This is a genomic window from Pseudomonas sp. YA1 (genome assembly GCF_058680555.1).
Genome location: NZ_JBZWBG010000008.1, coordinates 1 through 55,427 on the forward strand (window position 1 = coordinate 1; position 55,427 = coordinate 55,427).

The 55,427-nt window shown below is 66.6% G+C and carries 51 protein-coding genes and 1 pseudogene (1 of these 52 running past the window's edge); 30 read left to right on the forward strand and 22 right to left on the reverse strand.

The genetic code is table 11. The features are described from left to right. Positions 1–596: 596 nt before the first annotated feature. The 3 genes from AC4OR5_RS12640 to AC4OR5_RS12650 form a co-directional block, all read right to left on the reverse strand. Positions 597–1,130 (reverse strand): REP-associated tyrosine transposase, encoded by a 534-nt coding sequence (locus tag AC4OR5_RS12640; protein WP_058160308.1) that lies wholly within the window; start codon positions 1,128–1,130, stop codon positions 597–599. A gap of 359 nt (positions 1,131–1,489) precedes the next feature. After that, positions 1,490–2,737, reverse strand: a complete 1,248-nt coding sequence (locus AC4OR5_RS12645; RefSeq protein WP_003086547.1) for a ribonucleotide-diphosphate reductase subunit beta — start codon at positions 2,735–2,737, stop codon at positions 1,490–1,492. A gap of 263 nt (positions 2,738–3,000) precedes the next feature. After that, a complete protein-coding gene (locus tag AC4OR5_RS12650; protein WP_003082358.1) occupies positions 3,001–5,892 on the reverse strand; it encodes a ribonucleoside-diphosphate reductase subunit alpha in 2,892 nt (963 codons plus the stop codon). Positions 5,893–6,624: 732 nt separating this feature from the next. Here AC4OR5_RS12650 and AC4OR5_RS12655 point away from each other — a divergent pair. From AC4OR5_RS12655 to AC4OR5_RS12665, 3 genes are all read left to right on the forward strand, one after another. Further along, entirely contained in the window at positions 6,625–7,335 is a 711-nt protein-coding gene (locus tag AC4OR5_RS12655) for a winged helix-turn-helix domain-containing protein (RefSeq protein ID WP_003133838.1), read from the forward strand. An 86-nt stretch (positions 7,336–7,421) separates the two neighbouring features. Further along, positions 7,422–9,038 (forward strand): ATP-binding protein, encoded by a 1,617-nt coding sequence (locus tag AC4OR5_RS12660; RefSeq protein ID WP_015503324.1) that lies wholly within the window; start codon positions 7,422–7,424, stop codon positions 9,036–9,038. 319 nt (positions 9,039–9,357) lie between these two features. After that, complete coding sequence (locus tag AC4OR5_RS12665) at positions 9,358–9,567, forward strand: cold-shock protein (protein ID WP_003082372.1); 210 nt, start codon at positions 9,358–9,360, stop codon at positions 9,565–9,567. 105 nt (positions 9,568–9,672) lie between these two features. Here the strand turns inward: AC4OR5_RS12665 and AC4OR5_RS12670 are convergent, their stop codons facing one another. The 4 genes from AC4OR5_RS12670 to ndvB all read right to left on the reverse strand — a co-directional run bounded on the left by AC4OR5_RS12670 (position 9,673) and on the right by ndvB (position 14,752). Beyond that, on the reverse strand, positions 9,673–10,056 hold the full coding sequence (locus tag AC4OR5_RS12670; RefSeq protein WP_003082373.1) for a hypothetical protein: 384 nt from the start codon (positions 10,054–10,056) through the stop codon (positions 9,673–9,675). 17 nt (positions 10,057–10,073) lie between these two features. Beyond that, the gene (locus tag AC4OR5_RS12675) at positions 10,074–10,877 is read right to left on the reverse strand and encodes a putative RNA methyltransferase (RefSeq protein ID WP_058160309.1); all 804 of its coding nucleotides are present in this window, start codon (positions 10,875–10,877) and stop codon (positions 10,074–10,076) included. After that, positions 10,877–12,028 (reverse strand): succinyl-diaminopimelate desuccinylase, encoded by a 1,152-nt coding sequence (dapE, locus tag AC4OR5_RS12680; RefSeq protein ID WP_003082377.1) that lies wholly within the window; start codon positions 12,026–12,028, stop codon positions 10,877–10,879. The genes AC4OR5_RS12675 and dapE overlap by 1 nt, the downstream gene beginning before the upstream one ends. A 114-nt stretch (positions 12,029–12,142) precedes the next feature. Beyond that, a complete protein-coding gene (ndvB, locus tag AC4OR5_RS12685) occupies positions 12,143–14,752 on the reverse strand; it encodes a glycosyltransferase NdvB (protein WP_003086552.1) in 2,610 nt (869 codons plus the stop codon). 211 nt (positions 14,753–14,963) lie between these two features. Here ndvB and tcdA point away from each other — a divergent pair, with 211 nt between their 5' ends. Continuing rightward, on the forward strand, positions 14,964–15,776 hold the full coding sequence (gene tcdA / locus AC4OR5_RS12690) for a tRNA cyclic N6-threonylcarbamoyladenosine(37) synthase TcdA (RefSeq protein ID WP_003109059.1): 813 nt from the start codon (positions 14,964–14,966) through the stop codon (positions 15,774–15,776). On the opposite strand, the gene AC4OR5_RS12695 is transcribed toward tcdA, so the two are convergent. Both AC4OR5_RS12695 and AC4OR5_RS12700 read right to left on the reverse strand, forming a co-directional pair. Continuing rightward, positions 15,777–16,505 (reverse strand): 4'-phosphopantetheinyl transferase family protein, encoded by a 729-nt coding sequence (locus tag AC4OR5_RS12695; RefSeq protein WP_003449100.1) that lies wholly within the window; start codon positions 16,503–16,505, stop codon positions 15,777–15,779. Between the two features lie 227 nt (positions 16,506–16,732). Beyond that, entirely contained in the window at positions 16,733–17,521 is a 789-nt protein-coding gene (locus tag AC4OR5_RS12700; protein WP_017001461.1) for a dienelactone hydrolase family protein, read from the reverse strand. A 175-nt stretch (positions 17,522–17,696) separates the two neighbouring features. On the opposite strand from AC4OR5_RS12700, the gene AC4OR5_RS12705 reads away from it, so the two are divergent. The 3 genes from AC4OR5_RS12705 (at position 17,697) to loxA (ending at position 21,323) form a co-directional block, all read left to right on the forward strand. Continuing rightward, complete coding sequence (locus tag AC4OR5_RS12705) at positions 17,697–18,368, forward strand: alginate lyase (protein WP_003082396.1); 672 nt, start codon at positions 17,697–17,699, stop codon at positions 18,366–18,368. Between the two features lie 499 nt (positions 18,369–18,867). Beyond that, positions 18,868–19,188 (forward strand): hypothetical protein, encoded by a 321-nt coding sequence (locus AC4OR5_RS12710; RefSeq protein ID WP_003082401.1) that lies wholly within the window; start codon positions 18,868–18,870, stop codon positions 19,186–19,188. 77 nt (positions 19,189–19,265) lie between these two features. Beyond that, positions 19,266–21,323, forward strand: coding sequence for a lipoxygenase LoxA (gene loxA, locus AC4OR5_RS12715; protein ID WP_003123135.1), 2,058 nt, complete (start codon positions 19,266–19,268; stop codon positions 21,321–21,323). Between the two features lie 43 nt (positions 21,324–21,366). Here the strand turns inward: loxA and AC4OR5_RS12720 are convergent, their stop codons facing one another. After that, complete coding sequence (locus tag AC4OR5_RS12720; protein ID WP_023094827.1) at positions 21,367–22,101, reverse strand: TerC family protein; 735 nt, start codon at positions 22,099–22,101, stop codon at positions 21,367–21,369. Between the two features lie 456 nt (positions 22,102–22,557). Between AC4OR5_RS12720 and AC4OR5_RS12725 the strand changes: the two genes are divergently transcribed. Beyond that, on the forward strand, positions 22,558–23,754 hold the full coding sequence (locus AC4OR5_RS12725; protein WP_003133821.1) for a lytic murein transglycosylase: 1,197 nt from the start codon (positions 22,558–22,560) through the stop codon (positions 23,752–23,754). A 31-nt stretch (positions 23,755–23,785) separates the two neighbouring features. Here the strand turns inward: AC4OR5_RS12725 and AC4OR5_RS12730 are convergent, their stop codons facing one another. From AC4OR5_RS12730 to napE, 6 genes are read right to left on the reverse strand one after another with little or no spacing between them, the layout of a single operon-like run. Next, the gene (locus AC4OR5_RS12730; protein ID WP_003082412.1) at positions 23,786–24,382 is read right to left on the reverse strand and encodes a cytochrome c3 family protein; all 597 of its coding nucleotides are present in this window, start codon (positions 24,380–24,382) and stop codon (positions 23,786–23,788) included. Positions 24,383–24,392: 10 nt separating this feature from the next. Continuing rightward, positions 24,393–24,884, reverse strand: a complete 492-nt coding sequence (locus AC4OR5_RS12735) for a nitrate reductase cytochrome c-type subunit (protein ID WP_003082414.1) — start codon at positions 24,882–24,884, stop codon at positions 24,393–24,395. Positions 24,885–24,894: 10 nt separating this feature from the next. Further along, entirely contained in the window at positions 24,895–27,399 is a 2,505-nt protein-coding gene (gene napA, locus AC4OR5_RS12740) for a nitrate reductase catalytic subunit NapA (protein WP_003107632.1), read from the reverse strand. Further along, on the reverse strand, positions 27,380–27,709 hold the full coding sequence (locus tag AC4OR5_RS12745) for a chaperone NapD (protein ID WP_003082422.1): 330 nt from the start codon (positions 27,707–27,709) through the stop codon (positions 27,380–27,382). Before AC4OR5_RS12745 ends, napA begins: the two co-directional genes overlap by 20 nt. Next, positions 27,702–28,193 carry a ferredoxin-type protein NapF gene (gene napF, locus AC4OR5_RS12750; protein ID WP_058156991.1) on the reverse strand — a complete coding sequence of 164 codons (492 nt, stop codon included), beginning with the start codon at positions 28,191–28,193 and terminating at the stop codon, positions 27,702–27,704. The genes AC4OR5_RS12745 and napF overlap by 8 nt, the downstream gene beginning before the upstream one ends. Positions 28,194–28,201: 8 nt before the next feature. Beyond that, positions 28,202–28,369, reverse strand: a complete 168-nt coding sequence (gene napE / locus AC4OR5_RS12755) for a periplasmic nitrate reductase, NapE protein (RefSeq protein WP_003082429.1) — start codon at positions 28,367–28,369, stop codon at positions 28,202–28,204. Between the two features lie 221 nt (positions 28,370–28,590). Between napE and AC4OR5_RS12760 the strand changes: the two genes are divergently transcribed. The 4 genes from AC4OR5_RS12760 to AC4OR5_RS12775 all read left to right on the forward strand — a co-directional run bounded on the left by AC4OR5_RS12760 (position 28,591) and on the right by AC4OR5_RS12775 (position 34,757). Continuing rightward, positions 28,591–29,193: an outer membrane protein gene (locus AC4OR5_RS12760; protein ID WP_003082431.1), complete on the forward strand. Its 603-nt coding sequence runs from the start codon at positions 28,591–28,593 to the stop codon at positions 29,191–29,193. 79 nt (positions 29,194–29,272) lie between these two features. Beyond that, complete coding sequence (phoP, locus tag AC4OR5_RS12765) at positions 29,273–29,950, forward strand: two-component system response regulator PhoP (protein WP_003082436.1); 678 nt, start codon at positions 29,273–29,275, stop codon at positions 29,948–29,950. Next, positions 29,947–31,293 (forward strand): two-component system sensor histidine kinase PhoQ, encoded by a 1,347-nt coding sequence (gene phoQ, locus AC4OR5_RS12770; RefSeq protein WP_023106981.1) that lies wholly within the window; start codon positions 29,947–29,949, stop codon positions 31,291–31,293. Before phoP ends, phoQ begins: the two co-directional genes overlap by 4 nt. Before the next feature lie 101 nt (positions 31,294–31,394). After that, complete coding sequence (locus AC4OR5_RS12775) at positions 31,395–34,757, forward strand: diguanylate cyclase (protein ID WP_033975791.1); 3,363 nt, start codon at positions 31,395–31,397, stop codon at positions 34,755–34,757. A gap of 3 nt (positions 34,758–34,760) precedes the next feature. Here AC4OR5_RS12775 and AC4OR5_RS12780 read toward each other — a convergent pair whose 3' ends face one another. Beyond that, complete coding sequence (locus AC4OR5_RS12780) at positions 34,761–35,762, reverse strand: AraC family transcriptional regulator (protein WP_031285730.1); 1,002 nt, start codon at positions 35,760–35,762, stop codon at positions 34,761–34,763. Between the two features lie 335 nt (positions 35,763–36,097). On the opposite strand from AC4OR5_RS12780, the gene dctA reads away from it, so the two are divergent. Next, a complete protein-coding gene (gene dctA, locus AC4OR5_RS12785; protein ID WP_003133810.1) occupies positions 36,098–37,408 on the forward strand; it encodes a C4-dicarboxylate transporter DctC in 1,311 nt (436 codons plus the stop codon). A 74-nt stretch (positions 37,409–37,482) separates the two neighbouring features. On the opposite strand, the gene AC4OR5_RS12790 is transcribed toward dctA, so the two are convergent. Next, positions 37,483–38,373, reverse strand: coding sequence for a LysR substrate-binding domain-containing protein (locus tag AC4OR5_RS12790; protein WP_003109209.1), 891 nt, complete (start codon positions 38,371–38,373; stop codon positions 37,483–37,485). A 200-nt stretch (positions 38,374–38,573) separates the two neighbouring features. Between AC4OR5_RS12790 and AC4OR5_RS12795 the strand changes: the two genes are divergently transcribed. From AC4OR5_RS12795 to AC4OR5_RS12810, 4 genes are all read left to right on the forward strand, one after another. Further along, a complete protein-coding gene (locus AC4OR5_RS12795; RefSeq protein WP_003140525.1) occupies positions 38,574–39,203 on the forward strand; it encodes a glutathione S-transferase family protein in 630 nt (209 codons plus the stop codon). Then, positions 39,200–40,219 (forward strand): LLM class oxidoreductase, encoded by a 1,020-nt coding sequence (locus AC4OR5_RS12800; RefSeq protein WP_023095944.1) that lies wholly within the window; start codon positions 39,200–39,202, stop codon positions 40,217–40,219. Before AC4OR5_RS12795 ends, AC4OR5_RS12800 begins: the two co-directional genes overlap by 4 nt. Positions 40,220–40,320: 101 nt before the next feature. Further along, on the forward strand, positions 40,321–41,460 hold the full coding sequence (locus tag AC4OR5_RS12805; RefSeq protein ID WP_003082447.1) for an acyl-CoA dehydrogenase family protein: 1,140 nt from the start codon (positions 40,321–40,323) through the stop codon (positions 41,458–41,460). 88 nt (positions 41,461–41,548) lie between these two features. Further along, on the forward strand, positions 41,549–42,730 hold the full coding sequence (locus tag AC4OR5_RS12810; RefSeq protein WP_003082450.1) for a CaiB/BaiF CoA transferase family protein: 1,182 nt from the start codon (positions 41,549–41,551) through the stop codon (positions 42,728–42,730). Position 42,731: 1 nt separating this feature from the next. On the opposite strand, the gene AC4OR5_RS12815 is transcribed toward AC4OR5_RS12810, so the two are convergent. The 3 genes from AC4OR5_RS12815 to AC4OR5_RS12825 form a co-directional block, all read right to left on the reverse strand. Then, positions 42,732–43,229: a SprT family zinc-dependent metalloprotease gene (locus AC4OR5_RS12815; RefSeq protein WP_003082453.1), complete on the reverse strand. Its 498-nt coding sequence runs from the start codon at positions 43,227–43,229 to the stop codon at positions 42,732–42,734. 167 nt (positions 43,230–43,396) lie between these two features. Beyond that, positions 43,397–43,996, reverse strand: a complete 600-nt coding sequence (locus tag AC4OR5_RS12820) for a Yip1 family protein (RefSeq protein ID WP_003082455.1) — start codon at positions 43,994–43,996, stop codon at positions 43,397–43,399. Between the two features lie 158 nt (positions 43,997–44,154). Continuing rightward, positions 44,155–44,748 carry a DNA-J related domain-containing protein gene (locus AC4OR5_RS12825; protein ID WP_034024468.1) on the reverse strand — a complete coding sequence of 198 codons (594 nt, stop codon included), beginning with the start codon at positions 44,746–44,748 and terminating at the stop codon, positions 44,155–44,157. A 102-nt stretch (positions 44,749–44,850) separates the two neighbouring features. Here AC4OR5_RS12825 and ttcA point away from each other — a divergent pair, with 102 nt between their 5' ends. The 7 genes and pseudogenes from ttcA (at position 44,851) to AC4OR5_RS12860 (ending at position 49,537) form a co-directional block, all read left to right on the forward strand. Beyond that, on the forward strand, positions 44,851–45,675 hold the full coding sequence (gene ttcA / locus AC4OR5_RS12830) for a tRNA 2-thiocytidine(32) synthetase TtcA (protein WP_009315486.1): 825 nt from the start codon (positions 44,851–44,853) through the stop codon (positions 45,673–45,675). A gap of 46 nt (positions 45,676–45,721) precedes the next feature. Beyond that, positions 45,722–46,393 (forward strand): DNA-3-methyladenine glycosylase I, encoded by a 672-nt coding sequence (locus AC4OR5_RS12835; RefSeq protein WP_003109213.1) that lies wholly within the window; start codon positions 45,722–45,724, stop codon positions 46,391–46,393. Positions 46,394–46,479: 86 nt separating this feature from the next. After that, a pseudogene (locus AC4OR5_RS12840) lies at positions 46,480–46,773 on the forward strand (helix-turn-helix domain-containing protein); the annotation flags it as partial. Positions 46,774–46,785: 12 nt separating this feature from the next. Next, a complete protein-coding gene (locus AC4OR5_RS12845) occupies positions 46,786–47,556 on the forward strand; it encodes an NAD-dependent deacylase (protein ID WP_023106975.1) in 771 nt (256 codons plus the stop codon). Positions 47,557–47,621: 65 nt separating this feature from the next. Then, a complete protein-coding gene (locus AC4OR5_RS12850; RefSeq protein ID WP_003082470.1) occupies positions 47,622–48,239 on the forward strand; it encodes a C40 family peptidase in 618 nt (205 codons plus the stop codon). Between the two features lie 82 nt (positions 48,240–48,321). Continuing rightward, positions 48,322–48,855 (forward strand): C40 family peptidase, encoded by a 534-nt coding sequence (locus tag AC4OR5_RS12855; protein ID WP_003086623.1) that lies wholly within the window; start codon positions 48,322–48,324, stop codon positions 48,853–48,855. 19 nt (positions 48,856–48,874) lie between these two features. Then, positions 48,875–49,537 (forward strand): O-methyltransferase, encoded by a 663-nt coding sequence (locus AC4OR5_RS12860; RefSeq protein ID WP_003086626.1) that lies wholly within the window; start codon positions 48,875–48,877, stop codon positions 49,535–49,537. 7 nt (positions 49,538–49,544) lie between these two features. Here the strand turns inward: AC4OR5_RS12860 and AC4OR5_RS12865 are convergent, their stop codons facing one another. After that, positions 49,545–50,459 carry a LysR family transcriptional regulator gene (locus tag AC4OR5_RS12865; protein WP_058160310.1) on the reverse strand — a complete coding sequence of 305 codons (915 nt, stop codon included), beginning with the start codon at positions 50,457–50,459 and terminating at the stop codon, positions 49,545–49,547. A 300-nt stretch (positions 50,460–50,759) separates the two neighbouring features. On the opposite strand from AC4OR5_RS12865, the gene ycaC reads away from it, so the two are divergent. From ycaC to kefB, 6 genes are all read left to right on the forward strand, one after another. Continuing rightward, positions 50,760–51,377: an isochorismate family cysteine hydrolase YcaC gene (gene ycaC / locus AC4OR5_RS12870; protein WP_003082476.1), complete on the forward strand. Its 618-nt coding sequence runs from the start codon at positions 50,760–50,762 to the stop codon at positions 51,375–51,377. Positions 51,378–51,519: 142 nt separating this feature from the next. Beyond that, the gene (locus AC4OR5_RS12875; RefSeq protein WP_003086631.1) at positions 51,520–51,927 is read left to right on the forward strand and encodes an OsmC family protein; all 408 of its coding nucleotides are present in this window, start codon (positions 51,520–51,522) and stop codon (positions 51,925–51,927) included. Between the two features lie 28 nt (positions 51,928–51,955). After that, positions 51,956–52,513 (forward strand): NAD(P)H-dependent FMN reductase, encoded by a 558-nt coding sequence (locus AC4OR5_RS12880; RefSeq protein WP_003082483.1) that lies wholly within the window; start codon positions 51,956–51,958, stop codon positions 52,511–52,513. Between the two features lie 26 nt (positions 52,514–52,539). Beyond that, entirely contained in the window at positions 52,540–53,487 is a 948-nt protein-coding gene (locus tag AC4OR5_RS12885; protein ID WP_003120552.1) for a pirin family protein, read from the forward strand. A gap of 159 nt (positions 53,488–53,646) precedes the next feature. Then, positions 53,647–54,120 (forward strand): SRPBCC family protein, encoded by a 474-nt coding sequence (locus AC4OR5_RS12890; RefSeq protein WP_003082488.1) that lies wholly within the window; start codon positions 53,647–53,649, stop codon positions 54,118–54,120. Positions 54,121–54,122: 2 nt separating this feature from the next. Next, positions 54,123–55,427 carry the 5' portion of a glutathione-regulated potassium-efflux system protein KefB gene (kefB, locus tag AC4OR5_RS12895; RefSeq protein WP_003086638.1) on the forward strand. The gene runs 537 nt beyond the window's last position, so the window shows 1,305 of its 1,842 coding nt (coding positions 1–1,305); its start codon is at positions 54,123–54,125; its stop codon lies off the right edge, out of view.

Sequence of the window (55,427 nt, forward strand, 5' to 3'; positions counted from 1 at the left end):
GGCCGCGGCCTCTCGTTTGAACTCGGCGGAAAACGTACGTCGTTGCTTGCTCATCAGACACCTCTCTCACGGCGAGGATTCTCGCCTAAATCGGTGTCCGGGATCAGTAGACCACTACAGGGTTGAAAAACGAATGGCATACGCATTTCCTCAATGGAATACACCGCTACTTTCGGGAGCGGTTTGCCGCTGGGTGGTATGCGTTCTTAGCGCCGAGGAATGATTATGGAGTGCACCGATAGCGGTCAACGGTAGGGCGAATAACTGCAAAGCAGTTATCCGCCGATTCTCTGAAGCCATTGCTTGTACATCGGTTTGACGAAGTTCCTCCAATCCCCCGATGCCCGGGCGTTACAGGAAAATCCTGTGTAGTTGCGGATAACGCGTCGCGTTATTCGCCCTACCTCTTCCAGAGAAATATCCGATGCTCTGGTCTGCGCCGTGAAGAGGTCGAGTGGAATTGTCGTGTAGGAGGCCGAATGCAGGGGCAAGCGCTTTGGTTACTTTCTCGGGGCCGGCCATCCTGCGAGGCTGAGAAAAAGACTTGGTAGCCGGGGTAGGGCGAATAACGGCATAGCCGTTATTCGCCAGCAGACTCAAACCCGCTCGGCCGCCCGGACCTCCAAGGAAGGATCACCGGCCCAATCCTCGGGATAAAGCCCTTCAGCCACGGCCCGGTGGAAGGTGGAGAAGGGCCAATCCTTGACCGCCGTAACCAGCCCGTGTTTCACAGGGTTGAGATGGATGTAGTCGAAATGGCGCCGGTAGTCCGTGTCATTGCGAATCAGGTGTTCCCAGTAGCGCTGTTGCCAGATGGCGCGTTGTCCTCGCCGCCGTTGCGCGAGGGTACGTGATTCGTGGCAGGGGATGCGTCGTGCGAAGCCGGACTTGATGACCTTCCAGCGGGTGGCGAAATCGGCGTCGTCGGGCGGCAGGGTCCAGAGGCAATGCATGTGCTCCGGCAGCACGACCCAGGCATCGATGCGGAAGGGATGCCGGCGCCTGGTCTGTGCGACCACGCGGCGCAGCAGGTCGATTTCGCGGGTCAGCAGCTTGGAGCGGCGGTCATGCAGGGTGACGGTGAAGAAATAGGTGCCGCCGGGGACCCAGGTGCGTCGGTAGCTTGGCATTGGGGATCGTCCGTGTATCCAGAAGGATTTCGGAGCGTACCGTGGCCAGCCGGCGGATAACGCTGCGCGTTATTCGCCCTACGGAGATTTCAGATTGAGCGAATGGTTGGGCATGTTTTTATTTCTTGTTTTCTAGGGCTGTTTGAAAGTCCTCAAATAGTCTGTCGATGGTGTCTTGGGGATAGTGAGCTTGGCACATATCTTCTATTTGATTTGGTGGATTAACTTGCTGAACACCTTGGGTTTTTATTTCTCTTTAATGAAGAACCCCGCACAAGGCGGGGCTCTTTATCTCTACCACTGTCCCGAAATCCCTTTCCGGCGACAGCGTCTAACGGTCTTGACCTAAATCGAGAATCTCAATCCCAGCTCAGCGCTCCGCCCGTCTGGTACTCGATAACCCGCGTCTCGAAGAAGTTCTTCTCCTTCTTCAGGTCCATGATCTCCGACATCCACGGGAACGGGTTGGTGGTCCCCGGATACTCTTCCTTCAGGCCGATCTGGGTCAGGCGCCGGTTGGCGATGAACTTCAGGTAGTCCTCCATCATCGCCGCGTTCATGCCCAGCACCCCGCGCGGCATGGTGTCGCGCGCGTATTCGATCTCCAGCTGGGTGCCCTGGAGGATCATCTGGGTCGCCTCGTCCTTCATCTGGGCGTCCCACAGGTGCGGGTTCTCGATCTTGATCTGGTTGATCACGTCGATACCGAAGTTCAGGTGCATCGACTCGTCGCGGAGGATGTACTGGAACTGCTCGGCGGTGCCGGTCATCTTGTTGCGGCGGCCCATGGAGAGGATCTGGGTGAAGCCGCAGTAGAAGAAGATGCCTTCCAGCACGCAGTAGTAGGCGATCAGGTTGCGCAGGAACTGGCGGTCGGTTTCCGGGGTGCCGGTCTGGAACATCGGGTCGGAGATCGAGCGGGTGTACTTCAGGCCCCACGAGGCCTTCTTCGCCACGCTGGGGATCTCGTGGTACATGTTGAAGATCTCGCCCTCGTCCATGCCCAGCGACTCGATGCAGTACTGGTAGGCGTGGGTGTGGATCGCCTCTTCGAAGGCCTGGCGCAGGATGTACTGGCGGCACTCGGGGTTGGTGATCAGGCGGTACACGGCCAGCACCAGGTTGTTGGCGACCAGGGAGTCGGCGGTGGAGAAGAAGCCGAGGTTGCGCATGACGATGCGCCGCTCGTCTTCGCTGAGGCCGTCCTTGCTCTTCCACAGGGCGATGTCGGCGTTCATGTTGACTTCCTGCGGCATCCAGTGGTTGGCGCAACCATCCAGATACTTCTGCCAGGCCCAGTCGTACTTGAAGGGGACGAGCTGGTTGAGGTCGGCGCGGGCGTTGATCATCTGCTTGTCGCCGACCTGCACGCGCGCGGCGGAGCCTTCGAGGTCGTCCAGGCCTTCCTGGATGTCGAGGTCGTTCAGGGCCTTCTTGGCGCGGGCGACGGCGTCGGAGTCGTCGGCGGAAACGGCGCGCGCTTCTTCCACCGAGCCGGCGGCTTCGTCGTCCAGCTTGTCATGGCCCTGGGCAACGGCCTGGGCGGCGGCGGGCGCGGCCTTGGCTTCGGTCGGGTCTTCTTTGTCGAATTCGTCCCAGCTCAGCATCTTGCTCTCTCCTGGTCTGGCGGCCGTCTCGGCGGCCTGGATATGGGGCGTGAGGTGCACGCGAAAGCGGTGGTCCGGCACGGTCTGGCCGGGCCGTCCTTCTCCCCCGGAGGGAAGAAGGGGATTGTTCCTGGCCCTGGCGAGGGGCCTTGCGCTGCCAGCGTGGCGCTGGACGAGCGACCGTCAGGCGCCGGGCAGGCCGAACCCACGCGAGGAGTCCGGCTTGCCCGGCCGCGACACGGACGCCGTTCAGCGACGCGCGATCACTGGCAGGCTTCGCAGTCGGGGTTGTCGATGCTGCATGCCTGCGGCACCGGCGCCGGCTTCGGCTCGGCGGCCGGGGCGGCTTGCAGGCCGTCGTTGCCACCGGCCGACACGGCGTTGAGCTTGCCGGTGTTGATGGTGGACTTCTCGGTGCTGGTGGCGGCCAGGGCACGGAGGTAGTAGGTGGTCTTCAGGCCGCGGAACCAGGCCATGCGGTAGGTCACGTCGAGCTTCTTGCCCGAGGCGCCGGCGATGTACAGGTTCAGCGACTGGGCCTGGTCGATCCACTTCTGGCGACGGCTGGCGGCTTCGACGATCCAGCGGGTCTCGACTTCGAACGCGGTGGCGTAGAGGTCCTTGAGGTCCTGCGGGATGCGCTCGATCTGCTGCACGGAACCGTCGTAGTACTTCAGGTCGTTGACCATGACCGGGTCCCACAGGCCGCGGGCCTTGAGGTCGCGCACCAGGTAGGGGTTGATCACGGTGAACTCGCCGGAGAGGTTCGACTTCACGTACAGGTTCTGGTAGGTCGGCTCGATCGACTGCGAGACGCCGGTGATGTTGGCGATGGTCGCGGTCGGCGCGATGGCCATGATGTTCGAGTTGCGGATGCCTTTCTGTACGCGCTCGCGCAGCGGTGCCCAGTCGAGGGTTTCCGACAGGTCGACTTCGATGTACTTGGCGCCGCGCTCTTCGATCAGCTTCTTCTCCGAGTCGATCGGCAGGATGCCTTGCGACCACAGCGAGCCCTGGAAGGTCTGGTAGGCGCCGCGCTCGTCGGCCAGGTCGCAGGAAGCCTGGATCGCGTAGTAGCTGATGGCTTCCATGGACTGGTCGGCGAAGGCGATGGCCGCGTCCGAACCGTAGGGGATGTGCTGCAGGTACAGGGCGTCCTGGAAGCCCATGATGCCCAGGCCGACCGGACGGTGCTTGAAGTTGGAGTTCTGCGCCTGCGGGACCGAGTAGTAGTTGATGTCGATGACGTTATCGAGCATGCGTACCGCGGTCTTGACGGTCTTCTCCAGCTTGGCGGTGTCCAGCTTGCCGTCGACGATGTGGTTGACCAGGTTGATCGAGCCCAGGTTGCAGACGGCGATCTCGTCCTTGTTGGTGTTCAGGGTGATCTCGGTGCAGAGGTTCGAGCTGTGCACCACGCCCACGTGCTGCTGCGGGCTGCGCAGGTTGCACGGGTCCTTGAAGGTCAGCCACGGGTGGCCGGTCTCGAACAGCATGGAGAGCATCTTGCGCCACAGGTCCTTGGCCTGGACGACCTTGTGCAGCTTCAGCTTGCCGTAGCTGGCCAGGGCCTCGTAGTACTCGTAGCGCTCCTCGAAGGCCTTGCCGTAGAGGTCGTGCAGGTCGGGGACGTCGGACGGCGAGAAGAGGGTCCAGGAGCCGTCGTCGAAGACGCGCTTCATGAACAGGTCGGGGATCCAGTTGGCGGTGTTCATGTCATGGGTACGACGACGGTCGTCACCGGTGTTCTTGCGCAGCTCGAGGAATTCCTCGATGTCCAGGTGCCAGGTCTCCAGGTAGGCGCAGACCGCGCCCTTGCGCTTGCCGCCCTGGTTGACCGCGACCGCGGTGTCGTTGACCACTTTCAGGAAGGGCACGACGCCCTGGGACTTGCCGTTGGTGCCCTTGATGTAGGAGCCCAGCGCGCGCACCGGGGTCCAGTCGTTGCCCAGGCCGCCGGCGAATTTCGACAGCATGGCGTTGTCGTGGATGGCGCCGTAGATGCCCGACAGGTCGTCCGGCACGGTGGTCAGGTAGCAGCTGGAGAGCTGCGGACGCAGGGTGCCGGCGTTGAACAGGGTGGGGGTGGAACTCATGTAGTCGAAGGACGACAGCAGGTTGTAGAACTCGATGGCGCGTGCCTCGCGGTCCTTCTCCTCGATGGCCAGGCCCATGGCCACGCGCATGAAGAAGATCTGCGGCAGTTCGAAGCGGATGCCGTCCTTGTGGATGAAGTAGCGGTCGTACAGGGTCTGCAGGCCGAGGTAGGTGAACTGCTGGTCGCGCTCGTGATCGATGGCCTTGCCCAGTTTCTCCAGGTCGAATTCCTTCAGCTTGGCATCGACCAGCTCGAACTCGGCGCCTTTCTCGATGTAGGCCGGCAGGGCCTTGGCGTACAGCTCGGCCATTTCGTGATGGGTGGCGCTCTCGGCCACGCCGAGGAAGCCCAGGGCTTCGGCGCGCAGGGTGTCCATCAGGAGGCGGGCGGTGACGTAGGAGTAGTTCGGCTCGCGCTCGACCAGGGTGCGCGCGGTCATCACCAGGGCGGTGTTGACGTCCTTCTCGGCGACGCCATCGTAGAGGTTCTTCAGGGTCTCGCGCTCGATCAGCGCGCCGTCCACCTCGGCCAGGCCTTCGCAGGCTTCGCTGATGATGGTGTTCAGGCGGCCCATGTCCAGCGGCGACAGGCTGCCGTCGGCGCGGGTGATGCGGATGCTCGGGTGCGGCTGGGCGACATCGCTGGCGGCGCCGGCGTTCTTGCGCTCGGCGGCGCGGGCTTCGCGGTAGATCACGTAGTCGCGGGCGACCTTCTGCTCGCCGGCGCGCATCAGGGCCAGTTCGACCTGGTCCTGGATCTCTTCGATGTGGATGGTGCCGCCGGACGGCATGCGGCGCTTGAAGGTGGCGGTGACCTGCTCGGTCAGGCGGCGCACGGTGTCATGGATACGCGACGAGGCGGCGGCGGTGCCGCCTTCCACGGCGAGGAACGCCTTGGTGATGGCCACGGTGATCTTGTCATCGGTGTAGGGGACTACGGTGCCGTTGCGCTTGATCACGCGCAGCTGGCCCGGCGCGGTGGCGGCCAGATCCTGCGACGAATCGGCGGCCTGCGGCGCGCTGGCCTGCGGGTTCTCGCGTGTGGTGTCGGTATGCATGGGTGGGTATCTCCACGTTCTCGTAATGGTTTTGCTAGCGGGCGCCGGGGCGCCCATTCCCTTGAATCGATAAAGAGCCGGGCAGCCGGCCTCGCGGCGGCTGCTTCATTCGAATGCTGAGGGTGGGGACTGTGAGTGCCTCCCTGGCCCTGGCGGGTTCGTGGCGTTTTGCCGTCGAACACAATACCTAGTGGTGTTGACTGTCTGTTTACAGCGTCCGTTGCAACACCCGTACCGCTTTTCCAACGTCATGAAGGGCTCCTTGCGGTGAGCGCCGTCGATGCTTTCAGTACGTCTGGAAAATGCTTTTTTGCGGAGCCGCCGGAGCCATCAGAGTGGTCCGTGCGCGGTTGGTTCCGTTGTAGCCGTTCGTGCGCTCGAAACCCAAGATATAGGGGGTGGCGACGATGGGGATACAAGATAATGCGCTAATGGGGTGTTTGCAAGGTGACAGTCTGGGGGAAACCTGTGGATAAAGTGTGGGTCTTCTGTGCGTGAGTCCTAGGAAGCGTCCGTAGGCCGCGGCAGCGCTGGAGAATGCCATTCGTCGCCCTCGGAAAGCACCGGCGCAGACCTACTCCCCAACCTTTCGGGGCGCGCACCCTACCCACAATATGTAGTGTTTGCAAGATGTTCCTCGCGTGCTGCCGCGCGGCCCCCGTATTGGCTACAATGCGGGCCGCTCTGAGGGGGCCGCACGGCGGCTCCGGGACCGCGATACGAGGAGGCTGTGTGGAGCAAGAAGCCTGGCGCATCCTGATCGTCGAGGACGATCGACGCCTGGCCGAGCTGACCCGGGAATACCTGGAAGGCAACGGCCTGAAGGTCGACATCGAAGCCAACGGCGCACTGGCGGCGGCGCGTATCCTCGCCGAACGCCCGGACCTGGTGGTGCTCGACCTGATGCTGCCGGGCGAGGACGGTCTGTCCATCTGCCGCCAGGTGCGTCCGCAGTTCGACGGTCCGATCCTGATGCTCACCGCGCGCACCGACGACATGGACGAGGTGCTCGGCCTGGAGATGGGCGCCGACGACTACGTGTGCAAGCCGGTGCGCCCGCGTGTGCTGCTGGCGCGCATCCGTGCCCTGTTGCGGCGCAGCGAGGCGCCGGAAGCGGGCGCCCAGGCGGCGGACAGCAAACGCCTGGCGTTCGGTCGCCTGGTGATCGACAACGCGATGCGCGAGGCCTGGCTGGACGGGACCACCATCGAGCTGACCAGCGCCGAGTTCGACCTGCTCTGGCTGCTGGCGGCGAACGCCGGGCGGATTCTCTCCCGCGAGGAGATCTTCAACGCCCTGCGCGGTATCGAGTACGACGGCCAGGACCGCTCCATCGACGTGCGCATCTCGCGGATTCGCCCGAAGATCGGCGACGACCCGATGCACCCGCGGCTGATCAAGACCGTGCGCAGCAAGGGCTACCTGTTCGTCGGCGAGGGCTGAGGCGCTTTTTCCTGCGGGCCGGGGCGCGGGCGTCCCGGTCGGCTGGCCAGAATCAACAGCAGCGGACAGCGGCCGGGGGCTCGCCGATGAAATCCATCTTCCTGCGCATCTATGGCGGCATGCTCCTGGCCCTGCTGCTGGTCAGCGGCCTGGGCCTGCTCGGCCTGCACTGGATCAACGAGGTGCGCGGCGAGCACTACCGCGAGGAACTGGCGCGCGGCACCTTCCGCCTGATGGCCGACAACCTGCAACCGATGACCGCCACCGAGCGCAAGCGCGCCCTGGCGCAGTGGAGCCGCTTGCTGGGGATTCCCCTGCAACTGCGCGGGCTGGATGAGCTGCGGATGGACGGACGCAGCCGCGCGCGCCTGATGAACGGCCAGGTGCTGGTGAAGCAGACCGCCGAGCACGCCGTCACCGTCTATACCCAGGCCAGCGCCGCCGAGAACCTGGTGCTCAGCGGCGAGGTGCAGCAGGTCAGCGAGCAACTGGCGCGGGCCACGGTCTATCTGCTGATGGACGAACTGGTGCGCTACCCGGCCAGCGAACAGCCTTACCACCTGGCGCGGATCGTCCGCGACAAGCGCTTCGGCTTCCCGGTGCACCTGCTCCAGGTCAAGGAACTGGACCTCGACGACGACCAGCGCCGGCGAGTGGTGGAGGGCGACACGGTGATGGCGCTGGGCAAGGACGGCGACTCGATCCGCATCTTCGCCGGCATCCTCGACACGCCCTGGGTGCTGGAGCTGGGCCCGCTGTTCCAGATGAACCTCTATCCGCCGCAGCTGCTGTTGCTGCTCGGCGCGCTGTGCCTGAGCTTCATCGGCCTGATCACCTACCTGCTGGTGCGTCGTCTGGAGCAGCGCCTGCGCAGCCTGGAGGCGGCCGCCACGCGGATCGCCCACGGCAGTCTGGATACCCGCGTCGAGGTGCGCGGCGGCGACTCGGTGGGACGCCTGGGCGCGGCCTTCAACCATATGGCCGAGCACATCCACCGGCTGCTGACGGTGCAGCGCGAGATGGTTCGCGCGGTGTCCCACGAGCTGCGCACGCCGGTGGCGCGGTTGCGCTTCGGCCTGGAGATGATCGAGACCGCCGAGACCGACGGCGCCCGCCTGAAGTACCTGGAGGGCATGGACAACGATATCCAGGACCTCGACAAGCTGGTCGACGAGATGCTCACCTACGCGCGCCTGGAACAGGGCTCGCCGCCGCTGACCTACCAGCGCCTGGAGCTGGGCGTGCTGGTGCGCCAGGTGGTGGAGGAGATCGCTCCGCTGCGCCGCGAGGTGCTGGTCAGTTGCGAGGAGGGCGCGCTGGTGCCTGAGGAGCTGGGCAGTTGGATCGAGGCCGAGCCGCGCTACCTGCATCGGGCCTTGCAGAACCTGCTGACCAATGCGCTGCGGCATGCCGATCGTCGGGTCAGGATCAGCTACCGGGTCAGCCTGGAGCGTTGCCGGGTGGATGTCGAGGACGACGGGCCGGGGGTGCCGGAGGCGCAATGGGAGCGGCTCTTTACGCCATTCCTACGCCTGGACGACAGCCGGACCCGTGCTTCCGGCGGGCATGGCCTGGGACTGTCCATCGTCCGGCGGATCGTCTACTGGCATGGCGGCCGGGCCTCCATCGGCCGCAGCGAGACTCTGGGCGGCGCCTGCTTCACCCTGGCCTGGCCGCGCAAGGCAGGTCTGCGCGACCGCTGAAAAGTTGACGGAAATATGGCGGCTAGCTATCTGCAAATGCTTGCGCAGACGTATTCCAGGCGTAGCGAAAACATATCGAAAGGCCAGTCCCGCCGGGCGTGGCGGGTATTCCGCCAGGGGCTAAAAAAGTCCTTTTCAGTTGGACTCGTTTGTTTATACTCCGGGACGCGGTGGCTAGTGGAACGCCATTCGAAATGCCCGCTCCAACGGCATTTTGCCGGGGTCGGATAACAAGAACAGCGTTGCGCAGCCGAACCGTCGAAGTCTTCCCGGATTGGGAAGGCCACTTATAAAAAATTGCAAGTTGGAGAGTGTGGTAATGGCTGATCGTGAGGTCGGAACCGTCAAGTGGTTCAATGACGCCAAAGGTTATGGATTCATTCAACGCGATAGCGGTCCGGACGTGTTCGTTCACTACCGCGCCATCCGCGGCGAGGGTCACCGCTCCCTGGTGGAAGGCCAGAAAGTGGAATTCTCGGTGATCCAGGGCCAGAAAGGCCTGCAAGCGGAAGACGTCTCCAAGGTCTGATTCCCGCAAGCAAAAGCCCGTCGCGAGACGGGCTTTTGTCATCCAGCGCATCCACCCCGCCAGGCCCCCGTTGGGTGGCCCCTCGCAGCGCGGGGTTTTCGTCGTTCAGGCGGTGCGCCAGGTAATTTCCTCGACGCCCCCGGCGTCGACCCGCAGCCAGCGGTCGGCGTCCTCTTCGCCCTGGTTTTCCTCCCAGCCGCCCGGCGCGCAGCGGATCTCCACGCCGAGCGCGGCATGCGCGGCCCTGGCGCAGGCGAGGTCGTCGTCCCAGGGCGTGCTGTCGCTCTCCAAGAACAGGCTGTGCCACTTGCCCACCGCCTTCGGCAGCCAGGTGACGCGCACCGCGCCGTGCTCGCCGCGGGCGGTGCACTTGAGGGTCTGGCCGTGCTCCTGCCATGGGCCGCAGGGCCCCAGCGCCTGTTCCAGCCAGGCGGCGACGGCCGCGTGCTCGGCGTCTTTCAGGTAGATCTCGATATCCGGTTGGCGCATGGGGTCCTCGGGGACGGTCAGTCGCGTTGCAGCCAATCGTAGCGCACCGCCACGCTGACTTCGAAGGGTTCGGCCAGGATTCGCGCGCGGCGCTCGGGGTTGACCCGCCAGCCGTGCGGGGTCATGGCCAGGAGGTTTTCCCGCGCGTCGTAGCTGTCCAGCGCCAGGCGGAACTCGAGGGTCTCGGTGTGGCGCAGGCTCAGTTGCGCGGGCAGGCCGGCGAGGTGCTTGTCGTCGGCGTAGTCGCGCACGTCGTCATAGAGCCGCTGGCGCAGTTCCAGCAGGTGCGCGCTGGCCGGGCCCAGGCGCAGTACGCCGCCGCCGGGGGCGAGGACGCGCACGGCTTCGTTCCAGTCGATCGGGCTGAACACGCTGGCGATCAGCTCGCAACTGGCGTCGGCCAGCGGCAGCCGGGCCATGCTCGCCACCAGCCAGGACAACTGCGGCGCGCGGCGGGAGGCGCGTTTCACCGCCTCGCGGGAGATATCCAGGGCGTAGCCCTCGGCGCCGGCCAGGGCTTCGCCGAGCCGGGCGCTGTAGTAGCCCTCGCCGCAGCCGATATCCAGCCAGCGTCGCGGCGCGCGTTCGACGGCCAGTTCGGCCAGGCGCCGGGCCAGCGGCGCGTAGTGGCCGGCGCCGAGGAACTGGCGACGGGCCTCGACCATGGCGGCGTTGTCGCCCGGATCGAGGCTTTTCTTGTGCTGCACCGGCAGCAGGTTCAGGTAGCCCTGGCGGGCGCGGTCGAAGCGGTGCCCGGCGGGGCAGGCGACGCCGTTGTCGACCTCGCCCAGGGCGGCGGAGCAGAGCGGGCAGATCAGCATCAGGCGAGCAGCCTCACCAGGGTCTGGTAGTAGATTTCGGTGAGCAGCTCCAGGTCGCTGGCCAGGACCCGCTCGTTGACCTGGTGGATGGTGGCGTTGACCGGGCCGAGTTCGACCACCTGGGTGCCCATGGTGGCGATGAAGCGTCCGTCGGAGGTGCCGCCGCTGGTCGAGGGCTGGGTCTCGCGGCCGGTGACCGCCCTGATGCTGGCGGCCACCGCATCGAGCAGTTCGCCCGGCTCGGTGAGGAACGGCAGGCCGGACAGCGCCCATTCGACGTGCCAGTCCAGGCCGTGCTTGTCGAGGATCGCCTCGACGCGTTTCTGCAGGCCTTCGACGGTGGATTCGGTGGAGAAGCGGAAGTTGAACAGCGCGGTCAGTTCACCGGGGATGACGTTGGTGGCGCCGGTGCCGGAGTTCAGGTTGGAAACCTGGAAGCTGGTCGGCGGGAAGAAGGCATTGCCGTCGTCCCAGTGTTCCGCCGCCAGTTCGGCCAGCGCCGGGGCGGCCAGGTGGATCGGGTTCTTCGCCAGGTGCGGGTAGGCCACATGGCCCTGTACGCCGCGGATGGTCAGCTTGGCGCCAAGGGAGCCGCGGCGGCCGTTCTTCACCACGTCGCCGACCAGGCTGGTGCTCGACGGTTCGCCGACGATGCACCAGTCCAGGCGCTCGCCGCGTGCGGCGAGGCGTTCGACCACCGCCTTGGTGCCGTGGTGGGCCGGGCCTTCCTCGTCGCTGGTGATGAGGAAGGCGATGGCGCCCTTGTGCTCCGGGTGGTCGGCGACGAAGCGCTCGACGGCGACGATCATCGACGCCAGGCTGCCTTTCATGTCCGCCGCGCCGCGTCCGCAGAGCATGCCCTGGTCGTCGATCAGGGCGTCGAAGGGTTGGTGCTGCCAGGCCTGCAGCGGGCCGGTGGGGACCACGTCGGTGTGCCCGGCGAAGCACAGCACCGGGCCGTCGCCGCCGCGCCGTGCCCAGAAGTTGTCCACCTCCTCGATGCGCATCGGCTCCAGGGCGAAGCCGGCGGCTTCCAGGCGGCGCATCATCAGGGCCTGGCAGTCGGCGTCGAGGGGCGTGACGGAGGGGCGGCGGATCAACTCGCAGGCGAGTTCGAGGGTCGGCGAGAGACTCGGCGAAGAGGCGGTCATGGGGAGGGCATCCTGAGCGGGTCGAGCGGAAAGGGGGAATCTTAAAGCATAAACGTGGGCGAAGGGACGCCGTTTAGGCGAGCGGGGCCGGCCGTCCCGACGCCTCGCCCGACCTCAACCGCCGATCTGCTCGGCGCCGCCGGCCAGTTCCTCGCGCGGTTTCGGCAGCGACGAGAGCAGGGCCATGACCAGCGCCGCCAGGTAGGGCAGCGATTGCACCAGGAGCATGGCGACCCAGATCAGCAGGTCGCGGCTCGGCACGCCCTGAACCGCCACGATGCCGGCCGCCGCGCCCCACAGCAGGAGCATCACGAAGACTTCCTCGCGGGCCTCCGCCAGGGCCACCAGCAGGCCGTGGCTGGAGCGCATCTTCGGCGTGCGGAAGAACGGGATGCCGCGGGTGACGAAGCCGTACAGCACCGCCTTGGCGATGGTGTGCGAGAGCGACAGGCCGGCGAGGGCGGCGAAGAACGAGTCGCGCAGGTCGACGCCGACGGTGCGCCGGTAGAGGAAGAGGATCTTGCCGACCTTGAAGGCGAACAGGGCCAGCGGCAGGATCGCGAAGATCAGCAGCGGCGGGTCGACGCGCTTGGGCACGATGATCATCGCCGCCGACCAGAGCAGCGCGCCGAGGGTGAAGAAGATGTTCAGGCCGTCGGCGATCCACGGCAGCCAGCCGGCCACGAAGTGGTAGCGCTGGCCGCGGGTCAGGCGGCTGCCGTCGGGACCGCGGCCGCGCAGCAGGGCGTCGGTATGCCGCTTCATGATCTGGATCGCGCCGTAGGCCCAGCGGAAGCGCTGCTTCTTGAAGTCGATGAAGGTATCGGGCATCACCCCCTTGCCGTAGCTGCGCTCGAAGTAGGCGGCCGACAGGCCCTTCTCGAACACCCGCAGGCCCAGCTCGGCGTCTTCGGTGATGCACCATTCCGGCCATCTCAGCTCGTCCAGCACGCTGCGCCGGATCATGGTCATGGTGCCGTGCTCGATGATCGCGTCGCGGTCGTTGCGGGTGACCATGCCGATGTGGAAGAAGCCCTTGTACTCGGCGTAGCAGAGCCGCTTGAAGGCGCTCTCGTGCTGGTCGCGGTAGTCCTGCGGCGACTGCACCACGGCGATCCGCGGGTCGCCGAAGTGCGGCACCATGTGCCTGAGCCAGTCGGGGTCGACGCAGTAGTCGGCGTCGATCACCGCGACCACCTCGACGTCCGCCGCCACGTGGCCCAGGGCGAAGTTCAGCGCGCCGGCCTTGAAGCCTTCCAGCGGGGCGACGTGGAAGAAGCGGAAGCGCTCGCCCAGGCGCGCGCAGTGCGCCTCGACCGGCTGCCAGACGGCCGGGTCGCGGGTGTTGTTGTCGATCACCAGGACTTCGTAGTCCGGGTAGTCGAGGCGGGCAAGGGCGTCGAGGGTCTGCTTCAGCAGTTCCGGCGGCTCGTTGTAGCAGGGCACGTGGATCGACACCTTGGGCCGATAGGCCTGCGCGGCGGTGATCGGCAGGAATGGCCGGCGCCGCTTGCGCGTCCAGACCGCCTCGGCCAGCTCGTGGGCCTCGGTGAACAGCACGATGACCACCCCCAGCGCGCCGACGCCCAGCAACGCGCCGACGGTCAGGCTGAACCAGGTGCTGTACTGCTGGCTGTAGTCGTAGGCGATCCACACCAGCACCGAGGCGCAGGCGAACGAGACCACGGCGAGGAAGGTCCGCCCGCGCTGGCGCAGCGAGGAACTGTCGATCAGCAGCAGGGTGAAGGCGAGTACCGCGAGTACCGCCGAGACGATGGCCAGGGCGCGCCACTTGGGAATCGGCACCACCGGCCCGGTGAAGTTGAACTTGGCCTTGCGGTCGGCGTTGTAGACGCCCCAGTAGGCGCCCACCGAGCCTTCGGCGCTGACCTTCCAGGGCTGGTCGAAGGCCTCGATGACGAAGTAGCTGTAGCCTTCGCCGTTGAGCGCGTTGGTCAGGCGCCGCAGGTAGATGGCCTGGTCCGCGGGTGTCGCCTCGGCGCTGCCGCGCATGCGCCCGTTGCTCGGCCAGCCGACCTCGGCGAGCAGCAGCGGCTTCCTCGGGAAGGCGGCCTTGAGTTCGCGCGCGCGTTCGAGCACGAAGTCCACCGCGTCGGCCACCGGCGTGGCCTCCCAGTAGGGCAGGACGTGGGCGGCGATCAGGTCGACGTGTTGCGCCAGTTCCGGGTGTTCGCGGTAGACGTGCCACTGTTCGGCGGTGGTCACCGGAACCTTGACCGCCGCGCGGACCCGGTCGAGGTAGGCGATCAACTGTTCTGCCGTCACCTCGCGGCGGAACAGCGCCTCGTTGCCGACTATCACCCGCACCACGCTCGGCGACTCGTTGGCGATGCGGATGGCGCGGGCGATCTCGGCCTCGTTGCCGGCCAGGTCCGGGCCGAGCCAGATGCCCAGGCTGACGCGCAGGCCGAACGCCTCGGCCAGCGCCGGGATGTCGCCGAGCGCGCCCTGGACCGAATAGGTGCGGATGCTGTGGGTGTGCCGGGCGACCAGTTCCAGGTCGGCGCGCATCTGTTCGGCGCTGGGGTAGCGGCCGCTCTGCGGATTCTGGTTGAGGCGGAACGGCGAGAAGGAGAAGCCGGAGATGCGTTCCGGCCAGTCCGGTACGCTGACCGGACGGTTGTACAGGGCCCAGATGCCGGTGAAGAGGGCGGCCAGGGCGACGATGACCACCAGGTTGAGCCCGATCTTGCGTGAAGACATAGAGATGAAACCAGGTTCCGGATGTTTCGCTGAACACGGGGCGGCGGATGCTACCCCGCACCCCCCGGGGTGTACAGGCGCCGGGCCGGCGGGTCTGTTGCAAGTCTAGTCCGGCCTGCGCGACGAGCCGTAAGAACGCAGGCGACGCGGCGGCCGCGGCTTTTTATAATGCGCGCGGCAATCCGCGATTCGGTTTCAGAGGTGGTTGGTGATGCAGGTGGATGAACAGCGCTTCGGCGGTATCGGCCGGTTGTACGGTCGCGAGGGGCTGCAACGCCTGGCCGATAGCCACGTCGCGGTGGTCGGCATCGGCGGGGTCGGTTCCTGGGCGGCGGAAGCGCTGGCCCGCAGCGGCGTCGGCGAGATTTCCCTGTTCGACCTCGATGATGTCTGCGTGACCAACACCAACCGCCAGGTGCATGCCATCGAAGGCTCGGTGGGCAAGGCCAAGGTCGAGGTGATGGCGGCGCGCATCCGGGCCATCAACCCGGCCTGCCGGGTCCACGCGGTGGCCGATTTCGTCACCCGCGAGACCATGGCCGAGTACATCGTCGACTTCGACTACCTGATCGACTGCATCGACAGCGTGGCCGCCAAGGCCGCGCTGATCGCCTGGTGCAAGCGGCGCAAGATCCCGGTGATCACCACCGGCGGCGCCGGTGGCCAGGTCGACCCGACGCAGATCCAGGTCGCCGACCTGAACAAGACCTTCAACGACCCGCTGGCGGCCAAGGTGCGTTCCACCCTGCGCCGCGACTACAACTTCTCGCGCACGCCGGGGCGCACCTACAGCGTGCCCTGCGTGTTCTCCAGCGAGCAGCTGCGCTACCCGAAGCCGGACGGCACGGTGTGCCAGTCGAAGAGTTTCGTCGGCGAAGGGGTGAAGCTGGACTGCGCCGGCGGCTTCGGCGCGGTGATGATGGTCACCGCCACCTTCGGCATGGTCGCCGCCGCCCGCGCCGTCGAGCGCCTGGCGGAAGGCCGCGCGCTGCGGCCGTCGCGGCGCATGCCGGGGAACGCCTGATCAGGCGCCGACCGCCACCAGGCTGAGCAGGCGTTCGTCGAGCACGGCGAACTGGGCATCCAGCTCGCTGCCGTGGCGCCACTCCGGCGACAGGTCGGTGAGCAGGCGCAACCGGGCCTGGCCGTCGGCGCGCCATTCCAGCAGTTCCGCATGTTCGAAGTAGAAGCGCTTGCCCACCAGCGGATAGAGCGCCTTGAACAGGCTTTCTTTCAGCGAGAATGCCAGGGTCACCAGCAGGCCGGTGCGTCGCTCCAGATCGTCGGCGAAGCGCAGGCGCTCGCCTTCGGTGAGGATCTCGCCATGCAGGTAGCGCGCCCGCTCGGCTTCGAGCAGGGTTTCCACGTCCAGGCCGAGCCCGCGCCAGTCGCCGCGCGCCGCCACCAGGGCGGCGGCCCAGCGGTCGCCATGGGTGATCGAGCCGCTGATCGCGGCCGGCCAGACCGGTGCGCGGTCCTCGCCGACGGCCGGGGTCTGGGCGCGGCCATCGAGGGCGAACAGGGCGGCGCGTGCGCAGAGGCGCCCGGCGAGGAACTCGGCCTGGCGCTTGGCCACCGCGCGGAGGATGTTCGCCGGCGGCTGGATGCCGGCCAGGGCGAAGTCGCCGGGTTGCAGCAGCGCCGGGTCGAAGCGGGTGCTGCGCAGTTGCACGCCGGGCAGCGCGACGGGCAGCGGCCAGTGGTCGTCCAGCGGGGTGCAGAAGGAGGGGAGACGGTCGTTCATGGCGCGCATTGTGCCGGTTCCCGACGTGGCCCACCAGTCACGCGACGCTTACACAAGATTGCAAAAGCGCAACAAAGGAAAACGGACCGCAAGGCCCGGTTTTGACAGACTGCGCCGCGCATTCCAGTGGAATGCAGGTGAGGTTGTTTGTTGATGACGGGATACTGTCCTGTCTCGACCTTTCAAGACGGGAGTCCCTCCGGGGACTCCCGTTTTTTTATGCGTCGGCGCAGGGTTCAACCCTGCCCGAAGATGTCCTTGAGGAACGCCTGCAGGTCTGCCCAGGAGCGTCGGTCGGCCTGGCGGTCGTAGCCGATGTCCAGGCCGTGGCCCTTGTGCGCGTCGGCGTCGGGGTTGGTGAAGCCGTGTTTGGCGCCGTCCTGGATCACCACCCGGTAGTCGGCGCCGGCGGCGTTCAGTTCCTGTTTCAGGGCGTCGAGGTCCTTGGCCGGAACCAGGCTGTCGGCGCTGCCGTGCTCCACCAGGATCTTCGCCTTGACGCTGCCCTTGCTGGCCGGGGTGGCGGTGCCGAGGGCGCCGTGGAAGCTCGCCACGCCGGCCAGCGGCAGGCCCTGGCGGGCCATGTCGAGGACGATCTTGCCGCCGAAGCAGTAGCCGATCGCGGCGATCTGGCTGGGATCGGTCTGCGGTTGCCGCTTCAGCAGTTCCAGGCCGGCGAGGAAGCGCGCCTTGGCGGCGTCGGCATCCCGGGTCGCGGCCTGCATGAAGGCCATCGCGTCCTGCGGGTGCTCGGTGTGCTTGCCTTCGCCGTACATGTCGATGGCCAGGGCGCTGTAGCCGAGTTCGGCGAGGTCGCGGGCGCGGCGCTTGGCGTAGTCGTTGAGCCCCCACCATTCGTGGACCACGATGACCCCAGGGCGGATCCCCGGCTTGCTGTCGTCGTAGGCGAAATAGCCGACCATGCGCGTGCCGTCGGCGCTCCGGTAAGGCATCTCGCGGGTCTGGATAGCGGCCTGGGCGCTGGCGGCGCAGGCGATGAGCAGCAGGGCGCAGAGCAGGCGCATGGCATCTCTCCGTGAAAGGGTCCCCGATCAAGATAGACGCTTGTGCGCGGGACGCGGGGAAAACCCTCGGTGCCGGCCTTGCGCCGCTCAAACGCGGGCCATTCGGCCAGGCAAAGGGTGCGCCGCTCATCTACCCTATGGGCGAGTCCCTTCCCCTCGCTAGGACACCGTCTGGATGCCTGACCTGAGTACCTGGAACCTGACCATTCCCCAGGGCCGCCCGGCCATCACCATCTCCACCAGCCAATTGCAGCGCGACTACCGCAGCGACTATTTCCAACGCACCGCCGACGGCATTCGCTTCTGGGTGCCGGTCAACGGCAGCCACACGCGCAACAGCGAGTTCCCGCGCAGCGAGTTGCGCGAGACCCTGTCCAGCGGCAGGCCCTACAACTGGCGTTACGCCAGGGCCGACAACTGGCTGGAGGCGACCCTGCGTATCGAGGCGGTGCCCTCGACCCGGCGCATGATCATCGGCCAGATCCACAGCGATGGCAGCAATAGCGGCCAGGCCGCGCCGCTGGTGAAGCTGCTCTACCAGTTGCGGCTCGACCAAGGGCGGGTCCAGGCGCTGGTCCGCGAGCGACCGGACGATGGCGGGACCAGGGCCTACACGCTGATGGACGGGATTCCTCTCGGCCAGTCGTTCAGCTACCGCATCGGCGTGTCTCGTAGCGGATTGCTCAGCGTGTCGGTGAATGGCAGCGCCCTGGAGCAGCAACTGGACCCGCAGTGGGCCTACCAGGGCCTCTATTTCAAGGCCGGACTCTATCTACAGGACAACCGCGGGCCGTCCAGCGAGGGCGGGCGGGCGACGTTCAGCGAGCTGCGCGTTAGCCATCAATGAGCGGTCGAGGCGTCTGCGCCGCGGACTTCGCGTTGCCGTGGCGTTTTGCAACTGCCAGATCTGGCAGGCGCGGAAGAGAGGAAACCGGGCGCGGGAAAAAATATCCGTATCGTTCCAAGGGGAAATAGGTCTCACGATCCGCTGATTCTGGTACTTCAGTACATGAAATCGCCTTGGCGGATCGCCCCGAATAAATGCCACGTTCTGCGCAACGCCCTGCCGGGTTTGCACAATGGGTCGAGGCCTGGCGGGATAAAATCGGCTATTGCCGTTGTCCGGCGTAGTTCTTTGCAAGTCAAAAGTTTGCCGTCAATAATTATTGTGGATAACTATTGTTTCAGGCTTTTCCTGTCAACTGTGCGAAGCGTCAGCTTATTGCCGATTTTCCCTCTCGCTATTGCTTTCTCCACGTTCCGAAGAAGTTCGGACGTACAGGTTTCTTTGCTGTTTTCAGCGAGAACCATTCGTTTCGATCATTTGAATACGTGGAGATTCAGACATGAAAAATCAGGTGAATGCCCTGGCGGTTCTAAGTGTGGGTGAAATCGAACAAGTTTCTGGCGCCGGGACTTTCCTGGGCGATGCCATCATCAATGGCGTCTACGCGGCCAACTCCTTCCTGAACTCGCCGCTGTTCTCCAGCATCGGCAACGCGGCCAGCGCCATCGGCCTCAACCGTACCCACGAACTGGTCGACCTGCTGGCCTTCCAGGTGCCTTCGGTGGCGGCGATCACCGTCGGCAAGATTCTCGGCGGGACCGACAACCACAATGTTCCGTTGCATTACAACAAGGAAAGCGGCGAAGGGCTTTACAGCTGATCGCAACCTGTTGAAAGAGCGATTCGATGCTCAGGCATCGAGTCGTTCCTGGTTAATGCATTGATGGAGTCGATGATATGAAACGCAGGAGTGTGCTCTTGTCGGGTGTCGCCCTGAGTGGAACCGCACTGGCCAATGACTCGATATTCTTTTCGCCCTTGAAATACCTCGGGGCGGAACAACAGCGATCTATCGATGCCTCGCGAAGTTTGCTGGACAACCTGATTCCGCCGAGTTTGCCGCAATATGACAACCTGGCCGGAAAGTTGGCGCGGCGTGCGGTATTGACCAGCAAGAAACTGGTATATGTCTGGACCGAGAACTTCGCCAATGTCAAAGGCGTGCCGATGGCCCGCTCGGTGCCGCTGGGCGAGTTGCCGAATGTCGACTGGCTGTTGAAGACCGCCGGGGTGATCGTCGAGCTGATCGTGAATTTCGTCGCCTCGTTGCCGGCGTCGGCCGCCGCGCAGTTCGAGCGGATCGCCGCCGGGCTCAGCGGCGATCTGGAAGCGGCGCGCCAGGTCCACGAGGCGTTGCTGGAGGAGGCGAAGAACGATCCGGCCGCGGCCGGCAGCCTGCTGCTGCGCTTCACGGAATTGCAGACGCGGGTGATCGCCTTGCTGACGCGGGTCGGCCTGCTGGTCGACGATATTCTCAAGAGCGCCAGCAACCTGGTTACCCAGGGGGGGCAGGGCGACGGCCTGAATCGCTTCCGCGCGGTGTTCGGCACGCTGCGCCTGCCGGAGGTCGCCGACAGCTTCCGTGACGACGAAGCGTTCGCCTACTGGCGGGTGGCCGGGCCTAATCCGCTGCTGATCCGCCGCGTCGATGCGCTGCCGGCCAACTTTCCGCTGGGCGAAGAGCAGTTCCGCCGGGTGATGGGCGCCGACGACAGCTTGCTGGAGGCCGCCGCCAGCCGCCGCCTGTACCTGCTGGACTACGCCGAGCTGGGCAAGCTGGCGCCGTCGGGAGCGGTGGACAAACTGCTCACCGGGACGGGCTTCGCCTATGCGCCGATCGCCCTGTTCGCCCTTGGCAAGGATCGGGCGAGGCTGTTGCCGGTGGCCATCCAGTGCGGCCAGGACCCCGCTACCCATCCGATGTTCGTGCGTCCCGCGGAGTCGGAGAGTGATCTGTACTGGGGTTGGCAGATGGCCAAGACGGTGGTCCAGGTCGCCGAGGAGAACTACCACGAGATGTTCGTCCACCTGGCCCAGACCCACCTGGTGAGCGAGGCGTTCTGCCTGGCCACCCAGCGCACCCTGGCGCCCAGCCATCCGCTGCACGTCCTGCTCGCCCCGCACTTCGAGGGCACCCTGTTCATCAACGAGGGGGCGGCGCGGATCCTGTTGCCCAGCGCGGGCTTCATCGACGTGATGTTCGCCGCGCCGATCCAGGACACCCAGGCCACCGCCGGCGGCAACCGGCTGGGTTTCGACTTCTACCGCGGCATGTTGCCGGAGAGCCTGAAGGCGCGGAACGTCGACGACCCGGCCGCGTTACCGGACTACCCCTACCGCGACGACGGCCTGCTGGTGTGGAATGCGATCCGCCAGTGGGCGGCCGACTACGTGGCGGTGTACTACGCCAGCGACGGCGACGTCACCGGTGACGTCGAACTGGCGGCCTGGGTCGGCGAAGTGATCGGCAGCGGCAAGGTGGCCGGGTTCCGCCCGATCACCGGTCGCAGCCAACTGGTCGAGGTGCTGACCATGGTGATCTTCACCGCCTCCGCGCAGCATGCGGCGGTCAATTTTCCCCAGCCTTCGATGATGACCTACGCGCCAGCGATCTGCGCCATGAGCGCGGCGCCGGCTCCGGACTCGCCGAGCGGCAAGAGCGAGGCCGACTGGTTGAAGATGATGCCGCCGACCCTGGTGGCGCTGGAGAAGGTGAACATCTATCACCTGCTCGGTTCGGTCTACCACGGTCGCCTGGGCGACTACCGGCAGACCGGGTTCCCCTATGCGCCGGTGTTCTCGGACAGGCGGGTGACCGCCAGCGGCGGCCCGCTGGAGCGCTTCCAGGCACGCCTGAAGGAGGTCGAGGCGACCATTCGCACGCGCAACCAGGCGCGCCGCAGGCCCTACGAGTACCTGTTGCCGAGCCGGATCCCGGCGAGCACCAATATCTGAGACGGAGAAAGAGGACGGGGCGCCCCTGGGCGCCCCGTCGCTCTTAGCGGCCTTCGCTTTCGGCGGCGGCCGTCGGCGCGGCATGCCGCTGCTTCAACTGGCGGCGCGCCAGGAGGCTGCCGAGGAGGATCACGAACAGCGCGCCGAAGGCCGCCGCACCGTAGTGCAGGTAGGAATCCCATTGCGCGTAGGGCGACAGCCAGGGTTTCAGGGCGCTGTCGGTGAGCAGCATGCCGCCGGCGATCCAGCCGAGCAGGCCGCCGCCGAAGAGGATGATCAGCGGGAAGCGGTCGATCAGGCGCAGGATCAGCTGGCTGCCCCAGACGATGATCGGGATGCTGATCAGCACGCCCAGGGAGACCAGGAAGAAATCCCCGGCCGAGGCGGCGGACAGGGCGATGACGTTGTCCAGGCTCATCACCGCGTCGGCGATGATGATGGTCTTGATCGCGCCGAGCAGGTGGGTGCTGCCCTTGATGTCGTCGCCGTCCTCCTCCTCCGGCAGCAGCAGCTTGATGCCGATCCACAGCAGCAGGAGCGCGCCGATCACCTTGAGGTAGGGCAGGTCGAGCAGGTGCAGGGCGAAGAACAGCAGCAGGATGCGGATCAGGATGGCGCCGGCGACGCCGCCGAAGATCGCCTGCTTGCGCCGGTGCGCCGGCAGGTGCCGGCAGGCGAGGGCGATGACTACGGCATTGTCGCCGCCCAGGAGGATATCGATGGCGACGATCTGCAGCAGGGCTGTCCAGAACGTCGGGTCGCTCAACCAGTGGATCAAGGTTGTACTCCGAAACGTGTAGTGAGGGTGGAAAGCCCGGGGCGGTGGCGGGTGGCGGCCGCCCGGCTTTCCTGCGGTGGTCTGGGACCGTCGGGGCCGGCTCCGGCTTGTGGACGGAGGCGGGGAACACTGCTTGGACAGGCGAACGCCCGGCCAGTGCCCGGAAAACGGACGCGCGGGTGGCGCAGCGCGTTCGGGCACGGATGTGACGCGGCGGATCGGCCGCGAGACACCCGGCATGCGTATTCCGTCGCCAGTCTGCCCGAGCAAGGTTTCACCCGCCTTTCAGGGCGGAGATGGCGCCGCACCCGGCGGGACGGTAGGCTAGTGGCCCGTGTGGCTGACTCGACCAGTCGAACGCCGATCACCGAGTCAACCGTACAGGCCACCAGGCCTTCGGCGCCGGGGGAAGCCCGCCGGTGCCATGGATGACCGTTCACCGTACAAGGAAACCCCATGCGCAGCCTTCTTCTCTCCTCGCTGGCCCTGCTACCCGCCCTGGCCCTGGCGCAACCCGACGCCTCGAGCTTCCCTTCCTGCCTCGCCGGCCTGCAGAAGAAGGCCCAGGCGCAGGGCATTTCCGCCGACAGTTATGAGCGCTTCACCAGCGGCCTGCAGGCCGACCTCAGCGTGCTCGACCTGCTCGACGCGCAGCCGGAGTTCACCACCCCGCTGTGGGACTACCTGGCCGGCCTGGTGGACGAGCAGCGGGTCAGCGATGGCAAGGCGATGCTCGCCCAGCACGACAAGCTGCTCGACCAGGTGGCCGCGCGCTACGGCGTGGACAAGTACACGGTGGTGGCGGTGTGGGGCGTGGAAAGCGACTACGGGCGGATCTTCGGCAAGCGTCCGCTGCTGACCTCGCTGTCGACCCTGTCCTGCTACGGGCGCCGCCAGTCGTTCTTCCAGGGCGAGTTCCTCGCCACCCTGAAGCTGTTGCAGGCCGGCGACATCCGCGACGCCGGCATCACCGGCTCCTGGGCCGGGGCCTTCGGCCATACCCAGTTCATGCCATCGACCTACGCGCGGATCGCCGTGGACTTCGACGGCGACGGTCGTCGCGACCTGGTAGGCAGCGTGCCGGATGCCCTCGGTTCCACCGCCAACTACCTGAAGAAGGCTGGCTGGCGCACGGGACAGCCGTGGGGCTATGAAGTGAAGGTGCCGGCCGACTTCCCCGCCAGCCTGGCCGGGCGCGGCAAGCGCCAGCCGCTGTCGGCCTGGGTCGCCCGTGGGGTGAAGCGGGCCGACGGCCAGCCGCTGCCGGGCGGCGACGAGAAGGCCGCGATCCTCCTGCCGACCGGGGCCCAGGGCCCGGCCTTCCTGGTCTATCGCAACTACGATGCGATCTATTCCTACAACGCCGCGGAAAGCTACGCGCTGGCCATCGCCCTGCTTTCCGACCGCCTGCGCGGCGGCAGCGGCCTGGTGGCGTCCTGGCCGACCGACGACCCGGGCATCAGCCGGCTCGAGCGCAAGCAATTGCAGAAGGCGTTGCTGGCGCGCGGCTACGACATCGGCGAGGCCGACGGGTTGATCGGCACCAGCACGCGCAAGGCGATCCAGGCCGAGCAGAAGCGCCTCGGCCTGACCCCGGCCGACGGTCGCGCCGGGCGCAAGATCCTCGAGGCGCTGAAGGGCGCCCAGCCCTGATCCCGTAGCGCCGCCCGGTCCGCGGGCGGCGCTACCAGCCCTTCACTCCGGTCATGTCCGGCAGGTGGTGGGCGATCCCCTTGTGGCAGTCGATGCAGGTGGCTTCGCCGCTGGCCAGGGCGGTGGAGTGCATCTGCCGCGCGCGCACGCTCTGCCGGGTGAAGTCCATGAACTCGAAGTTGTGGCAGTTGCGGCATTCCAGCGAATCGTTGGCCTTGAGCCGCGCCCATTCGTGCTCGGCCAGCTCGCGGCGGTGGTCGAGGAATTTCTCGCGGGTGTTGATGGTGCCGAAGATCTTGCCCCAGACCTCCTTGGAGGCCTGCATCTTGCGCGCGATCTTGTCGGTCCACTTGTGTGGCACGTGGCAGTCGGGACAGGTGGCGCGGACTCCGGAACGGTTGCTGTAGTGGATGGTGTCCTTGAGTTCGACGAACACGTTGTCGCGCATCTCGTGGCAGGAAATGCAGAAGGTCTCGGTGTTGGTCGCCTCCAGGGCGGTGTTGAAGCCGCCCCAGAAGACGATCCCGGCGATGAAGCCGCCGAGGGTGAGGAAGCCCAGGCTGAAATGCACGCTGGGACGACGCAGGACCCGCCAGTAACCGGCCAGCCAGGCGATGAGTGCTTTCATGCGGCCTCCCTCAGGGTTTGCGCGCCGCATTGGCGGCTTCTTTCTCGAGGATCTGGTCGATGTTCTCGAAGCGGTTGTCGACCAGCGGCTTTACGTCCTGTTGCGGCACATGGCACTGCACGCAGAAGTAGCGGCGCGGCGAGACGGCGGCCAGCGGCTGGCCGTCGCGGTCCATGTAGTGGGTGATGCTGATCATCACCGCCTGGGTTCGCGCGCTGTTGGCGCGGCTGTGGCAGGACAGGCACTTGTTGCTGTCCTTGTCGATGCGATAGCCGACGATGCTGTGGGGAATGGTCGGCGGCTGCTCGGGGTAGTTGCGCTCGCGTTTCAGGTCCTTGTTTTCCTCGGCCGCCAGCGGCGGCGCGGGGCGGCTTTCGGCCAGCGTGCCGCCGGGGCGGCGGCCGTCGGGGGCGGGCGCGTCCAGCGGGTAGCCGAGGTCGGCGGCGAAGGCCGCGGGGGCGCCGAGCAGGACGAGGAGCAGGGCAGTCAGCAGAGGTTTCATGGCGCGCTCCTCAGGCCAGGTTGAGCAGTTCGATGCGAACGGCGCACTTCTTGTAGTCGGTCTGCTTGGAAATCGGGTCGGTGGCGTCCAGGGTGACCTTGTTGATCAGCTTGTTGGCGTCGAAGAACGGCACGAACACCAGCCCCTGGGGCGGCTTGTTGCGCCCGCGGGTCTCGACCCGCGCGCGGATCTCGCCGCGCCGGCTTACCACCTTGACCTCGCTGCCGCGGCGCAGCTTGAGCTGGCGCGCATCCTCCGGGTGCATGTAGACCAGCGCGTCGGGCACCGCCTTGTACAGCTCCGGGACCCGCGCGGTCATGCTCCCGGTGTGCCAGTGTTCGAGCACCCGGCCGGTGGCGAGCCAGAACGGGTAGTCCTGGTCCGGCGCCTCGGCCGGCGGCTCGTAGGGCAGGGCGAAGACGATCGCCTTCTTGTCCGGATAGCCATAGAACTGCACGCCGCTGCCCTTGCTCACGTAGGGGTCGTAGCCCTCGCGGTAGCGCCAGCGGGTCTCCTTGCCGTCCACCACCGGCCAGCGCAGGCCACGCGCCTCGTGGTAGGCGTCGAAGGGGGCGAGGTCGTGGCCGTGGCCGCGACCGAAGGCGGCGTATTCCTCGAACAGGCCCTTCTGGATATAGAAGCCGAATGCGTCGACCTCGTCGTTGGCGTAGCCCTTGGCCAGGTCGCTGGCCGGGAAGCGGTCGACCTGGCCGTTGCGGAACAGCACGTCGTAGAGGGTCTTGCCCTTCAGCTCGGGGGCCTTCGCCAGCAGTTCCGCGGGCCAGACCTCGTCGGTGGTGAAGCGCTTGGAGAATTCCACCAGTTGCCAGAGGTCGGACTTCGCCTCGCCCGGTGCCTTCACCAACTGGTGCCAGAACTGCGTGCGGCGCTCGGCATTGCCGAAGGCGCCTTCCTTCTCCACCCACATGGCGCTGGGCAGGATCAGGTCGGCGGCCTGGGCCGAGACGGTGGGGTAGACGTCGGAGACGATCACGAAGTTGTCCGGGTTGCGCCAGCCGGGCAGCACTTCCTGCATCACGTTGGGACCGGCCTGCATGTTGTTGCTGACCTGGGTCCAGTAGACGTTGAGCACGCCGTCCTTGAGCATCCGGCTCTGCTGCACGGCGTGGAAGCCGACCTTTTCCTGGATGGTGCCGGCCGGCACCTTCCAGATCTTCTCCGCGGTTTCCCGGTGCTTCGGGTTGGTCACCACCAGGTCGGCGGGGAGCCGGTGGGAGAAGGTGCCGACCTCGCGCGCGGTGCCGCAGGCCGAGGGCTGGCCGGTGAGCGAGAAGGGGCTGTTGCCCGGTTCGCTGATCTTCCCGGTGAGCAGGTGGATGTTGTAGATCAGGTTGTTCGCCCAGACCCCGCGGGTGTGCTGGTTGAAGCCCATGGTCCAGAACGACACCACCTTGCGCTTGGGGTCGGCGTAGAGTTCGGCGAGGGCCTTCAGCCGCTCGGCCGGCACGCCGCTTTCGCGCGCGGTGCGCTCCAGGGTATAGGGCTTGACGAACTCGGCGAAGGCCTTGAAGTCGATGTCGCTCCAGGTGTTGGCCTTGTCGGCGTTCTTCGCCTTCTTCTCCAGCGGGTCGTCCGGGCGCAGGCCGTAGCCGATGTCCTCGGCGCCATGGGCGAAGCGCACGTGGCGCTCGACGAAGTCGCGGTTCACCGCGCCGCTCTCGATGATGTGATTGGCGATGTAGTTGAGGATGATCAGGTCGGTCTGCGGCTTGAACACCATGGGCAGGTCGGCCAGCTCGAAGCTGCGGTGCTCGAAGGTGGACAGCACCGCAACCTTGACCTGCGGCGCGCTGAGCCGGCGGTCGGTGACCCGCGACCAGAGCACCGGGTGCATCTCGGCCATGTTCGAGCCCCAGAGGACGAAGCTGTCGGTGGCCTCGATGTCGTCGTAGCAGCCCATCGGCTCGTCCATGCCGAAGCTGCGCATGAAGCCCATCACCGCCGAGGCCATGCAGTGGCGGGCGTTGGGGTCGATGTTGTTGCTGCGCAGGCCGGCCTTGAACAGCTTGTTCGCCGCATAGCCTTCCCAGACCGTCCACTGGCCGGAGCCGAACATGCCGACCGACTCCGGTCCCTTGGCCTTGAGCGCGGCCTTGAACTTCTCGGCCATGATGTCGAAGGCCTGTTCCCAACTGATCGGCTGGAACTCGCCCTGCTTGTCGAACTTGCCGTCCTTCATGCGCAGCAGCGGGCGGGTCAGGCGGTCGCTGCCGTACATGATCTTCGACAGGAAGTAGCCCTTCACGCAGTTGATCCCGCGGTTGACCTCGGCCTTGATGTCGCCATGGGTGGCCACCACCTGGCCGTCGCGGGTGGCGACCATCACGCTGCAACCGGTGCCGCAGAAGCGGCAGGGGGCCTTGTTCCAGACCAGGCTGGTGACGTCCGCCTCGGTCACCAGGTTGCTGGCGCGGACCAGGATCGGCAGGCCGGCCGCCGCCGCGGCGATGGCGGCGGCGTTGGCCTTGGCGAATTCACGACGGGTGAGGTTCATCGATTGTCTCCTCGGGCGAGCACGGTATCGCGCGGTCGGTCATGGCCGCCGCGTCGTTGCTATCGTCGTCGTGCAGGATCTCGTGGTAGACCAGCACGGCGTTGAGCACTCCAGGCAGGTTCTGCAACTGGCCCAGGGTGTCGAGAATCTGTTCTTCGCGTTCGGCTTCCAGCACCAGGATCAGCTTGCCCTGCGGGCTTTCCTGGTAGATCTCCAGGCCGTCGAGCAGCGCCAGGTTGGCTTTCACCGCCGGCAGTCGCTCGGGTCGGCAATGCAGGATGAGGCTGGCGATCTGCAGGGCTTCAGGCATGTCGTGGAGACTCCTTGGTGGATAGCGCGCGCAGTTGGATGGCCTGGCTCGGACAGGGCGCCAGGCAGGCGCCGCAGCCGTTGCAGCGCTGGCTGTCCAGCTCGGCCAGGGCGACGCCGCCGGAGGCCGGGCGGAAACGGATCGCGGCGGGTTCGCAGGCGTCCTGGCAACTGCGGCAGTGGATCCCGGCCAGGGCCAGGCAGGCTTCGCCGATCGTGGCGATCCAGGGGAAGGCCGGGCGCGCGCCATCGAACAGGCCGGCCTCGCAGCGGCTGGCGCATTCCCCGCACAGCGTGCAGCCGGTGCTGGAGAGGTCGAGTTCGACGAGCCGACCGGCGCCGAGCTTCAGCACGCCTTCCGGGCAGGCCTCGACGCAGGCGGCGCAGCCTGTGCAGCCTGCGGCGAAGTCGGCGGCGGTCCACGGCGGGCGCCGCGTCGGCGGGTGCCCGCCGAGGCGGCGGAACAGCTCTCGGCGACTGCTCATACCCGACCTCAGGCCGGCGGCCCGGGCGGGCCGGCCAGTAGCTGGTACATCCAGACGCAGAAACCGAAGCCGCCGACCAGTGCGACGGACAGCAGCGGGAACAGGCAGATCACGAGAAACAGGAAGAGCCTGGCTTCCATGCCCTTGACGCGTCCCTGGTCGGGTTGTTCGTTCATTGGCCCAGCCTCTGTGCAGGCGACTGTAGAGAGCCTAGACCCTACTTGCAGTACGGGCAAAAACCTCGCCGAGCCGGCGCGCGGCAGCCTGGAAACAGAGCGTTCGCCGGCAAACGCGAGTCGTTCAGCCCGGGTTCAGCAAGCGTTCAGGGGCGGTTCAGTACCCTGTCCGTACTCTGCAAGCCGTGAACGACACGACTCTCGCAGAACGGAGAAACACCATGAAAGCACTCAAGACTCTCTTCATCGCCACCGCCCTGCTGGGTTCCGCCGCCGGCGTCCAGGCCGCCGACAACTTCGTCGGCCTGACCTGGGGCGAGACCAGCAACAACATCCAGAAGTCCAAGTCGCTGAACCGCAACCTGAACAGCCCGAACCTCGACAAGGTGATCGACAACACCGGCACCTGGGGCATCCGCGCCGGCCAGCAGTTCGAGCAGGGCCGCTACTACGCGACCTACGAGAACATCTCCGACACCAGCAGCGGCAACAAGCTGCGCCAGCAGAACCTGCTCGGCAGCTACGACGCCTTCCTGCCGATCGGCGACAACAACACCAAGCTGTTCGGCGGTGCCACCCTCGGCCTGGTCAAGCTGGAACAGGACGGCAAGGGCTTCAAGCGCGACAGCGATGTCGGCTACGCTGCCGGGCTGCAGGCCGGTATCCTGCAGGAGCTGAGCAAGAATGCCTCGATCGAAGGCGGCTATCGTTACCTGCGCACCAACGCCAGCACCGAGATGACCCCGCATGGCGGCAACAAGCTGGGCTCCCTGGACCTGCACAGCAGCTCGCAATTCTACCTGGGCGCCAACTACAAGTTCTAAATGACCGCGCAGCGCCCGCGAGGGCATGCTTCGATGGCCGGGCCGGAAGGTCCGGCCGCATCTCATCCGGAGGAACCTCATGAAACTGCTGGTAGTGGAAGACGAGGCGCTGTTGCGCCACCACCTCTATACCCGCCTGGGTGAACAGGGGCACGTGGTGGACGCGGTACCGGATGCCGAGGAAGCCCTCTACCGGGTCAGCGAATACCACCACGACCTGGCGGTGATCGACCTCGGCCTGCCGGGCATGAGCGGCCTGGACCTGATCCGCGAGCTGCGTTCGCAGGGCAAGTCCTTCCCGATCCTGATCCTCACCGCCCGCGGCAACTGGCAGGACAAGGTCGAAGGCCTGGCCGCCGGGGCCGACGACTACGTGGTCAAGCCGTTCCAGTTCGAGGAACTGGAAGCGCGCCTGAACGCGCTGCTGCGACGCTCCTCGGGGTTCGTCCAGTCGACCATCGAGGCCGGCCCCCTGGTCCTCGACCTGAACCGCAAGCAGGCGCTGGTCGAGGAGCAACCGGTGGCGCTGACCGCCTACGAATACCGCATCCTCGAATACCTCATGCGGCATCACCAGCAGGTGGTGGCCAAGGAACGCCTGATGGAACAGCTCTATCCTGACGACGAGGAGCGCGACGCCAACGTCATCGAGGTGCTGGTCGGCCGCCTGCGGCGCAAGCTGGAGGCCTGCGGCGGCTTCAAGCCGATCGATACGGTGCGCGGCCAGGGCTACCTGTTCACCGAGCGCTGCCGGTGATCCGTTCCCTGCGCATCCGCCTGATGCTCGGCGCCGCCGCCCTGGCGGTGCTGTTCATGCTGGCGCTGCTGCCGGCCCTGCAGCGGGCCTTCGGCATCGCCCTGGAGAACACCATCGAGCAGCGCCTGGCCGCCGACGTGGCGACCCTGGTCTCGGCGGCGCGGGTAGAGAAGGGCCGCCTGGTGATGCCCGAGCACCTGCCGGTGGAGGAGTTCAACCTGCCGGAGGCCAAGGTCCTCGGCTACATCTACGACCAGAATGGCGATCTGCTCTGGCGCTCCACCTCGGCGGCCGACGAGTCGATCAACTACACGCCGCGCTACGACGGCCGCGGCAACGAATTCCACACCACCCGCGACGCGAAGGGCGAGGAGTTCTTCGTGTTCGACGTCGAGATCGACCTGCTGCGCGGCAAGCAGGCGGCCTATAGCATCGTCACCATGCAATCGGTCAGCGAGTTCGAGAGCCTGCTCAAGGGGTTCCGCGAGCAGCTCTACCTGTGGCTCGGCGGCGCCCTGCTGGTCTTGCTCGGGCTGCTCTGGCTGGGCCTGACCTGGGGCTTCCGGGCGATGCGCGGGTTGAGTTCCGAGCTGGACCAGATCGAATCCGGCGAGCGCGAGAGCCTGAGCGAGGAGCATCCGCGCGAGCTGCTGCGCCTGACCCACTCGCTGAACCGCCTGTTGCGCAGCGAGCACAAGCAGCGCGAGCGCTACCGCCACTCCCTCGGCGACCTGGCGCACAGCCTGAAGACGCCGCTGGCGGTCTTGCAGGGGGTCGGCGACCAGCTCGCCGAGGAGCCCGGCAACCGCGAGCAGGTGCGGGTGCTACAGGGCCAGATCGAGCGCATGAGCCAGCAGATAGGCTATCAGTTGCAGCGCGCCAGCCTGCGCAAGAGCGGCCTGGTACGCCATCGCGAGCAACTGGCGCCGCTGGTGGAGACCCTGTGCGACGCGCTGGACAAGGTCTATCGCGACAAGCGGGTAAGCCTGCAGCGGGACTTCTCGCCGTCCTTCAGCGTGCCGGTGGAGCGCGGCGCGCTGCTGGAATTGCTTGGCAACCTGCTGGAGAACGCCTATCGCCTGTGCCTGGGGCGGGTCCGCGTGGGCGCCCGGCTGGGGCCGGGCTACTCGGAACTGTGGGTCGAGGACGACGGTCCCGGAGTGCCCGTCGAGCAGCGCGCACGGATCATCCGCCGCGGCGAGCGCGCCGATACCCAGCACCCGGGGCAGGGCATCGGCCTGGCCGTGGCGCTGGACATCATCGAGAGCTACGACGGCGAGCTGAGCCTGGACGATTCCGAGCTGGGCGGTGCCTGTTTCCGCATACGTTTCGCTACAGTCTGAGACTTGGCGGCCGTTACCTACGTCTGAGGTGTTTCCGCGCTACGCTGAAGTCTGTTCGGCTGGCGCAGTTCCTTTGACGCAGGTACCGGGGATTCGAGCGGATGTTCAGTGGCAAAACCGACGACAGGGGGTTGTGGGCGGGCATCCAGGCCGGTGTGCTGTTCTTCCTCGCCGCCCTGGCCTGCATCTACCTGTCGCGCCAGCCTGCCACCGTCGCGGCGATCTGGCTGCCCAACGCGATCCTCACCGCCGCCCTGCTGCGCGCGCCGCTGCGCCAGTGGCCAGCGATCCTGCTCTGCTCCGCCGTGGCCAACCTGGCGGCCAACCGCCTGTATGGCGACAGCCTGTGGATGAGCGCGGCGTTCCTGCCGGCCAACCTGAGCGAAGCGATCTTCGCCGCGATGCTGTTACGCATCAACCGGGTGCGCGAGGACTTCGAATTCAACCTGCATTCGGCGGTTCGCGTGCTCTGGGCCGGCGCGCTGATCCCGCCCTTGCTCGGCGCCTCGGTGGGCGCGGTGCTGGTCAGCGTCTTCGGCATGGGGCGTTTCCCGGAAATGTGGGCGCGCTGGTACGTGGGCGATGCGATGGGCATGCTCGCGCTGCTGCCGTTATGCATGGCCAGCAACCTGGCGGCCTGGCGTCACGGTCTGTCGGGGCGGGCGGGAGTGGACAACGCGATGCTCCTGCTGGTGACCCTGGTGATCAGCTTCGTGGCCCTGACGCGCCTGCCCTACGCCTTCATCTACGTGCTCCTGCCGCTGCTGGTGGCCGCCGCCAGCACCAGCGTGTTCGGCACCGCGCTGATCGGCTGCCTGAACACCTGTTTCATCGCCGTGCTGATCGCCCTCGGCGTGTTCGTCCCCGAGTCGTCCCAGCAGCGTTTCGGCGAGCCGCTGCTGTACCTGCCGATGGCCTTGACCCTCATTCCCGCCTTCCTGGTCTCGGTGATCATGGAGCGCAGCCGCCGCGAGCAGCACCAGGTGGCCATCGGCGAGGCGCAGTTCCGCGGCGCCATGGAATTCTCGGCGATCGGCATGGCCCTGGTGTCGCTGGAGGGGCGGCTGTTCAAGGTCAACGAGGCGCTGTGCCGGATGCTCGGCTATTCCGCCGAACGCTTGGGCGAGCTGTCGTTCCAGGAGATCACCTATGCGGACGACCTGGAACTGGACCTCGACCTGGTGCGCGACCTGCTCGCCGGGCGTATCAACTCCTACCAGATGGAGAAGCGCTACCTGCGCCAGGACGGCGAAACCTTCTGGGCGCGCATCAGCGTGTCGCTGGTGCGTGACGAGGAGGGAGTCGCCCAGTACTTCGTCACCCAGGTGGAGGATATCGACAGTCGCAAGCGCGCCGAGCTGGAGCGCGAGCGCCTCGCCGAACGGATCAAGCTGGCCACCGACGCCGGGCAGATCGGCATCTGGGAGTGGGACCTGGCGCGCAACCGCCTGCACTGGGATTTCCGCATGTTCGATCTGTACGGCATCCGCAGCGGTCCGGGGGAGACCACGGTGGAGCAGTGGAAGGCGAGCCTGCATGCCGAGGATCACGACCGCGTGCTGCGCGAGCTGGAGCGCGCCGTCAGCGGGTTGCAGAAATTCGACTGCGAGTTCCGTATCGTCCGCCCCAACCGCGAGGTTCGCCACCTGCGGGCGATCGCCACGCTGACGCGCGACGAGGACAACCGTCCGGTGCGGATGATCGGCATCAACAGCGACATCACCGAGATCCGCACCCTGGCGGAAACCCTGCACGAGGAAAAGGAACGCCTGCAGGTGACCCTGTATTCCATCGGCGATGCCGTGTTGACCACCGACGCCGGCGGCCGCGTGACCTTCATGAACCCGGTGGCCGAGGCGATGACCGGCTGGACCCTGCAGGACGCCATCGGCGCGCCCCACGAACTGGTCTTCAACGTGCTCGACAGCGACACCGGCGAGGCCCTGGAAAGCCCGGTGCGACGCTGCCTGCAGAACACCCGGGTGTTCTACCTGGAGGACGGCGCCACGCTGATCAGCCGCAAGGGCGAGCAGCACGATATCCAGAATTGCGCGGCGCCGGTGCGCACCCGCGATGGCGAGATCATCGGCACCGTGCTGGTGTTCCAGAACGTCACCAAGGCCCGGGCGATGCAGCGCGAGCTGAGCTATCACGCCTCCCACGATGCCCTCACCGGGCTGTTCAACCGCACCAAGTTCGAGGAGGAGCTGCAACGCGCCCTGGCCAACGCCCAGGAGCGGGCGACCCAGCATGCGCTGTGCTTCATCGACCTCGACCGCTTCAAGGTGGTCAACGATTCCGCCGGGCACGCGGCGGGCGACATGCTGCTGCGCGAGCTGAGCCGGATTCTCGCCGACCGCACCCGCGCCTCCGACACCCTGGCGCGGCTGGGCGGCGACGAGTTCGGCCTGCTGCTGTTCGATTGCGACCTGGCGGAGGCGGAGCAGGTGGCGAGCAAGCTCATCGAGCAGATCTGCTCGGTGCGCTTCCCCTGGGAAGGGCGGCTCTACGACGTGGGCGCGAGCATCGGCATCACCGCCCTTACCGCCACCTCGCGCAGCACCAGCGAACTGATGAGCCAGGCCGACGTGGCCTGCTATGCGGCCAAGCATGCCGGGCGCAACCGGGTCTCGGTGTACCAGTTCGGCCATGAGGAAGTGGAGCGCCAGCACCGCGACATACTCCTCGCCAGCGGGCTGCGCGAGGCCCTGGAGAACGACCGCTTCCAGTTGCAGGCGCAGGAGATCGTACCGGTCGGCCCACGCCGCGACGGCGACCGGCACTACGAGCTGCTGCTGCGACTGTACGATCCGGATGGCCAGATGACTCCGCCGGGCGCCTTCATCCCGGCCGCCGAGCGCTTCAACCTGATGGCCAGCATCGACCGCTGGGTGATCAACGAGGCGCTGATCAACTTCGGCGCGCGGATCGCCGCGGTGGAGGGCCTGAGCATCGGCATCAACCTGTCCGGCAACTCGCTCAACGACCCGCTGTTCCTGCCTTACCTGCTGGATCGCATCGAACACTCGCCGCTGAGGCCGGAGCGCCTGTACTTCGAGCTGACCGAGACGGCGTTGATGAACCAGTTGTCGGTGGCTTCGCGGATCGTCGCCAAGCTGCGCGACCTCGGCTGCAAGGTGGCGCTGGACGACTTCGGCTCCGGCCTGAGTTCCTTCAATTACCTGAAGAATTTCGTCGTCGACGTGATCAAGATCGACGGTAGCTTCGTCCGCAACCTGGACAAGAGCCCGGTGGACCAGGCCATCGTCGACTCCATCAACCAGATCGCCCACCGCCTGGGCGCGGTGACCGTGGCCGAGTTCGTCGAGAGCCGGGAAATCCTCGATCACCTGGCGCGCCTCGGGGTGGATTTCGCCCAGGGCTACGCGGTCGGGCGGCCGCAGCCGTTCGCCACGGTGCTCGACCAGTTGCGCAGCGGGCTTCGTCGCCAGGAGCTGGGCTGAGCTTCAGGCTTCCGCCTGGTGCCGGTACGCGCCGGGGGTGAGGCCGGTCCACTTCTTGAACGCGCGATGGAAGGCCGAGGGCTCGGAAAAGCCGAGCTGCTCGGCGATGTCCTGGATCGACAGCTCGTCCCGACCCAGGTGGTAGATCGCCAGGTCGCGGCGCAGGTGGTCCTTGAGTTGCTGGAAGCTGCCGCCTTCCTCGCGCAGGTGGCGTCGCAGGGTCTGCGAACTCATGTGCAGCTGGCGGGCGACCTGGTCGAGGTCCGGCCAGCGCCGGCAGTCGCGGCCGAGCAGGCGGCGGATCTGGCTGGTCAGGCTGTCGCCGCCGTCCGGGCGCGCCAGCAGGTCGGCGGGAGAGTGCTGGAGGAACTGCTTGAGGGTGCGTTCGTCCTGCAGCAGCGGCATGCCCAGGTAGCGGGCGGCGAACAGCAGGCTGGTACAGCCGGCGGAAAACCGCCGGGGGCAGGGAAACAGCAGGTCGTACTCGGCCTGGTGGTCCGGCGCCGGGTAGCTGAAGGTGGCTTCCTCCAGGCGGATGCGCTGGCCGATCAGCCAACTGGCGAGGCGGTGCCAGATCACCAGCAGGCTTTCGGCGAGGAAGTGATCCGGGTCCGACAGGTGGCTTTCCTCGAGGCTCAGGCGCACCAGGTCGCCGTCGCGCCGCAGGTGGATCAGCGGCGCCTGGGGGAACAGGCCGTAGAACAGTTCGCCGCGCTGCAGGGCCTTTTCCAGGGTCCGGCAATGAATCAGGGTGTGGCACATCATGGCGAAGGTGCCGCGCTTGCTGCGGACTTCGCCGAAGCCCATGTATTCGTCGTCCAGCACTTCCCAGAGCAACTGCATCAGGCGGGTGAACTGCTCCGGCGCGATGCGTGCCCGCGGTTCGTCCAGCAGGGCCGGCTGGATGCCGGCGCGACGCAACAGGGCGGGGCCGTCCAGGCCTTGGCGCGTGGCCCCGCGCAACGCGGCGCGGACGAAATGGCTGGCGATGGTGCGCTCACGCATGGCGGCGTCCTTGTTGTTGGAACGGCGATGGTAGGGCGCCACCCGGAAGACGACAAGGGTGGTGGCGGACTCCCGCCATGCTCGCGCGGCACAGCCGGCCCGCCGGGCGGTAATCCGCCACGCTTAGCCCGCTATGCAATTTTCATTTTTTATTTAACTTATTGATATATAAGGATTTTCTTTAGAGAAAGAGCATCCTGGCACAGCCTCTGCAATGCCTGGGCAAGGTTCCGCCGCGGCGGTTCACGACAAAAAATCTCCCCAGCAAGGGGGGTAACGCTACCGGTGAGCGCGTTCCAGGGAACTGGCGAAGCGCCCCCGTGAGGACTCTGCCCATGACCAAACAACCCTTCTACAAGAGCCTGTACGTGCAGGTTCTGGTCGCCATCGCCATCGGTATCGCGCTCGGCCACTGGTACCCGGAAACGGCGGTGGCGATGAAGCCGTTCGGCGACGGCTTCGTCAAACTGATCAAGATGGCCATCGCGCCGATCATCTTCTGCACCGTGGTCACCGGCATCGCCGGCATGCAGAGCATGAAGTCGGTCGGCAAGACCGGCGGCATGGCGCTGCTGTACTTCGAGGTCGTCTCCACCGTGGCCCTGATCATCGGCCTGGTAGTGGTCAACGTGGTCCAGCCGGGCGCCGGCATGCACGTCGACCCGAACACCCTCGACACCAGCAAGATCGCTGCCTACGCCGCTGCCGGCGAGAAGCAGAGCACCGTCGACTTCCTGATGAACGTGATCCCCGGCACCGTGGTCGGCGCGTTCGCCAACGGCGACATCCTCCAGGTCCTGTTCTTCTCCGTGCTCTTCGGCTACGCCCTGCATCGCCTGGGCAGCTACGGCAAGCCGGTGTTCGAGTTCATCGAGCGCGTCTCCCACGTGATGTTCAACATCATCAACGTGATCATGAAGGTCGCCCCGATCGGTGCGTTCGGCGCCATGGCCTTCACCATCGGCGCCTACGGCGTGGGTTCGCTGGTGCAGCTCGGCCAACTGATGCTGTGCTTCTACATCACCTGCATCCTGTTCGTGCTCATCGTCCTCGGCGGCATCGCCCGCGCCCACGGCTTCAGCATCCTGCGCTTCATCAAGTACATCCGCGAGGAACTGCTGATCGTGCTGGGCACCTCGTCTTCCGAGTCGGCCCTGCCGCGGATGATCGACAAGATGGAGAAGCTCGGCTGCAACAAGTCGGTGGTCGGCCTGGTGATTCCCACCGGTTACTCCTTCAACCTCGACGGCACCTCGATCTACCTGACCATGGCCGCGGTGTTCATCGCCCAGGCCACCGATACGCCGATGGACATCACCCACCAGATCACCCTGCTGCTGGTGCTGCTGATCGCTTCCAAGGGCGCCGCCGGCGTCACCGGCAGCGGCTTCATCGTGCTCGCCGCGACCCTTTCCGCCGTCGGCCACCTGCCGGTCGCCGGTCTGGCGCTGATTCTCGGCATCGACCGCTTCATGTCCGAAGCCCGCGCGCTGACCAACCTGGTCGGCAACGGCGTGGCCACGGTAGTGGTTTCCAAGTGGTGCAAGCAGCTCGACGAGGGCACCTTGCAGCGCGAACTGGCCGGCGAGGGCAACGCTTCGTCGCCTGCCAGCGATATTCCGGTGGGCGGCCGCGAAGCGGTCTAAGCTCAAACCTGTTCGGCAGGGGGAAGTGAAGAGCTCCCTGCCGCCCTTCGAACCCGCCCTCGTGGCGGGTTTTTTTATGCCTCGGCGGCGGCCTGCTCGCGCAGCCAGGCGAGGAACAGCGAGAGGGGTGCTCGTTGCGCCGCTCCTGGCAGGCTCACCGCGTAATAGGCGAAGCGGCTCGGCCAGGGCCGCTCGAGGGCGACCGCCAGGCGGCCGCTGGCGATCTCGGCGCGGGCATGGATCTCCCGTACCAGCGCGATACCCTGGCCGGCCTCGGCGGCGCGAACCAGCAGCAGGTCGTCGGCGAAAGCCGGACCTCTCTCGCTGCGCGGGTCGTCCTCCACCCCCATCGCCCGCAGCCACAGGCGCCAGTCATTGCGCTCCGACTCCTGCAACAGTGGGTAGGCCAGGCAATCGATCGCTTCGCGGATCTCAGGGCCTTCCGCCAGCAGGCGCGGGCTGGCCACCGGGATCAGCGGCGGGGCCATCAGCGCCTGCACGTCGAGTCCGGGGTAGTCGCCGAGCCCGTGGCGGATGGCGACGTCGATTCGTTCCCGGCGCAGGTCGGCGAGCAGTGCCGTAGCCTCCACGCGGACTTCCACCTGCGGGTGCGACGCGCTGAATTGACCGAGGCGTGGCACCAGCCAGGTGGCGGCGAAGGAGGGCTCGGTGCTGACCGTGAGGGTCTGGCGGGCATTGATCGCCTCCAGCTGGGCAAGGCTCGCGGTGATCTGCTCGAAGGCCTGGCGGAGGCCGGGATAGACCTGCTCGCCCTCCGGCGTCAGGCGCATGCCATGGCTGAAGCGCTGGAACAGGACGACGCCGGTGCGCGCCTGCAGAGCCCTGAGCTGCTGGCTTACCGCGCCGGGAGTGACGCCCATGGCCGCGGCTGCGCGGGTGAGATTGCCATGGCGGGCGGTTTCGACGAAAGCGCGTAGCGCGAGGAGCGGGAGGACGGCACCCATGAATTCAGTTTTTCTATAAACAGGTTGTAGAAAGGATCGTTTTTCATCCGCCGACCTGAGCTTCAGCATGTGTGGCGAAACGAGAGACTTTAGCCTAGCTGCTTTCTTCGGTGTGCGGGAAGCGGCCGAGGCGGTTTCCCCGGTCGGCGCCGCCCCATCGCCCAGGCGCCGGATAGTCCAGCGCTGCAAGGATACTTGCCATGCCTTCCCTCCAGCTCTACAGCGACAGTTCACCCAACGGATTCAAGATCACCATCGCCCTCGAGGAACTGGGGCTGCCCTACGCACTGCACCACGTTCGCATCGACCATGGCGAGCAACGCCGCCCGGAATTCCTGCGCCTGAATCCACATGGCCGGATACCGGTGCTGGTAGACCGGGCCGCCGGCATCACCCTGTTCGAGTCGGCGGCGATCCTGCAGTACCTGGCGGAGACCAGCGGGCGGTTGCTTCCCGACGCCCCACGGGAACGCTGGGAGGCCCTGACCTGGCTGACTTTCCATGCTTCCAGCATGGGGCCCATCCTCGGCCAGCGCGTGCATTTCGAGATCTTCGCCGAAGAGCGGTACCCGCCGGCCATCGAACGCTATCGGCGGCTCTCCGAGGAGGTTTTCGCCACCCTCGACCAGCGCCTGGCCGGACGGCCCTGGCTGGCCGGTGAGCAATACTCCATCGCCGATATCGCCACCTTCGGCTGGACCCATACGGCGCGGATCGTCGACTTCGACTTCAGCCATTATCGCCACCTGGACGACTGGCACCGGCGCATGGCCCTGCGGCCTGCGGTGCAGCGCGGGATCGTCCTGCCGGAACCGGCGGTGGGTCCATGAGCGCCCTGCTGCAAGGCGCCTCGGCGCCGGCCTTCGTCGGGCACCCTGGCTATCGGCGCATGTTCGCCGCAGACGCGCTGACCCTGGGCCTGTTCCTGCCGTTGCGTTTCTACCAGGGCGACATGCGGGTGCTGCTGGGCCAGGCGCGGCTGGTCGAAGACATCGATCGACTGGGATTCGCCGCCGTCTGGGTACGCGACGTACCGCTGTTCGACCCACGCTTCGGCGATGCCGGACAAGTGTTCGACCCGTTCACCTACCTTGGCTATCTGGCCGCGCGGACCCGCCGTATCGCCCTGGCCACCGGCAGCGCGGTGCTTTCCCTGCGCCAACCGGTCGACCTGGCCAAGGCCGCGGCGAGCGTCGACCGGTTGTCCGGCGGACGCCTGGTGCTGGGCCTCGCCTCCGGCGACCGGCCGGTGGAGTTCCCCGCCTACGGGTTGGAGCATGCGCAGCGCGGCGAGCGGTTCGCCCAGGGCCTGGACTACCTGCGCCAACTGCTGCATGGCTGCCGGCACGTCGCCTCGCCGCTCGGTACGCTGGACGACGCCGAACTGTTGCCGCGTCCGCCGGCCGGCGCCATCCCGCTGGTCGTCACCGGCTCCGCGCGGCAGCCGGCGGACTGGCTGGCACGCCAGGCGGATGGCTGGCTGACCTATCCGGAGTCGACTGTCGATGCGTCCGGACCACGTCGCCTGGCCGGGAAGATCCGCGCCTGGAGGATGTCCATCGCGGACGGCGGGTTCCGCCCGCACATGACCAACGAATGGCTGGACCTGGTGGACGACCCGGCGTATCCGCGTACGTCGTTGCATGGCGGCTACGTCTTGCGCACCGGGCGCAACGGCCTGATCGAGCTGCTCGGCGAATGGCGTGCGGCGGGCGTCAACCATGCCGCCCTGGGCATCCAGTTCTCCGCCAGGCCGGCAGCGGAAGTCATCCAGGAACTGGCCGAGGAGGTGCTGCCGCTGTTCCCGTCCCACCCGGGCGTGCAGCCGGCGAGCATGGACTGGTAGCTGACCGATTCGGTCAACCGAGCCTGAGCGCTCGCGTCATTGAGGGCGCCGGCCGGCGCCGCCTACCCTGCGGAACCACTGACCGCAGGGAGTCCCCGTACATGCAACGGCAGATCTTCGAGACCGAACACAACCTGTTCCGCGATGCCTTCCGCGCCTTTCTCGACAAAGAGGTGGTGCCGCACCAGGACGCCTGGGAAGAGGCCGGGGTGGTCGACCGCGCTGTCTGGAGGAAGGCGGGGGAGATGGGCTTCCTGCTGCCCTGGGCGGACGAGGAGTACGGTGGCGCCGGGCTCAAGGACTTCCGCTACGAGCAGATCATGTGCGAGGAGCTGGCGCGGATCAACGAGCCGGGCTTCATGATCCCGCTGCACTCGGCGTTGTGCGGGCCGTACATCGCCGAATACGGTAGCGCCGAGCAGAAGGCCCGCCTGTTGCCGGGGATCGTCCGTGGCGAGACCATCCTCGCCGTGGCCATGACCGAGCCGTCCGCCGGCTCCGACCTGGCCGGCATGCGCAGCACCGCGGTGGACAAGGGCGACCACTGGCTGCTCAACGGCTCCAAGGTGTTCATCTCCAACGGCCTGCTGGCCGACCTGGTGATCGTCGCGGCGAAGACCGATCCGGCGAACAAGCACGCCATGGGCCTGTTCCTGGTGGAGCGCGGCATGCAAGGCTTCGAGCGCGGGCGCAACCTGAAGAAGCTCGGCATGAAGAGCCAGGACACCGCCGAGCTGTTCTTCAACAATGTGCGGGTGCCGAAGGAAAACCTGCTGGGCGACGCCAAGGGCGGCTTCTTCTACCTGATGAACATGCTCGCCCAGGAGCGCCTGACCAACGCCTGCGGCGCGGTGGCCGGGGCCGAGGCGGCGTTGCAGGCGACCATCGACTACGTGAAGGAGCGCCAGGCCTTCGGCCGGCCGGTGGCGCACTTCCAGAACACCCGCTTCAAGCTCGCCGAAATGCGTACCCAGATCGACGTGGCGCAGGTCTTCACCGACCGCTGCGTGATGGACCACAACCAGAAGAAGCTGTCCCCCGAGGTCGCCGCCGAAGCCAAGCTGTTCACCACCGAGCTGCTGGGCAAGGTGGTCGACGAAGGCGTGCAACTGCATGGCGGCTGGGGCTACATGTGGGAGTATCCGATCTGCAGGATGTACGCCAACGCCCGCATCCAGCGGATCTTCGCCGGTACCTCGGAGATCATGAAAGAGATCATCAGCCGCGGCATGAAGCTCTGACGCCACGGCCATGTCGCGCCGCGCGGCGGGTGGATAGGCTGCTCGGCAGGCGATCCCGACCAATGCCCGGCGACCCAGAGGAGGGAGCATGAAAGGCCCGTTGTCATCGTTGAAAGTGCTGGATTTCTCGACCCTGCTGCCGGGGCCGTTCGCCTCGCTGCTGCTGGCCGACATGGGGGCCGACGTGCTGCGCGTGGAGTCGCCCGGGCGCATGGACCTGGTGCGGGTGCTGCCGCCGCACGTCGACGGCACCTCGGCCAGCCATGCCTACCTGAACCGCAACAAGCGTTCCATCGGCCTCGACCTGAAGCGGCAGGGCGCACGCGAGGTGGTGCTGGAGCTGGTACGCGAATACGACATCGTCCTCGAACAGTTCCGTCCGGGGGTGATGGACAAGCTCGGCGTCGGCTACGAGGCGCTGAAGGCGGCGAACCCGCGGCTGATCTACGTGGCCATCACCGGCTACGGCCAGACCGGGCCGTACCGCGAGCGCGCCGGGCATGACATCAACTACCTGGCGTTGGCCGGCGTCGCCAGCTACACCGGGCGCCGCGAACGTGGCCCGTTGCCGCTGGGGGTACAACTGGCGGACCTCGCCGGCGGTTCGCTGCATGGCGTGATGGGCCTGCTGGCGGCGGTCATCCACCGGCAGCAGACCGGCGAGGGGCAGTTCGTCGACATCAGCATGACCGACTGCGCCTTCAGCCTGAACGGCATGGCCGGTGCAGGCTATCTCGCGGCCGGGGTCGAGCCGGAGATGGAGGCGCTGGCGCTGAACGGCGGCAGCTTCTACGACTACTACCGCACCCGCGATGGCCGCTGGTTCTCGGTGGGCAGCCTGGAACCGCAGTTCATGCAGCAGTTCTGCGCCGCCATCGGCCGCCCGGAACTGGCCGCCCGCGGCCTGTCGCCGAAGCCGGAAGAGCAGCGGGCGCTGAAGCGCGAGATCGAGATGGAGTTCGAGAAACGCGACTTCGCCGAATGGCAGGCGGTGTTCGCCGCCCTGGATGCCTGCGTGGAGCCGCTGCTGCCGCTCTCCGAGGCGCTGGAACACCCGCAGTTGCAGGCGCGCGGGCTGGTCGCCCGGGTGCCGCTGGCGGACGGCGGCAGCCAGGCGCAGATGGCCTGTCCGATCAAGTTTTCCGCCGGCCTGCCGGCGCCTCGCCACATCGGCGCGGCGCTCGGCGCCGACACCGTGGCGGTGCTCGAAGGCCTGGGCTACTCCGCCGAACGGATCGCCGAGCTGAAGGCGGCCGGGGCCATCGCCTGAATCACTCGCGGAGCACTTCGCCGGTGAACACCAGGGTCGCCTTGCAGCGCCGGCAGTAGTAGCGGCGCCCCTTGGCCACCAGGGTGTGGCGTTGCGGGGAGAACGGGAAGTCGTTGTGCTCCGGGCAATGGCAGCGGTACAGGTAGCGGGTGGTGGCGCGGCGCTTGACCGCGTAGGTGTGGCAGCGGTCCGGCGGCAGGCCGTAGATGCCACGCATGATCAACTGCCACTCCTCGCCGTGGGGGCGGATGCGCGGGCCGAACAACTGGTGCGCGATCAGGTGCGCGACTTCGTGGGCCACGGTCTGTTCCAGGAAGTGCTCGCGGTTCTCGCGGTACAGCTGGGGATTGAAGCGCAGCAGGTTCTCGTCGAGGTGGGCGACCCCGGCTTTCTGGCCGCGCAGGCGGAAGCTGACGGTCGGGCGGGGGAAGCTGCGTTGGAAGAAGTGTTCGGCCTGCCGATAGCAGGCCTCGACGCGGGCGTTGAGGTGTTCGGGCATTCGGGAAGACTCCAGCAGCGGGCGATTATGCCGGAGACAGGAGGGCGGGCGCAGGCGTCGGGACGACCGCTCGTCCGGGGTGCAGGATCAGGCAAGCGCGGCGGCGGGCAAGAAAAAACCGGGCGGCGGTTGCCCGCGGCCCGGTCGTACGATGCGTTCGCTGGACGTCAGCTGGTGTATTCCGGACCGACCCCGCTGCCCCAGAGGATCACCGACAGGGCGATCATCGCCACCAGCACCACCAGGCCCACCGCCAGCACCGAGCTGGAGAACAGGAAGCCTTCGTCCTTGTGGATGTTCATGAAGGTGGGAATCCCCACGTAGAGCAGGTAGACCGTGTAGCTGATCGCCGCCACCCCGACGATCATTCCCAGCCAGAGGTGCGGATACAGCGCCGCCAGCCCGGCGATGAACAGCGGCGTGGCGTTGTAGGCGGCGAACACGATGCACTGGGTCAGGCTCGGGTTGGCGTCGTAGGTCCGCGCCATCCAGTGGATGAACGCGCCCATCACCGCCACCCCGGCGAGCATCGCCAGGTAGGTGAGGACCGTCATCTGCAACGCGCTGGCCTGGGTCAGCTTGACCGGATCGCCGCCGCCGACCACCCAGCCGACCTGGGTCGTGCCGATATAGGCGGAAATCGCCGGAATGGCAGCCAGGATCAGGATATGGGTCAGGTACATGTGGCTGATGCTTTCTTCTTCGCCACGGATTTCCTGCCATTCCTGATCGGGATGGGTGAAGAGCCCCCATACATGATGGATCATGCCGTTTCCTCCTCGTTCTTATGTGGTCGCCCCCCAGCGAAGCGCCGGGCGCGCATGGACAGCGCCACCCGGTGCTCGGCCGACCTATGCGACCTTATGTCGCAGTATAGGAACGGCCCGAGCCCGCGTCGCTCGCGAGGTTAGAGCAAATCGAAGCTTCACGGCCGGCTGTAATAGCGTTGCAGTATTTCCATCGCCTTGTTGATCGATTGCAGGCGCGCGGTGCTGCCGCCGCGGTCGGGATGGTGCTGGCTGACCAGTTGCCGGTAGCGCAGCTTGATGGCGGGATAGTCGACCGCGCCCTCCAGCTCGAACAGGGCGAGGGCGGCGGCCTTCTCCTCGCTGCCCTGCATGCGCGTCCAGAAACTCTGCAGCAGCCGCTCGACGTCGGCCTCGCTGGTCTGGCCCAGGTGGCGCAGGTCGAGGTAGTAGTCGCGCAGCGGATCGCCCTGTCCCAGTGCCTGCGTGCCGGCCACGTAAGGGTGCAGGCACAGGTTCAGCGGGCTGATCTCCAGATGCGCCTCGCGCTCGGCCCAGAGGTGGTCGCGCAGGTGGTAGAGCGCGTTGAACAGGAGGAAATGGGTGCGGAACAGCACCAGCTTGTCGGCCAGTTCGCGATGGGGGATATGCGTCGAATGGCGGGCCTTCAGCAGCTGGATCAACTGGTATTCGGAAAGCCCCTCGGGATGCTCGCGCAGCAGGCAGTGGATCTGCTCGGCGAGGTCGAGGCGGTGGTCGAGGTCGGGAGTCATGGGGCAAGACTAGCATCGGGCGTCGGGAGGGGCTGGGGTCGGCGTCGCTTTGTGCGTAAAATAGCCAGCTTTTCTCCTCGAACACCCGGATTCCAGAGCACCATGGGCACCCTTTCGGTCAATCAGAACAAACTGCAGAAGCGCCTGCGCCGCCTGGCCGGCGAGGCCATCACCGACTTCAACATGATCGAGGATGGCGACAAGGTCATGGTCTGCCTGTCCGGCGGCAAGGACAGCTACACCATGCTCGACATCCTGCTCTACCTGCAGAAGGTCGCGCCGATCCGCTTCGAGATCGTTGCGGTGAACATGGACCAGAAGCAGCCCGGTTTTCCCGAGCACGTCCTGCCGGAGTACCTGAAGTCGATCGGCGTGGAGTACCACATCGTCGAGAAGGACACCTACTCGGTGGTCAAGGAGAAAATCCCGGAAGGCAAGACCACCTGCTCGCTGTGCTCGCGCCTGCGCCGCGGCACGCTGTACACCTTCGCCGACGAGATCGGCGCGACCAAGATGGCCCTCGGTCACCATCGCGACGACATCCTCGAGACCTTCTTCCTCAACATGTTCTACGGCGGCACCCTGAAGGCCATGCCGCCGAAGCTGCTGGCCGACGACGGGCGCAACGTGGTGATCCGGCCGCTGGCCTATTGCAGCGAGAAGGACATCGAGGCCTATTCCCAGCTCAAGGAGTTCCCGATCATCCCCTGCAACCTCTGCGGTTCGCAGGAGAACCTGCAGCGCCAGGTGGTCAAGGAAATGCTGCTGGAATGGGAACGCAAATCGCCGGGGCGTACCGAGATCATGTTCCGCGCCCTGCAGAACGTGGTGCCGTCGCAACTGGCCGACCGCAACCTGTTCGACTTCGCCAACCTGCGCATCGACGAGAACGCCGCGCCGCGCTTCCTCGACGTGATGAACCTCTGAGCCGCGCCGCCGGTCAGTTCTTCCCTACGGTCTGCAAGGATTCCCGATGCGCGACTACGCCTGGATGTACGAATACTGCCTGAACCGCTTCGGCTCCAGGGAGGCGCTGGAAGCGCGCCTGCCGCAGCCGAAGAGCGCCGCCGAGCTGTGCGCGCTGGGTGACGACCGCTACCTGTCGCTGATCAGCCTGCGGATCTTCCGCGCCGGCCTCAAGCACAGCCTGGTGGACGCCAAGTGGCCGGCCTTCGAGGAAGTGTTCTTCGGCTTCGATCCGCAAAAGGTCGTGCTCATGAGCGCCGAGCATCTCGAGCGGCTGATGCAGGACGCTCGCCTGATCCGCCACCTGGGCAAGCTCAAGAGCGTGCCGCGCAATGCGCAGATGGTGCTCGACCTGGCCCGCGAGCATGGCAGCTTCGGCAACTTTCTCGCGGATTGGCCGGAAACCGACATCGTCGGCCTGTGGAAGCTGCTGTCCAAGCGCGGCAACCAGCTCGGCGGCTTGTCGGCGCCGCGTTTCCTGCGGATGGCCGGCAAGGACACCTTCATTCCCAGCGACGACATGGTCGCCGCGCTGAAGGCCCAGGAGATCATCGACAAACCGCCCACCAGCCTCAAGGACCTGGCGGCCGTCCAGGGAGCCTTCAACCAGTGGCGCGAGGAGAGCGGCCGGCCGCTGTGCCAGCTGTCGGTGATGCTGGCGCATACGGTCAATCACTGAGCTAGAGGCTCAGCCGACCGCTGCCGGTCCTCCGCGCGAGGACCAGCACCCGCGCCGCGACGGTGCCTTCGGCGGGGTTGCCGAACTATCGCCTGGACGTGGGCAGCCTGTGCATCCCGTCGCTGCGCGAGCGTCCCGGCGATGTGGAACTGCTGGCGCGGGCCTTCGTCCGTCGCGATGCGCGCAGTCTCAACCCGCGTGTCACCGCCCTTGGCGAGCGGGCGCTGGCGCAACAGGAGCGCAACCTGATAGAAGACGCCTTGCGCCAGGCGCGCGGCAATCTCTCCCGGGCCGCCGCCCGGTTGCGGATACCGCGCACGACCCTGCTCGGGCGCATGCGCCGGCTCGGCTTGCCGGCTTCCCTCGATCCGCCAGCCTGACAGGAGCCAACCATGGACAGCCACAGCCCGATCGCCACCGTCGCCCAGGCCCTGCGGCGCGCCGAACGCATCCTGGTCATCACCGGCGCCGGCCTCTCCGCGGACTCCGGTATGCCCACCTATCGTGGCCTCGGCGGTCTCTACAACGGTCGCACGGAAGAGGGCCTGCCGATCGAGGCGGCGCTTTCCGGACCGATGCTGCGGCGCGATCCGGCGCTGTGCTGGAAGTACCTCGCGGAACTCGGCAAGGCTTGCCTGGCGGCCCGGCCCAACGCCGGCCACGAAGCCATTGCCGAGTTGCAGAAGCGCAAGCCGGAATGCTGGGTGCTGACCCAGAACATCGACGGCTTCCATCGCCAGGCCGGCTCGCCGGCCGAGCGGCTGATCGAGATCCATGGCGAACTGGCGCCGCTCTACTGCCAGTCCTGCGGTGCCGAGAGCGGCGGCCTGGAGGAACATCTGCACGGCCAGTTGCCGCCGCGCTGCGCGGCTTGCGGCGGGGTGCTGCGGCCACCGGTGGTGCTGTTCGAGGAAATGTTGCCGGAAGAGGCGATCGATACCCTGTACCGCGAATTGCGCAAAGGCTTCGATGCGGTGCTGGTGGTGGGAACCACCGCGAGCTTCCCCTATATCGTCGAACCGGTGCTGCGCACGCGGCAGGCGGGAGGCTTCACCGCGGAGGTGAATCCTGGCGTGACCGAGCTCAGCGAGCGGGTCGATGTGAAAATGACAGGACGAGCCTTAGACATCATGCCGCAGGTGGTAAGTCACATTTATCGATAAAAAACTTGCATAGGATTGATCGAGAAGGCAAATTAGCCCGCTAGTAAAACTAATGAGACACGGTCGTGCCCATGCTTAAACGCTTAGCACCCCTCGTGCCCATGAGTTTCGTTCTGCTGCTGGCCGCTTGCGCCAGCCATTCGCCGGAGCCGCAGGTCGCCAAAGAGCCGACCGCAGCCAAGAGCAGCATCGACGTCGAACGCGACGCGATCGCTTGGCAGGATGTTGAGGACGAAGGGGCGGACAATTCATCGGCTGGTACGCCTGCGCTGGCGTCCAGCATCCTCGAGCGCGCTTTCGAACTGATCGGTACGCCGTACCGTTTCGGCGGTACGACGGCGAAAGGCTTCGATTGCAGCGGCTTCGTCGGCTACCTGTTCCGCGAAGAGGCCGGCATCAAGCTGCCGCGCTCCACCCGCGAACTCATCGATATGGACGTGCCGCTGGTCTCCAAGGACGAGCTGCAGCCGGGCGACCTGCTGTTCTTCAACAACCGTGGCCGTGGCCGCGTCAGCCACGCCGGCATCTACATCGGCGATGGCCAGTTCATCCATTCCGCCAGCCGCCGCGGCGGCGGGGTGCGGGTGGACAGCCTGGACTCCAGCTACTGGAGCCTGAGCTACATGGAAGCCAAGCGGGTGCTCGAACCCGGCTACAAGGACGCCCTGACGAGCAAGCGCTAAACTTAAAGTTTTACTTTAAGTATTGCGTTTAACTCCTTGTCGTAGCAAAGTGGAAGCATTCCTCACCAGGAAGGCTTCCACTATGCATGCACTGGCCCGATTCTCGATCCTCGCCTTTGCTGCGCTGCTTACCGCCTGCGCCAGCAAAGCGCCGCCCCCCGCGCCCGCCAAACAGGTCGTATTCCGTCCGGCGACGAATTTCTCGCCCGCCGCCGACGATGTGCTGTTCCGTGCCCTCGGCCTGGTCGGCACGCCCTACCGCTGGGGCGGCAACACGCCCGATTCGGGCTTCGATTGCAGCGGCCTGATCAACTTCGTCTACCGCGACATGACCGGCATCAAGCTGCCGCGCTCGACCCGCGAGATGATTTCCATGCGCGCGCCCAGCGTGCCGGTGCAGGCCCTGCAGACCGGCGACCTGGTGTTCTTCGCCACCTCCGGTGGACGCACCGTGAGCCATGCCGGCATCTACGTCGGCGAGGGTCGCTTCGTGCATGCGCCGCGCACCGGCGGCACGGTGCGCCTGGACAGCCTGCAGAACAGCTACTGGCAACGCGCGTACCTGGACGCCAAGCGCGTGCTGGTCGCGCCGTCACCCTTGGCGCGGATGCCCTGAGGCGGGGAGGTCAGGGCCGATGACCACCCGCACCCTCAACCTCGACGACAACCTCTACCGCTACCTGCTGGACGTTTCGCTGCGGGAAACCCCGCTGATGACCCGCCTGCGCGAGGAAACCGCGAAGCTGCCCAACGCGCGCTGGCAGATCGCCCCCGAGCAGGGCCAGTTCATCGCCTTGCTGCTGACCCTGATCGGTGCGCGGCGGGCGCTGGAGGTCGGCACCTTCACCGGCTACAGCGCCCTGTGCATGGCTACCGCCCTTGGCGAGCAGGGGCGCCTTACCTGTTGCGACCTGCCCGGCGACTACCATCTCACCGCGCGCCGCTACTGGCGCGAAGCCGCTGTCGAGGAGCGCATCGAGCTGCGCCTCGGGCCCGCCCTGGAAACCCTGCGTGCGTTGCTCGACGAAGGTCTGGCCGGGCAATTCGACCTGGCCTTCATTGACGCCGACAAGGCCAACTACCCCGAATACCTGGAGGCCGCGCTGGCGCTGGTGCGCCAGGGTGGGCTGGTGCTTTTCGACAACGTGCTGTGGAGCGGCCGGGTGCTCGAAGCGCAGCCGAAGAGTGCGGATACCCGCGGCATCCAGCAGCTCAACCTGGCGCTGAAGAACGACGCGCGGGTGGACTACTCGCTGCTGCCGATCGGCGACGGGCTGAGCGTCTGCCGCAAGCGCTGAGCGAGGCTCAGCGCACGCCCCACGGCGGGCTGCCCAGGGCCTGCTGGAGAAACTGGACGAACAGCTTCACCTTCGGCGAGAGGGTTGCCGCTCGCGAATACATGGCGTAGATCAGGTCGTCCAGCGGCCGCTCCTGCGGCAGGGCCTCGACCAGCCGGCCGGCGGCCAGGTCCTCGGCGGCGATGAACAGCGGCAGCATCGCCAGGCCCAGGCCACGCACCGCGGCGTCGCGCATGGTCTGGCCGTTGTTGGTGTTGAAGCGTCCGCGCGGGGTGATCATCCGCGCCGGCTCGCCGGCCACCCGCGGCTCGAAGCTCCATAGCTGCGACGGGGTGTTGTGGCTGTAGCCGATGCAGGGATGGCAGAGGATGTCTTCAATGCGTTGCAGCGGGCCATGCCGTTCCAGGTATTCCGGGCTGCAACACACTATCCGGCGGCTGGTGCCCAGTTGGCGGGCGATCAGCGAGCTGTCCTGCAGGCGGGTGATGCGGATCGCCAGGTCGTAGCCTTCCTTCTCGAAGTCGACGATCCGGTCGTCCAGTTGCAGGACCACTTCCAGGCGCGGGTTACGCGCCATGAATTCCATCACCAGTGGCCCCAGCCAGAGCGTGCCGAAGCTCATCGGCGCCATCACCCGCAATTCCCCGCACAGGTCGTTCTCGCGCAGGGCCACGCTTTCCGCGGCGTTGTTCAGGTCCTGCAGCGAGGCCTTGGCCGACTTGTAGAAGAAGCCGCCGGCCTCGGTCGGCTCGACGTTGCGCGTCGAGCGGTAGAGCAGGCGCACGCCGAGGTGGCGCTCCAGGTCGCTGACGCGTTTGCTGATCACGGACTTGGACAGGCTCATGCGTTCGGCGGCGGCGCTGATGCTGCCCAGCTCGACCACGTTGAGGAAGGCCTGTATGTCTTCAAGGCGCAGGCTCATGGCGAATCTCGAAACAATCGGGAGGCAGACTGTCGCATGCGGGAGAACTCCTGGTAAGGGGACGCGCGCGTCGAACGTGCAGGAACGGCAATGGCAGGGCAAGCGTAGCGCGCCCGGGGAATGGCATTGTTCTGGTATCGAGAACACCGTTTTCGCATTTTGCCGGGCGGTAAATCGCTGTCGCTGTCACTACTCTTGATGGGCGGCGTGCGCTCCCGAGACCGCCCATGCATGCCTCCCAGGAGGCGCTTCGTTTCACACCGCGCGGCGACGGACGCCGCCCGAGACCGGAGAAACACCATGTCCTTCACCTACAAGCGACTCGACAAGAACGATGCGGCGGTGCTGTTCGTCGACCACCAGGCAGGCCTGCTCTCCCTGGTCCGCGATTTCAGCCCGGACGAGTTCAAGAACAACGTCCTGGCATTGGCCGACATCGCCAGGTTCTTCAACCTGCCGACCATCCTCACCACCAGCTTCGAGGACGGCCCCAACGGCCCGCTGGTGCCGGAACTCAAGGAAATGTTCCCGCAGGCCCCGTACATCGCCCGCCCCGGCAACATCAACGCCTGGGACAACGAGGACTTCGTCAAGGCGGTCAAGGCCACCGGCAAGAAGCAACTGATCATCGCCGGCGTGGTGACCGATGTCTGCGTAGCCTTCCCGACCCTCTCGGCGCTGGAGGAAGGGTTTGACGTATTCGTCGTCACCGACGCCTCCGGCACCTTCAACCCGGTGGTGCGCGACGCCGCCTGGGCGCGCATGACCGCCGCCGGCGCGCAACTGATGAACTGGTTCAGCGTCGGCTGCGAACTGCACCGCGACTGGCGCAACGACATCGAAGGCTTCGGCGCCATCCTCGGCGGCCACCTGCCGGCGTACGCCAACCTGATCCAGAGCTTCGGCACGAAGAAGTAAGCCGGCTTCGCCGCTGTCCCGGACACAAGGCACTCCGACCATCGGGTGCCTTGTGTCGTTTTCCGTCCAGGTGTTTTCATCGGAATGCCGCTTCGCCGGAACCCGAGGTTCCGGCACGCCCCCCATGCACAGGAGAAACCCCATGGCTACCCAGGTCGTCAACGCTTCCCTCGGCGCCACCCCTTACCGCGTGACCCTCGGCGACGACAGCCACCAGTGGCTGAGCGACGTGCCGGCCGCCCTCGGCGGCGGCGACAGCGGTCCCTCGCCGCACGAGATCCTGCTCTCGGCGCTGGGCGCCTGCACGGCGATCACCGTGGCGATGTACGCGCAGCGCAAGGAGTGGCCGCTGGAAGGCATCGACGTGCAACTGGACATCGTCGAGGAACGCACCAAGCCGGAGCCTTTCACCCATATCCGCCGCGACATCCGCCTGGCCGGCGATCTCGACGCCGAGCAACGCCAGCGTCTGCTGGAGATCGCCAATGCCTGCCCGATCCATCGTGTACTCTCCGGAGAGGTCAGCGTCAGCAGCCAACTGCGCGACTGAACCCCGCACACACATCGAGGAGCACGGCATGAGCGACGACATCAAGGTATTGGGCATTTCCGGCAGCCTGCGCAGCGGCTCCTACAACAGCGCGGCGCTGCAGGAGGCGATCGGCCTGGTTCCGCCGGGCATGAGCATCGAGCTGGCGGACATCTCCGGCATCCCGCTGTACAACGAGGACGTCTACGCCCTCGGCTTCCCGCCCGCGGTGGAACGCTTCCGCGAGCAGATTCGCGCGGCGGACGCGCTGCTGTTCGCCACCCCGGAATACAACTATTCGATGGCCGGGGTGCTGAAGAATGCCATCGACTGGGCCTCGCGGCCGCCGGAGCAGCCGTTCTCCGGCAAGCCGGCGGCGATCCTCGGCGCCAGCGCCGGGCGTTTCGGCACCGCGCGGGCGCAGTATCACTTGCGCCAGACGCTGGTGTTCCTCGACGTTCATCCGCTGAACAAGCCGGAAGTGATGATCTCCAGCGCGCAGAACGCCTTCGATGCCCAGGGCCGGCTGCTCGACGACAAGGCGCGCGAGCTGATCCAGCAGCAGTTGCAGGCCCTGCAGCTATGGGTGCGCCGCCTGCGCGGTTGAATGCCTCGTCACCGGAGAGCCTGAACATGAGCAATACCGAAGAGCGTTGCGACCTGTCCTCCTCGCGGGACTGTCCGGAACGCCACGAACACCTGCTGCAACGGGTCACCGCGCGTGCCGCGGAAATCGGCGGCGGGATCACCGTCAGTCGGCTGATGCCGTCGCGCCAGCGGCGGATGATCGGTGCCTGGTGCTTCCTCGACCATGCCGGTCCCGCCGAATTCGAACCTGGCGGCGGCCTGGCCGTGGGCCCGCACCCGCACATCGGCCTGCAGACCTTCACCTGGATGATCCAGGGCGAGGCGTTGCACCGCGACAGCCTGGGCAACGTCCAGGTGATCCGCCCCGGCCAGGTCAACCTGATGACCGCCGGCCATGGCATCGCCCACACCGAGGAGTCGCTGCCCGACGAGCGCCACGCCCACGCCGCGCAGTTGTGGATCGCGCTGCCCTACGAGCAGCGCGACATCGCCCCGGCCTTCGACCATCATCCCGACCTGCCGCGCTGGCAGGAGCAGGGGGTCACCTTCACCCTGCTGGCCGGCGCTCTGGACGGGCGGCAGGCGCCGTGCCGGCTTTACTCGCCGCTGCTCGGCGCCGACCTGGCCTGCGACGATGCCTCGACCCTGCAACTGGCGCTCGACCCGCACTTCGAGTACGGCCTGCTGCCGCTGGAAGGCGGGTTGGAAGTGGGCGGCGAGCATTTCGCGGTGAACGAACTGGCCTACCTGGGCGACGGCCGCGACGGCCTGCAACTGCAACTCGATCCAGGCGCGCGGGTACTGTTACTGGGCGGCGCACCGTTCGGCGCGGAGATCTTCATGTGGTGGAACTTCGTCGGCCACAGCAAGGGTGAGATCGCCCGGGCGCAGAAGGCCTGGGAGGAGGGGGATGCCCGCTTCGGCCGGCTCGACGCCCTGGAAGGGCCGCGCTTGAGCGCTCCGCCGATTCCCTGGAAGATCGACGCCGAGTGAGGTCGATGTGCCGCCGGGGGCCCCGGCGGCGTCCTCGAATGCCTGTCGGCGATCGTTGTGGACCTGCGGTCTGGCGATTCGCCGGCAGCGGGAAAACTTTCTGCACCCATCGCCGGTCAGAACTCGCCTATCGCATGCACCGAACAGGAAGTGAGCCACATGCAATTCGAACACCTGGTCCAGGTCAACGACCGGACACTTGTCGACCTGCCGGTCCTCGACCGGCTGCAACTCTGGGAAGGCCTGGTCTGCCGTGCGCGCGAGCCACAGTATTTCGTCGTCGGCCTGGAGCGTTTCGAGATCCTCGTCGATGACGGCGACCGCCTGCACCGGCGCCTGTACCTGCCGGGTCTGGTAGTCGAGGACGAAGTCGTGCTGAAGGCGCCGGACAGTGCCCACTACAGCATCAAGCCGAGCGCCGAGGTGGCCGGCGGCAGCCTCGACATGACCATCGAGGAGCCGGAGCCCGGCTCGCTGTTCGTGCGTTTCGCCTACTGCACCCGCTACCTGCAGCCGCTGGGCGACGAACTGCCCTACGACGCCTTCGTCAAGCAGGCCTATATCGCCATGGATGTGGAGACCATCGCCACCATCCGCGACCGGTTCGGCGCCAGCGCCGCCAGCGGGAGTTGAGCGTGGAACACGGAAGCAGTTTTCTCCAGTCCGGCGTGGTCTTCCTGATCGCGGCGGTGTTCATGGTGCCGCTGGCCAAGCGCCTGCAACTGGGCGCGGTGCTCGGCTACCTGCTGGCCGGCGTGCTGATCGGTCCCAGCGTGCTGGGCCTGGTGGACAACCCGGAAAGCGTCGCGCAGATCTCCGAGATGGGCGTGGTATTGCTGCTGTTCATCATCGGCCTGGAGCTGTCGCCGCGGCGCCTGTGGGTGATGCGCAAGTCGGTGTTCGGCGTCGGCCTGCTGCAGGTGCTGCTGACCGGCGTGGTGATCGGCACCGTGGCCCTGGTCGGCTTCGACCAACCGGTGAACAGCGCGGTGGTGCTCGGCCTGGGCCTGGCGCTGTCGTCCACCGCCTTCGGCCTGCAGATCCTCGCCGAGCGCAAGGAACTGACCCAGCCCCATGGCCGCCTGGCCTTCGCCATCCTGCTGTTCCAGGACATCGCGGCGATCCCGCTGATCGCCATGATCCCGCTGCTCAGCGGTGCGCACAGCGACGCCGGCGGCAGCGAACTGACCCAGACCCTCAAGGTAGTCGGCAGCATCGCCGCGGTGGTGGTCGGTGGCCGCTACCTGCTGCGCCCGGTGTTCCGCATCGTCGCCCAGACCAAGCTGCAGGACATGTCCACCGCCACCGCGCTGCTGGTGGTGATGGGCACCGCGCTGCTGATGGAGCTGGCCGGCGTGTCCATGGCCCTCGGTGCCTTCCTCGCCGGCCTGCTGCTGGCCGACTCGGAGTACCGCCACGAACTGGAGGCGCAGATCGAGCCGTTCAAGGGCCTGTTGCTCGGCCTGTTCTTCATCAGCGTGGGGATGAGCGCGGACATCAGCCTGCTGCTCAAGTCGCCGTGGATGGTGCTCGGCCTGACCGTGCTGCTGATCGCCCTGAAGGCGCCGGTGCTGTACTTCGTCGGACGCATTTCCGGCGGCCTCGACAAGGCCTCGGCGCTGCGCCTGGGCGTGGTCCTGGCGGCCGGCGGCGAGTTCGCCTTCGTCGTGTTCAAGATGGCCCGCGACCAGGGCCTGTTCCAGAACGACCTGCACAACCTGCTGGTGCTTTCCATCACCCTGTCGATGGCCCTGACCCCGTTGCTGGTACTCGGCCTCGCGCGCCTGCTGGCGAAGGAGCCGGAGGCGACGAAGCCGCCGCCGGAAATGGAACGCATCGACAACGACGACACCCCGCGCGTGGTGATCGCCGGGGTCGGCCGCATGGGCCAGATCGTCGCTCGCGTGCTGCGCGCCCAGCGCGTGCCGTTCATCGCCCTG

Bases quoted from the DNA above. Each gene is read 5' to 3' on its own strand.
- AC4OR5_RS12775 (WP_033975791.1), top strand. From the start codon at position 31,395: ATGTTCAGTGGCAAAACCGACGACAGGGGGTTGTGGGCGGGCATCCAG.
- AC4OR5_RS12790 (WP_003109209.1), bottom strand. From the start codon at position 38,373: ATGGGTGCCGTCCTCCCGCTCCTCGCGCTACGCGCTTTCGTCGAAACC.
- AC4OR5_RS12640 (WP_058160308.1), bottom strand. From the start codon at position 1,130: ATGCCAAGCTACCGACGCACCTGGGTCCCCGGCGGCACCTATTTCTTC.
- AC4OR5_RS12820 (WP_003082455.1), bottom strand. From the start codon at position 43,996: ATGATCCATCATGTATGGGGGCTCTTCACCCATCCCGATCAGGAATGG.
- AC4OR5_RS12675 (WP_058160309.1), bottom strand. From the start codon at position 10,877: ATGCTGATCTGCCCGCTCTGCTCCGCCGCCCTGGGCGAGGTCGACAAC.
- AC4OR5_RS12725 (WP_003133821.1), top strand. From the start codon at position 22,558: ATGCGCAGCCTTCTTCTCTCCTCGCTGGCCCTGCTACCCGCCCTGGCC.
- napE (WP_003082429.1), bottom strand. From the start codon at position 28,369: ATGAACGAACAACCCGACCAGGGACGCGTCAAGGGCATGGAAGCCAGG.
- AC4OR5_RS12845 (WP_023106975.1), top strand. From the start codon at position 46,786: ATGGACAGCCACAGCCCGATCGCCACCGTCGCCCAGGCCCTGCGGCGC.
- AC4OR5_RS12805 (WP_003082447.1), top strand. From the start codon at position 40,321: ATGCAACGGCAGATCTTCGAGACCGAACACAACCTGTTCCGCGATGCC.
- tcdA (WP_003109059.1), top strand. From the start codon at position 14,964: ATGCAGGTGGATGAACAGCGCTTCGGCGGTATCGGCCGGTTGTACGGT.
- ndvB (WP_003086552.1), bottom strand. From the start codon at position 14,752: ATGTCTTCACGCAAGATCGGGCTCAACCTGGTGGTCATCGTCGCCCTG.
- AC4OR5_RS12705 (WP_003082396.1), top strand. From the start codon at position 17,697: ATGCCTGACCTGAGTACCTGGAACCTGACCATTCCCCAGGGCCGCCCG.
- AC4OR5_RS12880 (WP_003082483.1), top strand. From the start codon at position 51,956: ATGAGCGACGACATCAAGGTATTGGGCATTTCCGGCAGCCTGCGCAGC.
- AC4OR5_RS12700 (WP_017001461.1), bottom strand. From the start codon at position 17,521: ATGCGCCTGCTCTGCGCCCTGCTGCTCATCGCCTGCGCCGCCAGCGCC.
- AC4OR5_RS12800 (WP_023095944.1), top strand. From the start codon at position 39,200: ATGAGCGCCCTGCTGCAAGGCGCCTCGGCGCCGGCCTTCGTCGGGCAC.
- AC4OR5_RS12730 (WP_003082412.1), bottom strand. From the start codon at position 24,382: ATGAAAGCACTCATCGCCTGGCTGGCCGGTTACTGGCGGGTCCTGCGT.
- dctA (WP_003133810.1), top strand. From the start codon at position 36,098: ATGACCAAACAACCCTTCTACAAGAGCCTGTACGTGCAGGTTCTGGTC.
- AC4OR5_RS12865 (WP_058160310.1), bottom strand. From the start codon at position 50,459: ATGAGCCTGCGCCTTGAAGACATACAGGCCTTCCTCAACGTGGTCGAG.
- napF (WP_058156991.1), bottom strand. From the start codon at position 28,193: ATGAGCAGTCGCCGAGAGCTGTTCCGCCGCCTCGGCGGGCACCCGCCG.
- AC4OR5_RS12780 (WP_031285730.1), bottom strand. From the start codon at position 35,762: ATGCGTGAGCGCACCATCGCCAGCCATTTCGTCCGCGCCGCGTTGCGC.
- AC4OR5_RS12825 (WP_034024468.1), bottom strand. From the start codon at position 44,748: ATGACTCCCGACCTCGACCACCGCCTCGACCTCGCCGAGCAGATCCAC.
- AC4OR5_RS12795 (WP_003140525.1), top strand. From the start codon at position 38,574: ATGCCTTCCCTCCAGCTCTACAGCGACAGTTCACCCAACGGATTCAAG.
- ttcA (WP_009315486.1), top strand. From the start codon at position 44,851: ATGGGCACCCTTTCGGTCAATCAGAACAAACTGCAGAAGCGCCTGCGC.
- AC4OR5_RS12760 (WP_003082431.1), top strand. From the start codon at position 28,591: ATGAAAGCACTCAAGACTCTCTTCATCGCCACCGCCCTGCTGGGTTCC.
- AC4OR5_RS12885 (WP_003120552.1), top strand. From the start codon at position 52,540: ATGAGCAATACCGAAGAGCGTTGCGACCTGTCCTCCTCGCGGGACTGT.
- phoP (WP_003082436.1), top strand. From the start codon at position 29,273: ATGAAACTGCTGGTAGTGGAAGACGAGGCGCTGTTGCGCCACCACCTC.
- AC4OR5_RS12815 (WP_003082453.1), bottom strand. From the start codon at position 43,229: ATGCCCGAACACCTCAACGCCCGCGTCGAGGCCTGCTATCGGCAGGCC.
- AC4OR5_RS12735 (WP_003082414.1), bottom strand. From the start codon at position 24,884: ATGAAACCTCTGCTGACTGCCCTGCTCCTCGTCCTGCTCGGCGCCCCC.
- AC4OR5_RS12645 (WP_003086547.1), bottom strand. From the start codon at position 2,737: ATGCTGAGCTGGGACGAATTCGACAAAGAAGACCCGACCGAAGCCAAG.
- napA (WP_003107632.1), bottom strand. From the start codon at position 27,399: ATGAACCTCACCCGTCGTGAATTCGCCAAGGCCAACGCCGCCGCCATC.
- AC4OR5_RS12860 (WP_003086626.1), top strand. From the start codon at position 48,875: ATGACCACCCGCACCCTCAACCTCGACGACAACCTCTACCGCTACCTG.
- ycaC (WP_003082476.1), top strand. From the start codon at position 50,760: ATGTCCTTCACCTACAAGCGACTCGACAAGAACGATGCGGCGGTGCTG.
- AC4OR5_RS12670 (WP_003082373.1), bottom strand. From the start codon at position 10,056: ATGCGCCAACCGGATATCGAGATCTACCTGAAAGACGCCGAGCACGCG.
- loxA (WP_003123135.1), top strand. From the start codon at position 19,266: ATGAAACGCAGGAGTGTGCTCTTGTCGGGTGTCGCCCTGAGTGGAACC.
- AC4OR5_RS12745 (WP_003082422.1), bottom strand. From the start codon at position 27,709: ATGCCTGAAGCCCTGCAGATCGCCAGCCTCATCCTGCATTGCCGACCC.
- AC4OR5_RS12660 (WP_015503324.1), top strand. From the start codon at position 7,422: ATGAAATCCATCTTCCTGCGCATCTATGGCGGCATGCTCCTGGCCCTG.
- AC4OR5_RS12835 (WP_003109213.1), top strand. From the start codon at position 45,722: ATGCGCGACTACGCCTGGATGTACGAATACTGCCTGAACCGCTTCGGC.
- AC4OR5_RS12665 (WP_003082372.1), top strand. From the start codon at position 9,358: ATGGCTGATCGTGAGGTCGGAACCGTCAAGTGGTTCAATGACGCCAAA.
- AC4OR5_RS12695 (WP_003449100.1), bottom strand. From the start codon at position 16,505: ATGCGCGCCATGAACGACCGTCTCCCCTCCTTCTGCACCCCGCTGGAC.
- AC4OR5_RS12710 (WP_003082401.1), top strand. From the start codon at position 18,868: ATGAAAAATCAGGTGAATGCCCTGGCGGTTCTAAGTGTGGGTGAAATC.
- AC4OR5_RS12810 (WP_003082450.1), top strand. From the start codon at position 41,549: ATGAAAGGCCCGTTGTCATCGTTGAAAGTGCTGGATTTCTCGACCCTG.
- AC4OR5_RS12875 (WP_003086631.1), top strand. From the start codon at position 51,520: ATGGCTACCCAGGTCGTCAACGCTTCCCTCGGCGCCACCCCTTACCGC.
- dapE (WP_003082377.1), bottom strand. From the start codon at position 12,028: ATGACCGCCTCTTCGCCGAGTCTCTCGCCGACCCTCGAACTCGCCTGC.
- AC4OR5_RS12890 (WP_003082488.1), top strand. From the start codon at position 53,647: ATGCAATTCGAACACCTGGTCCAGGTCAACGACCGGACACTTGTCGAC.
- AC4OR5_RS12855 (WP_003086623.1), top strand. From the start codon at position 48,322: ATGCATGCACTGGCCCGATTCTCGATCCTCGCCTTTGCTGCGCTGCTT.
- AC4OR5_RS12650 (WP_003082358.1), bottom strand. From the start codon at position 5,892: ATGCATACCGACACCACACGCGAGAACCCGCAGGCCAGCGCGCCGCAG.